The sequence below is a fragment of the Providencia sp. AGC89 genome (assembly GCF_053543535.1).
Genome location: NZ_JBIXLP010000001.1, coordinates 115,343 through 156,385, shown reverse-complemented (window position 1 = coordinate 156,385; position 41,043 = coordinate 115,343). Strand labels below are relative to the sequence as shown.

43 protein-coding genes and 1 pseudogene (1 of these 44 running past the window's edge) are annotated in these 41,043 nt (G+C 41.5%); 17 read left to right on the top strand and 27 right to left on the bottom strand.

Annotation, left to right across the window (positions count from 1 at the left end; genetic code table 11):
• From ACIPUA_RS00755 to ACIPUA_RS00720, 8 genes and pseudogenes are all read right to left on the bottom strand, one after another.
• A pseudogene (locus ACIPUA_RS00755) lies at positions 1-387 on the bottom strand (IS1 family transposase); the annotation flags it as partial.
• A 494-nt stretch (positions 388-881) separates the two neighbouring features.
• Positions 882-1,178 carry a DNA-binding transcriptional regulator Fis gene (fis, locus tag ACIPUA_RS00750; protein WP_004258438.1) on the bottom strand — a complete coding sequence of 99 codons (297 nt, stop codon included), beginning with the start codon at positions 1,176-1,178 and terminating at the stop codon, positions 882-884.
• A 7-nt stretch (positions 1,179-1,185) separates the two neighbouring features.
• Positions 1,186-2,169 (bottom strand): tRNA dihydrouridine synthase DusB, encoded by a 984-nt coding sequence (dusB, locus tag ACIPUA_RS00745; RefSeq protein WP_004908195.1) that lies wholly within the window; start codon positions 2,167-2,169, stop codon positions 1,186-1,188.
• Positions 2,170-2,486: 317 nt separating this feature from the next.
• Positions 2,487-3,371: a 50S ribosomal protein L11 methyltransferase gene (gene prmA, locus ACIPUA_RS00740; protein WP_042846272.1), complete on the bottom strand. Its 885-nt coding sequence runs from the start codon at positions 3,369-3,371 to the stop codon at positions 2,487-2,489.
• Positions 3,372-3,392: 21 nt separating this feature from the next.
• Positions 3,393-4,847, bottom strand: a complete 1,455-nt coding sequence (gene panF / locus ACIPUA_RS00735) for a sodium/pantothenate symporter (RefSeq protein WP_042846270.1) — start codon at positions 4,845-4,847, stop codon at positions 3,393-3,395.
• Positions 4,837-5,079 carry a YhdT family protein gene (locus ACIPUA_RS00730; RefSeq protein ID WP_042846269.1) on the bottom strand — a complete coding sequence of 81 codons (243 nt, stop codon included), beginning with the start codon at positions 5,077-5,079 and terminating at the stop codon, positions 4,837-4,839. The genes panF and ACIPUA_RS00730 overlap by 11 nt, the downstream gene beginning before the upstream one ends.
• A gap of 144 nt (positions 5,080-5,223) precedes the next feature.
• On the bottom strand, positions 5,224-5,523 hold the full coding sequence (locus ACIPUA_RS00725) for a DUF202 domain-containing protein (RefSeq protein WP_042846268.1): 300 nt from the start codon (positions 5,521-5,523) through the stop codon (positions 5,224-5,226).
• Positions 5,524-5,531: 8 nt separating this feature from the next.
• Entirely contained in the window at positions 5,532-5,888 is a 357-nt protein-coding gene (locus tag ACIPUA_RS00720; RefSeq protein ID WP_042846266.1) for a YidH family protein, read from the bottom strand.
• A gap of 149 nt (positions 5,889-6,037) precedes the next feature.
• Here ACIPUA_RS00720 and ACIPUA_RS00715 point away from each other — a divergent pair, with 149 nt between their 5' ends.
• Genes ACIPUA_RS00715 through ACIPUA_RS00700 form a run of 4 tightly spaced genes read left to right on the top strand, consistent with a single transcriptional unit; the run spans position 6,038 to position 11,289 of the window.
• Positions 6,038-7,459, top strand: a complete 1,422-nt coding sequence (locus ACIPUA_RS00715) for a PTS transporter subunit EIIC (RefSeq protein ID WP_449059187.1) — start codon at positions 6,038-6,040, stop codon at positions 7,457-7,459.
• Between the two features lie 13 nt (positions 7,460-7,472).
• Entirely contained in the window at positions 7,473-9,242 is a 1,770-nt protein-coding gene (locus ACIPUA_RS00710) for a sulfatase (protein WP_181468760.1), read from the top strand.
• Positions 9,243-9,290: 48 nt separating this feature from the next.
• Positions 9,291-10,007, top strand: coding sequence for a GntR family transcriptional regulator (locus tag ACIPUA_RS00705; RefSeq protein ID WP_181468759.1), 717 nt, complete (start codon positions 9,291-9,293; stop codon positions 10,005-10,007).
• Positions 10,008-10,038: 31 nt separating this feature from the next.
• Positions 10,039-11,289, top strand: coding sequence for an anaerobic sulfatase maturase (locus ACIPUA_RS00700; protein WP_129466436.1), 1,251 nt, complete (start codon positions 10,039-10,041; stop codon positions 11,287-11,289).
• Positions 11,290-11,364: 75 nt separating this feature from the next.
• Here ACIPUA_RS00700 and accC read toward each other — a convergent pair whose 3' ends face one another.
• The 4 genes from accC to acuI form a co-directional block, all read right to left on the bottom strand.
• Entirely contained in the window at positions 11,365-12,711 is a 1,347-nt protein-coding gene (accC, locus tag ACIPUA_RS00695; RefSeq protein ID WP_042846261.1) for an acetyl-CoA carboxylase biotin carboxylase subunit, read from the bottom strand.
• Positions 12,712-12,723: 12 nt separating this feature from the next.
• On the bottom strand, positions 12,724-13,194 hold the full coding sequence (accB, locus tag ACIPUA_RS00690; protein WP_042846260.1) for an acetyl-CoA carboxylase biotin carboxyl carrier protein: 471 nt from the start codon (positions 13,192-13,194) through the stop codon (positions 12,724-12,726).
• Between the two features lie 18 nt (positions 13,195-13,212).
• Entirely contained in the window at positions 13,213-13,677 is a 465-nt protein-coding gene (gene aroQ, locus ACIPUA_RS00685; RefSeq protein ID WP_042846258.1) for a type II 3-dehydroquinate dehydratase, read from the bottom strand.
• A 233-nt stretch (positions 13,678-13,910) separates the two neighbouring features.
• Positions 13,911-14,891 carry an acrylyl-CoA reductase (NADPH) gene (gene acuI / locus ACIPUA_RS00680; RefSeq protein ID WP_042846256.1) on the bottom strand — a complete coding sequence of 327 codons (981 nt, stop codon included), beginning with the start codon at positions 14,889-14,891 and terminating at the stop codon, positions 13,911-13,913.
• 604 nt (positions 14,892-15,495) lie between these two features.
• On the opposite strand from acuI, the gene ACIPUA_RS00675 reads away from it, so the two are divergent.
• From ACIPUA_RS00675 to ACIPUA_RS00625, 11 genes are all read left to right on the top strand, one after another.
• On the top strand, positions 15,496-16,539 hold the full coding sequence (locus tag ACIPUA_RS00675) for a rod shape-determining protein (RefSeq protein WP_004908213.1): 1,044 nt from the start codon (positions 15,496-15,498) through the stop codon (positions 16,537-16,539).
• 81 nt (positions 16,540-16,620) lie between these two features.
• Positions 16,621-17,589, top strand: coding sequence for a rod shape-determining protein MreC (gene mreC / locus ACIPUA_RS00670; protein WP_042846254.1), 969 nt, complete (start codon positions 16,621-16,623; stop codon positions 17,587-17,589).
• Between the two features lie 37 nt (positions 17,590-17,626).
• Positions 17,627-18,115 carry a rod shape-determining protein MreD gene (gene mreD / locus ACIPUA_RS00665; RefSeq protein WP_042846252.1) on the top strand — a complete coding sequence of 163 codons (489 nt, stop codon included), beginning with the start codon at positions 17,627-17,629 and terminating at the stop codon, positions 18,113-18,115.
• 36 nt (positions 18,116-18,151) lie between these two features.
• Positions 18,152-18,739, top strand: coding sequence for a Maf family protein (locus ACIPUA_RS00660; protein ID WP_129466433.1), 588 nt, complete (start codon positions 18,152-18,154; stop codon positions 18,737-18,739).
• Positions 18,736-20,205, top strand: coding sequence for a ribonuclease G (gene rng / locus ACIPUA_RS00655; RefSeq protein WP_042846247.1), 1,470 nt, complete (start codon positions 18,736-18,738; stop codon positions 20,203-20,205). Before ACIPUA_RS00660 ends, rng begins: the two co-directional genes overlap by 4 nt.
• A gap of 24 nt (positions 20,206-20,229) precedes the next feature.
• Complete coding sequence (gene yhdP, locus ACIPUA_RS00650) at positions 20,230-24,021, top strand: AsmA2 domain-containing protein YhdP (RefSeq protein ID WP_198860918.1); 3,792 nt, start codon at positions 20,230-20,232, stop codon at positions 24,019-24,021.
• The gene (gene nit1, locus ACIPUA_RS00645; protein WP_048606184.1) at positions 24,021-24,872 is read left to right on the top strand and encodes a deaminated glutathione amidase; all 852 of its coding nucleotides are present in this window, start codon (positions 24,021-24,023) and stop codon (positions 24,870-24,872) included. The genes yhdP and nit1 overlap by 1 nt, the downstream gene beginning before the upstream one ends.
• A gap of 5 nt (positions 24,873-24,877) precedes the next feature.
• Positions 24,878-26,323 carry a metalloprotease TldD gene (tldD, locus tag ACIPUA_RS00640; protein ID WP_071548617.1) on the top strand — a complete coding sequence of 482 codons (1,446 nt, stop codon included), beginning with the start codon at positions 24,878-24,880 and terminating at the stop codon, positions 26,321-26,323.
• A 101-nt stretch (positions 26,324-26,424) separates the two neighbouring features.
• Complete coding sequence (locus ACIPUA_RS00635; protein WP_042846243.1) at positions 26,425-26,913, top strand: ribonuclease domain-containing protein; 489 nt, start codon at positions 26,425-26,427, stop codon at positions 26,911-26,913.
• 15 nt (positions 26,914-26,928) lie between these two features.
• Positions 26,929-27,216: a barstar family protein gene (locus tag ACIPUA_RS00630; RefSeq protein ID WP_042846241.1), complete on the top strand. Its 288-nt coding sequence runs from the start codon at positions 26,929-26,931 to the stop codon at positions 27,214-27,216.
• Between the two features lie 59 nt (positions 27,217-27,275).
• The gene (locus ACIPUA_RS00625) at positions 27,276-27,863 is read left to right on the top strand and encodes an RBBP9/YdeN family alpha/beta hydrolase (RefSeq protein WP_173424814.1); all 588 of its coding nucleotides are present in this window, start codon (positions 27,276-27,278) and stop codon (positions 27,861-27,863) included.
• A 45-nt stretch (positions 27,864-27,908) separates the two neighbouring features.
• On the opposite strand, the gene ACIPUA_RS00620 is transcribed toward ACIPUA_RS00625, so the two are convergent.
• The 4 genes from ACIPUA_RS00620 to yjgA form a co-directional block, all read right to left on the bottom strand.
• Entirely contained in the window at positions 27,909-29,498 is a 1,590-nt protein-coding gene (locus tag ACIPUA_RS00620; RefSeq protein ID WP_449059186.1) for a hypothetical protein, read from the bottom strand.
• Between the two features lie 88 nt (positions 29,499-29,586).
• The gene (locus tag ACIPUA_RS00615) at positions 29,587-29,907 is read right to left on the bottom strand and encodes a low molecular weight protein tyrosine phosphatase family protein (protein ID WP_042846239.1); all 321 of its coding nucleotides are present in this window, start codon (positions 29,905-29,907) and stop codon (positions 29,587-29,589) included.
• Positions 29,904-30,137: a hypothetical protein gene (locus tag ACIPUA_RS00610; RefSeq protein WP_042846238.1), complete on the bottom strand. Its 234-nt coding sequence runs from the start codon at positions 30,135-30,137 to the stop codon at positions 29,904-29,906. Before ACIPUA_RS00610 ends, ACIPUA_RS00615 begins: the two co-directional genes overlap by 4 nt.
• 167 nt (positions 30,138-30,304) lie before the next feature.
• Positions 30,305-30,850, bottom strand: coding sequence for a ribosome biogenesis factor YjgA (gene yjgA / locus ACIPUA_RS00605; RefSeq protein WP_042846237.1), 546 nt, complete (start codon positions 30,848-30,850; stop codon positions 30,305-30,307).
• 181 nt (positions 30,851-31,031) lie between these two features.
• On the opposite strand from yjgA, the gene pmbA reads away from it, so the two are divergent.
• Positions 31,032-32,372, top strand: coding sequence for a metalloprotease PmbA (gene pmbA, locus ACIPUA_RS00600; RefSeq protein ID WP_042846236.1), 1,341 nt, complete (start codon positions 31,032-31,034; stop codon positions 32,370-32,372).
• A gap of 339 nt (positions 32,373-32,711) precedes the next feature.
• On the opposite strand, the gene rnk is transcribed toward pmbA, so the two are convergent.
• From rnk to kdsD, 11 genes are all read right to left on the bottom strand, one after another.
• Positions 32,712-33,122, bottom strand: coding sequence for a nucleoside diphosphate kinase regulator (gene rnk / locus ACIPUA_RS00595; RefSeq protein ID WP_042846235.1), 411 nt, complete (start codon positions 33,120-33,122; stop codon positions 32,712-32,714).
• Between the two features lie 199 nt (positions 33,123-33,321).
• Positions 33,322-33,594, bottom strand: coding sequence for a PTS phosphocarrier protein NPr (npr, locus tag ACIPUA_RS00590; protein WP_042846234.1), 273 nt, complete (start codon positions 33,592-33,594; stop codon positions 33,322-33,324).
• Positions 33,595-34,446 (bottom strand): RNase adapter RapZ, encoded by an 852-nt coding sequence (rapZ, locus tag ACIPUA_RS00585; RefSeq protein WP_042846233.1) that lies wholly within the window; start codon positions 34,444-34,446, stop codon positions 33,595-33,597. It lies immediately after the preceding gene.
• 117 nt (positions 34,447-34,563) lie between these two features.
• A complete protein-coding gene (gene ptsN, locus ACIPUA_RS00580) occupies positions 34,564-35,031 on the bottom strand; it encodes a PTS IIA-like nitrogen regulatory protein PtsN (RefSeq protein WP_042846232.1) in 468 nt (155 codons plus the stop codon).
• Positions 35,032-35,124: 93 nt separating this feature from the next.
• The gene (gene hpf / locus ACIPUA_RS00575) at positions 35,125-35,412 is read right to left on the bottom strand and encodes a ribosome hibernation promoting factor (RefSeq protein ID WP_042846231.1); all 288 of its coding nucleotides are present in this window, start codon (positions 35,410-35,412) and stop codon (positions 35,125-35,127) included.
• A gap of 22 nt (positions 35,413-35,434) precedes the next feature.
• Positions 35,435-36,880 carry an RNA polymerase factor sigma-54 gene (rpoN, locus tag ACIPUA_RS00570; RefSeq protein ID WP_129466429.1) on the bottom strand — a complete coding sequence of 482 codons (1,446 nt, stop codon included), beginning with the start codon at positions 36,878-36,880 and terminating at the stop codon, positions 35,435-35,437.
• A 43-nt stretch (positions 36,881-36,923) separates the two neighbouring features.
• Positions 36,924-37,649, bottom strand: a complete 726-nt coding sequence (gene lptB, locus ACIPUA_RS00565) for an LPS export ABC transporter ATP-binding protein (RefSeq protein ID WP_042846227.1) — start codon at positions 37,647-37,649, stop codon at positions 36,924-36,926.
• 5 nt (positions 37,650-37,654) lie between these two features.
• Positions 37,655-38,218: a lipopolysaccharide ABC transporter substrate-binding protein LptA gene (gene lptA, locus ACIPUA_RS00560; RefSeq protein WP_042846225.1), complete on the bottom strand. Its 564-nt coding sequence runs from the start codon at positions 38,216-38,218 to the stop codon at positions 37,655-37,657.
• Between the two features lies 1 nt (position 38,219).
• Positions 38,220-38,795 carry an LPS export ABC transporter periplasmic protein LptC gene (lptC, locus tag ACIPUA_RS00555; protein ID WP_042846223.1) on the bottom strand — a complete coding sequence of 192 codons (576 nt, stop codon included), beginning with the start codon at positions 38,793-38,795 and terminating at the stop codon, positions 38,220-38,222.
• A 16-nt stretch (positions 38,796-38,811) separates the two neighbouring features.
• Positions 38,812-39,372: a 3-deoxy-manno-octulosonate-8-phosphatase KdsC gene (kdsC, locus tag ACIPUA_RS00550; RefSeq protein WP_042846222.1), complete on the bottom strand. Its 561-nt coding sequence runs from the start codon at positions 39,370-39,372 to the stop codon at positions 38,812-38,814.
• A gap of 14 nt (positions 39,373-39,386) precedes the next feature.
• The gene (gene kdsD / locus ACIPUA_RS00545; protein WP_042846220.1) at positions 39,387-40,355 is read right to left on the bottom strand and encodes an arabinose-5-phosphate isomerase KdsD; all 969 of its coding nucleotides are present in this window, start codon (positions 40,353-40,355) and stop codon (positions 39,387-39,389) included.
• A gap of 477 nt (positions 40,356-40,832) precedes the next feature.
• Here kdsD and mlaF point away from each other — a divergent pair, with 477 nt between their 5' ends.
• Positions 40,833-41,043, top strand: partial view of a phospholipid ABC transporter ATP-binding protein MlaF gene (mlaF, locus tag ACIPUA_RS00540; protein ID WP_042846218.1) — the 5' end (the start) only. 593 nt of this gene lie beyond the right edge of the window; the window shows 211 of its 804 coding nt (coding positions 1-211); it begins with the start codon at positions 40,833-40,835; the stop codon falls past the right edge of the window.

The window sequence follows — 41,043 nt, the reverse complement described above, 5'->3', positions numbered from 1 at the left end:
GTTCCCAGGCATACCAAAGCCAGCGTTGTTGTTTCTTATTAGCCACAAAAGACCACTGTTCATCGACTTCACAAAGGAGTTCAATGTGCAAATTATCAAGCGGTAAAGACGTTACCTGCTTCGGCGAGAGTTTTTTAAAGTACGAACAACCGCATTAATGCTGATATGAAGGGCCCTAGCAGTATCACGAATACCGGCATTATTCATCGTGAGGTCGATAATTTTATCTTTAGTTCCGGGTTGGCAAGCACGATATTTATAATCGAGTTGGAAGCTTCGGCAGCAATCTTGGCAACGATAACGTTGATGACCAGTGCTACCTAATCCATGTTTTTTCACTGGGAGCGTTTGTTGACAAAATGGGCACCTTACATCGACTTTAGCCATGAATATTCTCCGATAAATTACCCTATATTACAGGTTAATCACCGGATTGAATACATGACCGCTGTGATGGTAAGCGCACTGTGAATTTTATTTACTGAATATAGTATTTATTATTATATTTTAGATGATGTGATTTATTGAGGCTATTTAAATTTATTATATTTAAGTTAAATCAACCTAGGGTTAACAGGGAATAAAATAGGTTATCTAATAAAATAGGTGAGTGAAGTATAAGTTTATAGGGGCTTTTAGGGATTGAAAGGGCATTGGGGGGAATGGTAATTTAACTGGTAGGGAGTAAAGCTAGGTTAGTCTAGAGCAGTACATTTTGTGTATTTAATGAGAAATGCTAAATACCTGCAATAGAAGAGTAAAATATACTAGCCGCATGCGTCGCAGTACTGTGGCGTTTCTGGTGCCCAGTCATTTAAACAAAAAGGCACCTTCTAAAATATAGAAGGTGCCTGTAAAAACACTGCATTAACCGACTAGGATTAGTTCATGCCGTATTTTTTCAGTTTCTTACGCAGAGTACCGCGGTTGATACCCATCATCAGGGCTGCACGGGTCTGGTTTCCACGGGTATATTGCATAACCATGTCCAACAAAGGCTGTTCTACCTCAGCCAATACCAGCTCATATAAATCGTTAACATCTTGATTATTTAATTGAGCAAAATAGTTCTTCAGTGCTTGCTTGACTGAATCACGTAACGGTTTTTGAGTTACTTGATCTTGTGAATTTACAGTAGCAACGGTTAGTACGTCAGAATTTACGCGTTGTTCGAACATAGTTCTGTCAGCTCTTATCTTTATTTACGCAAAAATTTTCAAAAAATGCTTCCAACACCTCCAGCTGTTCGCTGGCATCCTCAATGGTGTTGAATGAGCGCCGAAACTGGTCATCAGGTGCATGTTCCTTTAAGTACCAAGAAACATGTTTGCGCGCTATACGGGCTCCTTTGCCTTGACCATAAAAGTCGTGCAATTCCTGTACATGCGCTAGCATAATGCGTTGTACCTCTGCCATTGGCATCGGTGGCAATATTTCACCTGTGTCCAGATAATGCTGGATTTCCCGGAAGATCCATGGTCTTCCCTGAGCCGCTCGTCCTACCATCAAGGCATCAGCCCCTGTGTAGTCCAAAACAGCCCTGGCTTTTAGCGGGTCAGTAATGTCGCCATTGGCAATAACCGGAATGGTAACAGTCTGCTTAACTGCCCGAATATTGTCATATTCAGCTTCCCCATTAAACAGACAGGCTCTAGTTCTGCCGTGAATGGTGAGTGCTTGAATGCCGCAATCTTCGGCCAATTTGGCAATTTCTATGCAGTTTCGCTCTTCAGGTGACCAACCTGTGCGGATCTTAAGAGTAACAGGTACATCCACTGCTTTTACGACACCTTCTAGAATCGACTTAACGATTTCTGGATAACGTAGCAGTGCAGAACCTGCAAGCTTACGATTCACTTTTTTAGCTGGACAGCCCATATTGATATCGATAATTTGAGCGCCACTCTCAACATTAATTTGAGCAGCAGCAGCCATCTCATCGGGATCATTGCCAGCTATTTGAACGGAACGTACCCCAAGTTCATCACGATGAACCATTCTGAGCCTAGATTTGTCTGTCTTCCAAACCTGAGGGTTAGAAGAAAGCATTTCTGATACCGTCATACCTGCGCCCATGTCATAACAGAGTGACCTAAAAGGTTTATCTGTAATGCCAGCCATTGGGGCAGCAATAAGACAGTTTCTCAACTGATATTGTCCGATTCGCATAACTAAATGGGGGCCATACTGTGACTGCAAGGGCGCGTATATTACGCATTTTTTACGAGATATGAAAGGACAAACTTTGAGCAAACGGTTATTTATCACTAATTTTTTTATCTTGCATTCTAGCAACTAAAAAATTAGTTATATTTAACAAACAGTTAAGCGTACTCGATAACGATTTATTAAAATAACTGTTGCGTTGTTCAAATCTCGTGCAGAACAGATTATCACCAGCTATTGAGCAATATTTGAGCTATAAGATAATCTATTCTGGCGTTATTTTCAAAGGAATTATTCCCTAATTTTGATAAAAAAAGCCATCAAAAGTGCTTGACACCGGTAATACGGCACCACTCATCTTTTTCAGCCACAGGGTCAATTTCAAACATGGGTCGATAAGCATCAGCAACCCCTTCTGCTTGAGTGGCTAATACCCCAGAAAGACCCAGTAAACCACCTGCACGAGGCAATACGCTTATCATTGGGGCTAATTCACGTAGAGGGCCAGCAAGGATGTTAGCAACTACGACATCAGCTTGTAGCGCTTCCGGTTGGTCTTTCGATAAGTAGAGAGATAAACGCTCGGAGACGCCGTTACGTTGCGCATTATCGCGACTTGCAGTAATAGCTTGAGGGTCGATATCGATACCAATGGCATGAGCGGCACCTAGTTTCAATGCTGCGATCGCCAAAATGCCCGAACCGCATCCGAAGTCGATTACCGTTTTCCCTTCGAGATCAAGGCTATCTAACCATTGAAGACACAGTGATGTTGTTGGGTGGGTCCCTGTTCCGAAGGCTAAGCCTGGGTCTAACATGACATTAACGGCAGTTGGGTCCGGAACATCGCGCCAACTTGGGCAGATCCATAAACGCTCACCAAAGCGCATTGGGTGGAAGTTATCCATCCATTCTCTTTCCCAGTCTTTATCTTCTAATTGTTCGATTTTATGAATGAACCCAGTTCCAAGAAGAGGGCTATTTTCCAATTGAGAAACCACCCATTTCATGTCGGTTTCTGCATCATATAAACCAATGACGTCAGTATCACCCCAAAGACGAGTTTCTCCAGGTAGGGGCTCAAAAACAGGGGTATCATGGCTATCTTGAAAAGTGACGGATACCGCCCCAGTTTCGATGAGTTCATCGCCAAGAGCTTCTGCTTGTGGACCTGTTGAGTTGATGCGGATCTGTATCCAAGGCATATTTATCTCTTATGTTAAAATCTAATTTGTTGATGTCTTAATTGTGGGCAATTGTACTGGATTTTTGCCAAAAAAGTTACCTATCAAGAAGGCTATGAGGCTGAAAATTAGCGATGGAACGATAGCGTGAAAGCCCATAAGTTCTATCTTAAAGGAAGCAAAAATGGCATAACATACGCCACCGACAACCATACCGCAAATTGCCCCTGTACCATTGGCTTTTTCCCAATATAGCCCAAGAACTAATGGCCACAAGAAAACCGCTTCAAGACCACCAAACGCTAATAAATTCAGCCAAATAATCATTTGAGGTGGGTTCCACGCAGCGATCAAAAGCAAAGCCCCTAAGATCAAACTAGAACAGCTAGAGATCCGAGCCAGTTTTTTCTCATTTTTAATTTGCGTGGGCACTGCATTGAGGTAAATATCTTTTACGATAGTGGCTGAGGACTGCAAGAGCTGAGCATTAATAGTCGACATAATTGCCGCCATCGGTGCTGCTAAGAAAATCCCAGCGGCAAATGGAGGAAGGACTTGTACCATCAATGTTGGTATCACTTGGTCAGGGATGGTCAGATCAGGCAAAATTGCGCGCCCTAATGCACCCGCAAAGTGCATACCAAACATCAATATTGCCATCACGATAGTGCCTAAAATAATTCCTCGGTGAACAGCTTTGCTGTCCTTGTATGAAATACAACGCACCGCGGTGTGGGGTAAACCAATCACGCCAAAACAGACTAGAACCCAAAAAGAAGCTAAGAAAGGCCCACTCAGAATATCGTCAGCCCCTTCGGGCGACACTAATTTAGGGTCAATGGCATGCATCTTTTCGATGGCTGTAGGGAGCCCACCAGCATGGTAAATGATGGCAACAAGTAGGATCACTGTCCCGATAAGCATAACTAGCCCTTGCAATGCATCATTCAATACGCTGGCTCTGAAGCCACCAATAGCTGTATAGAGGGCGATAGATACCCCAAAAATTATCAAACCATAGGTATATGGGATACCAGCTGCTGTTTCTAATAGCCTTGCGCCGCCAATAAATTGCACTGTCATGGCGCCAAAAAAAGCAATGAGTAGGCTAACACTTGCAAACCAAACTAAGAAGCGGCTTTGATAGCGAGCGTAGAGCATATCGTTAAGGGTCACTGCATTATAGCGGCGCGCTAAAATAGCAAATTTCTTACCCAGTACGCCAAGGGAAAGCCAGATTGCCGGTAGCTGGATCATCGCTAAAAGTACCCAACCTAGACCATATTTATAGGCGGCTCCAGGGCCTCCAATAAATGAACTCGCACTGATATAGGTTGCGGTAATTGTCATTGCAAGGACGAAACCGCCCATGGAACGATTACCTAAGAAATACTCATTCAGAAATTCGCCTGTTTTCCGCTTTTTATAGGCATAAATTGATAACAGAAAGACGAGGGCAAGGTAACCGATTAATGGTAGGAGAACTTCAATCTGCATCATTCTCCTCCAGAGAGATATCTTTGAATATGAGCTTAACCATCATAATACACAGTAGAATAAAGATGACGGGCAAAATTAGGCATGACCATTCAAACCATAATGGTAACCCAGTAACTCCCATCGTATTGCTAGGAAGGTATGCACAAATAACCCAGCCTATCATATAGGCTATCGTTAAATAGAGTGACCAACGGGCCTCTTTATTTGATTGAAGAAAACGTTTGTCCATCCGTTATTCCTCCTCATTCTCACAAAAATAATCGGGGATTGTACGATAATCTGGGAGTGGAGTGTGAAAAATTCAGAGAAAAGCGATTAAAGGCAGTGATTTATTTAAGATGAACTTAGCTAAATATTGAGAGATAAAGTCAAATTAAGTAGATAAAATCTTAATAACCAGCATAAAAGACATAAAAATAAGGGTGTATGACGCAAAAAATAAGAATATAGAATTGTTTATTTTTAATCCTATTTTAGGGGAGGTAGATGCATTATGTCTTTTGAATGTAATGATCAAAAATAATAATGCGCCAGCCGCAGCTGCGGTTAGCATTAGGTATGAATGATTGAGTAACCCAGAACGCAGAAATAGCAATATATTTAGTGCTAAAACGAGTAGCGTTCGGCTCCAAGCTTGCTGTGTTCTTTCTGGTTGTAGTCCGGGGTCTCGCATTGCACTGCCTATAGTAAAATATATAAGAGTGCGAAAGAGGCTGCGGTCATGATAAACAATGTAATTAACAATAAAAAAGAAGTGTATTGAAGGGGTTTATCTTGCCGCATTGCTAATTCGTTTTGTTTCCAGCGATACAATGCCATCGCCGCGGTCAGCCCACCCGCCACAGCGAGCACTAATGCCAGTGCCATTTTTATCCATGGAAATTCGATAGATTGAAATAGTTGTTCGATGGCAATTGCACCAGCTAAAAAAGCCAACGCTGTTCTAATCCAGGCTAAAAATGTTCTTTCGTTAGCTAATGTGAATCGGTAATCCGGCGCTTTCCCAAGTATTTTCCAGTTTTCTTTTTTTATCGTCATTGGAATTCCTATCTTTTTTAGAAAAAGTGAGAAGAAAATCACAAAACATTAATGTAAGTGTGGGCTTTCTTTTTCTGATGATATATTAATCTAAATGTTATAACAATATAACAAAGCATTTTGCCTTACTATACCGTAAGAGAGGATCTATGGATCTCGATAAAATATCAAAAAAAATTATAGAATTATCAGGCGGTTCTGAAAATTTCATTCACGTCACAAATTGTATGACTCGAGTGAGAATGACATTAAAAAATGAAGAAAAGGCGGATATTGCAGGTTTGAAAGCACTACCTGGCGTGCTAGGAGTGGTGAGTGATGAAACATTGCAAGTGATTGTCGGACCGGGAAAATGTAACAATATTGCTGACGCAATTAATCAACTACTATCTAACGGGGACTCTGAAAGCACTGTATTGCAGGATGATAAACCTGAAAGCGATGTATTAGCTAAAGCTGAAATCGCTAGAAATAAACCAAACAAAAACACGCCAGTTAAAGCCGTGCTAAGAAGTATAGCGAATATTTTTGTTCCATTATTACCCGGCTTAATTGCTGCTGGTACTTTAATGGGGATCAATAACATTATTGTTAACTCGGCACATGCCGAGGCGCTAGCTCAGGGAATTCAAGCAACCGCTAATATGTCAGCAGCCCAAGTGGTTTTGCAACAACAAGGGTTGTTAGAAATAAGTACTATTATGGGGATTATTGCGAGTGGCTTGTTTAGCTTACTAGCTGTATTCACCGGTATTTTTGCTGCTAAAGAGTTTAAGGGAACTGAAATCTTAGGGGGGATTTTAGGGGCAATTACGATTGCGCCTCAAGTTGCTATTTTGGGACTAACTCCGGGACAAGGTGGGTTAATTGGGGTTATTTTTGCGGTTTGGATTAGCTGTTGGTTAGAAAAGCGATTACGCCGCTATATCCCGAGTATGATAGATGTTATTGCAACCCCAACGTTGACAATCATCATTATGACTGCGCTTTTGCTATTTGGTATTATGCCAGTAGCTGGCGTTGTATCTAATGGTATTTTAGGCTCATTGTCCGGAATTTTACAGCATGGTGGCTTAGCGGCTGGTTTTATCTTATCTTCTTTATTCCCATTTTTAATTTCTCTTGGTTTACACCAAGGGTTAATTCCTATCCATTTAGAATTAATTCAAGCAACAGGAAGTTCGCAGTTATTTGCGATTCAAATCATGAGTAATTCCGGTATGGTCGGCGCTGCAATTGCCGTCTTGATAATGACAAAAGATCCGGTAATGAAACGTGTCGCTAAAGGGGCTATCCCGACCAGTATTTTAGCCGTAGGTGAACCGACTATCTTTGGGGTAAACATCCCAGCAGGCTTTGCATTTATCACAGGATCGATAGGTGCTGGTTTTGGGGGAATGATGATCGTCTTATTGGATGTAACAGCCAATGGGGTCGGAGCCGCAGGGCTATCCGCACTACCACTGATAGCGGATGGTAAATATCTCCAATACATTTTTAGTTGGTTAGTCGGTGCGAGTATTGCTTTCGTATTGACTTATGTTGTTGGACGTATCAGAAAGTACCAGTAAAAAGGAAATAACAATGAAAGCTGTAATGTTAATGTTTGATTCATTGAATAAACATATGTTGTCGGCTTATGGCTGCCAAACAACCATTACTCCTAATTTTGAGCGATTACGTAAACGCGCACTGAAGTTTGATAATTTTTATGTTGGCAGTATGCCTTGTATGCCTGCAAGGAGAGAATTGCATACCGGGAGATATAATTTCCTTCATCGTAGCTGGGGCCCGATTGAGCCATTTGATGAGTCGATGCCTGAAATACTGAAAAAACAAGGTATTCATACTCATTTAGTTACGGATCACAAACATTACTGGCGAGATGGCGGTGCAACCTACCACTCGCGTTTCTCAACATATGAATTTATTCGGGGGCAAGAGGGGGATAACTGGAAAGGTGTTGTGAATAAGCCAGTTGTTCATTATGAATCAGGTGAACCTGATGAAAATAAACAGCGTAAAATAGCCAGTCGTACCCAGCACCTGATTAATCAGCAATATATGCAGGATGAAAAAGATCATCCACTGGTACAAACAATTAGTCACGGTATTGAATTTATTGAAACTAATCACTCGGATGATAATTGGTTTTTACAGCTCGAGTGTTTTGATCCTCATGAACCGTTTTATGTACCTGAAAAATACCTACAACTTTATGGTTTATCCAATGCTCATTTTGATGGCTGGCCGCCGTATTATTTTGTCACTGAGGATGAGTCTAGGCAAAAAGTGATCCGTGGTTTTTATCAAGCACTAGTAACGATGGTCGATGCATATGTTGGTCAGGTTCTTGATATATTTGATAAATACAATTTATGGGAAGATACGCTATTAATTGTAAATACGGATCACGGTTTCTTATTAGGTGAACATGATTGGTGGGGGAAAAATATCATGCCACTTTATAACGAAATCGCGAATACACCATTTTTTATTTGCCACCCTGATTTGGATACCAATGGGGTATCAAGGCAGATGTTGGCTCAAACTATTGATATACCGGCTACGTTACTTGATTATTTTAATGCACCAATCCCTAAAAATATGCAAGGAAAAAGCATATTAGCTGGGCTTGCTAAAGATGAACCTATTCGCGAATATGCGCTGTTTGGCTACCATGGCTGTCAGATTAATATCACAGATGGTGAGTATGTTTATATGCGCTCTCCTGTTGTTCAAGGAACCGAGGGGCTTCATGATTATACTTTGATGCCAACACGTATAAACCGGCGGTTTACGCCTAAAGAGTTACAAGGAACAGAGTTATATGAGGGGTTTGATTTCACACAAGGTTGCTCAGTATTAAAAATCCCTGCAACGAGTGTGATGACAACAGACTCAGACCGTTTTGGACATCGTTTATACCATGTTAAGCAAGACCCGGCACAAACGTCACCAATCCTCAATGTGGTAATAGAACAGCGTTTACTCGAAAATATTCGTTTAATGATGTTACAAAATGATGCTCCTGAAGAGTTGTATGCTCGTTATGGTTTATCGAAAGAGCAACCAGTTTCCCTTGAGCAAATTGAACAAGAGCATAAGCAGGCTGGAGCAGCGAAAACTGCATTTGACCAATATCCGCTCACACAGGAAGTTAAATATGGTGCGATGTCATTATTACAATATATCGAAACCCGTCATTTAAAGACGATAAAGGACAGGTTTATCAAACAATTAGAAGGTGGGTTAACACAAAAACAGCTAGTTGATTTCATTATTGATAATTTTCCAGTAGAAAACCATAATGAGCTTTTATACCGGGTAGCTCTGGAAATGCGATTAAAATAAATAAGAGCATTACCCGGTGGGCTAACATCGGGTAATTGTGATTAATATATGAAAAAACAACTAGATTATAGTACGCATTCAAAACCGTTATACGCGCAAGTGTATGATATTTTAGTAGATAAGCTAAATAAAGGTGAATATAGGAAAAACGACACTTTTCCGACAGAAGCTGAATTTCAAGAAATGTTTGGGATCAGCAGGATCACGGCAAGAAGGGCACTTTCGGAATTAGAAAAAGAAGGGTATGTAAAACGATCTCGAGGGGTTGGCACTCTCGTTATTCGAAATTCTAAAAAAGCCTATGCAACAATCCATACCCAAGTATTGGGGGCTGCAACACAAAGAGTAAAACGTAATATTATTTCGATAAACAAAGTTACGGCAAATAAAGATATCAGTGAAATTATGAAATTGCCGGAAGGCTCAGTTCTGACCAAAGTGGAAAGGGTTATTACAAAAGGAAATAAACCGATTCAATACAATTGTTTTTATTTTCCACCTTGTATTGAAAGCATTACAGCAGAGGATTTAGAAGAGTCTATTTATCTTTTTTTAGAATCCAAAGGGCTAAATTCAAACCATTATACTGAAAAATTATCAGCACTTGTTCCAACAAAACAAGAAATGGAATTATTAGATATCGATGAGAAAACCCCCATATTTTCTCGTTGCCGTATTGACTACAACAAAGATAATGAAGCCATTTTATATATGGAAGGTAGTTATTTAAGCAACTATTACGAGTATAAAGTGAATGGCAGCTAAGATGTCCGTTGCCAAAACTTAAGAGGTTACTATGAAAAAAGCGTTTCACATAATGGCTAAGCCAACAAGTTATCAGTGCAATTTAAAGTGTGATTACTGCTTTTATCTAGAAAAAGAACACCAAACTGATTTTAATAGTAAAAAATTAAAATGTATGGACGACAATACATTACGTGAATATATTCGTCAGTACATTGAATTATCACCAAGCCATGAAATTGATTTTACTTGGCAAGGGGGTGAACCGTTAATGGCGGGGATGGATTTTTTCCAACGAGTGATCCAATACCAAAAGCGGTATGGAAAAGGAAAGCAAATCTACAATAGCATACAAACAAATGGGGTATTGTTAACCGCTGAATGGGCTAAGTTTTTAAAAGAACATCATTTCTTAGTCGGAATTTCCCTTGATGGCCCACAATGGCTACATGATATTTATCGAAAATCCAATTCAGGTAATTCGGTTTTTGATAAAGTTATCAATGCAATTCGCCTACTCAAAGAGTATCAAATTGATTTTAATATTTTGACGGTGATTAATAATGAGACGGCAAAATATCCAGAAGAAATCTACCGTTTTATTACCGAAGAACTTCAAGCTAATTACTTGCAGTTTATTCCTGTTGTCGAATATGAAATGAACAATAGTAAATTTCAACATTTGAGCTACCCACAAGAAGCGGGAGAGAAAACGCTAACCTCATGGTCAATAACAGGGAAGCAATACGGCGATTTTATTAATAAAGTCTTTGATATTTGGGTAAGAAAAGATGTTGGGAAGGTCTTTGTCCAGTTGTTTGATAACTCGCTTGCGGCTTGGTCTGGTGATATGCCTAGTTTTTGTGTTATGCAGCCGGCGTGTGGATACGGTTTAGTGGCTGAGCAAAATGGGGATATTTATAGTTGCGACCATTTTGTCTATCCCGAATTTAAACTGGGTAATTTATTAAGTAAGCCTCTCAATAAGCTAGTTTATAGTAAGCAGCAGCAACGTTTTGGCCAACAAAAACTCAACCTTTCTTCATTGTGCCAGAAATGTGAATTTAAGTTTGCTTGTCATGGGGGATGCCCAAAGCATAGGACAGAAAAAGTTGAGAATAAATGGCATAATCATTTATGTGAGGGTTATAAGGCAATTTTTAGCCACATTGACCCCTATATGCAATATATGGCGAATGAGCTACGTTTTCGTCGCCCCCCAGCCTCGGTGATGGATAATTTACACTTATTCCAGCGTGCTGCACCTATCGAAAATACAATCCCAATTCGCCATATTAATTAAATTCAATAAAAAATACCGCGCAGCTGAGCTTCGCGGTATTTTTTGACGATAAATAAAACGGGCTATTTCAAAAAATTATTCAGAAATACCCAGTTTTTTCTCCAGATAGTGGATATTAGTCCCACCTTTTTGGAAGTTTTCATCATTCATAATCATCTGGTGCAATTCAATATTGGTTTTAATACCATCGACGATCAGCTCGTTTAATGCATTTTTCATACGAGAAATGGCAATTTCACGAGTTTCACCGTAAGTAATTAATTTACCAATCATTGAGTCGTAATAAGGAGGTACAGTATAACCTGCGTAAATATGCGACTCCCAACGCACACCAAAACCACCAGGAGAGTGGAAACGGGTGATTTTACCTGGACTTGGAATGAATGTATTCGGGTCTTCAGCGTTAATACGGCACTCAACAGCATGACCGTGAACAATAATGTCTTCTTGTTTTACAGATAGCGGTAAACCAGATGCGACACGTAACTGTTCTTTAATTAAGTCGACACCAGTAATCATTTCAGTAACTGGATGTTCAACTTGAATACGGGTATTCATCTCGATGAAATAGAATTCACCGTTTTCGAATAAGAATTCGAAGGTACCCGCACCGCGATAACCAATTTCAATACATGCATTTGCACAGCGCTCACCGATATTACGGCGAATTTCAGGCGTGATACCTGGTGCTGGAGCTTCTTCTACCACTTTTTGGTGACGGCGTTGCATTGAACAATCACGCTCTGCTAAGTAAACAGCGTGACCCTGACCATCCGCCATCACTTGAATTTCAATATGACGTGGGTTTTCAAGGAATTTTTCCATGTAAACCATGTCATTATTGAATGCAGATTTGGCTTCTGCGCGTGTGAGGTTAATCGATGATTCTAAATCTTTTTCGTTACGAACCACACGCATACCACGACCACCACCACCACCTGATGCTTTGATGATTACAGGGTAGCCAATACGTTTTGCGATGGATTTATTCTTTTCTGCATCATTGCCTAGCGGGCCATCTGAACCCGGAACGCAAGGAACACCTGCTTTTTTCATCGCGTTAATAGCAGAAACTTTGTCGCCCATTAGGCGGATGGTTTCAGCTTTTGGACCGATAAAAATAAAGCCTGAGTTTTCAACTTGTTCTGCGAAATCAGCGTTTTCAGCCAAGAAACCATATCCCGGATGGATCGCTTGCGCGCCTGAAATTTCCGCTGCTGAAATAATCGCAGGGATATTTAAGTAACTTTTCGCGGATGCTGCAGGACCGATACAAATGGTTTCATCAGCCAGCAACACGTGTTTTAGATCGCTATCAGCCGTTGAGTGAACCGCTACAGTTTTGATGCCAAGTTCTTTACAGGCACGCAAAATACGTAGTGCGATTTCCCCACGGTTAGCGATAACAATTTTTTCCAGCATGGAGACGCCTCGTTATTCGATAACAACTAGTGGCTCGTCAAATTCTACTGCATCACCGTTTTGCAGCAGAATAGCTTTAACTACGCCTGCTTTATCTGCTTCTATTTGGTTCATCATTTTCATCGCTTCAACGATGCAAAGAGGATCACCAACGCTGACAGTTTGGCCAACTTCAACAAACGGTTGTGCTTCTGGGCTTGGTGCACGGTAGAAAGTCCCTACCATTGGTGAACGGACTTGGTGACCTGCAACTGCAGCTGGAGCCGCTGGTGCAGCCATTGCTTCTGATGGAGCAACAGCATTTGCTAATGCAGGCTGTTGTGCGACAGGTGCTGAGTAATATTGTTGCGGTGCTGCCATAGCCTGAGAAGCGGCAGAAATGCGGCTGATACGTACTGACTCTTCACCTTCAGAAATTTCCAGTTCAGAAATGCCAGACTCTTCGACCAGCTCGATCAGCTTTTTAATTTTACGAATATCCATGGATATGATTCCGTACTCTTATATTTGGATTGAATTAATTAGACGCACACGGTTAACTGCAGCCTGCAAAGCAAAACTGTAGCCATCCGCGCCTAGACCACAAATTACACCGACAGCTTGGTCGGATAAATAAGAATGTTGGCGAAATGGTTCTCTGGCATGCACATTCGAGATATGGATCTCGATAAATGGAAGACAAACTGCCAGTAACGCATCACGCAGAGCTACACTGGTATGTGTGAATGCAGCCGGGTTGATTAGAATAAAATCAACATCATTGCGGGAAGCATGAATTTTATCGATTAACTCATGTTCTGCATTTGACTGAAAATGGCTCAATTTTACCCCTAACTCATTGGCTTCCTGCGTCAGTTTGGAAACAATGTCTGATAGGGTTTTGCTGCCATAGGTACCTGGCTCACGCGTTCCTAGCAGGTTCAGGTTTGGCCCATTCAGGAGCAAAATGTGAATATCTTCTGTCATTATGCTGCTAACTCCGACGATATATCAATAGCCCGACAACATAACCCGATGTTGAGGGTTTGTCATCATTTATCATAAAAATAAATGTTTTTTTGGCTGACAAGGGGAGCCATTATAATTATTTCGTGGCATTTAGCAGCAAAATACTGGTCTTATCAGAGAAATTACCCGAATTTATTTTGTGAATTGTGCGGTAATCCTTATTTTTGGAGAATACCGCAGCAAATTTGTGATTAGGTGCGTAGATTGACAAGGGTACGCCCTGTTACTTCATTTTTTAAGAGTTTTTGTGCAAATTCAGCAGAATCTTCCAGTTTAATCTCTGAACTGACGTGCTCATAGAATGAGGCTGGCAGTATTTGAGAAAGCCGTTCCCACACTTTAGGGCGGTTTGCCGCTGGGTAGTAAACAGAATCAACGCCTTGTAAACGCACATTACGTAAGATAAAAGGCATCACACTGGTTGGTAAGTTAAACCCACCGGCTAAACCACAAGCTGCTACTGCCCCGTTGTAATTGGTTTGAGCAAGAAGATTGGCTAGCAATTCCCCGCCTACAGTATCAATGGCGCCAGCCCACAGTTGTTTATCTAACGGTTTGGCCGCGTGGGTGAAATCGCTGCGAGGTAATACCCTTTTAGCCCCTAAGCTTTGCAAGTAAGCGTTATTCTCTTCGCGCCCTGAAATTGCGACAACGTCATAGCCTAAAAGGGAGAGTAATTGCACGGCAGTGCTCCCTACGCCACCACTTGCCCCACTAACAATCACTTCGCCTTTATCTGGAGTGATGCCTGCTTCTTCTAACGCATTAACACATAGCATGGCAGTGAAGCCTGCCGTACCAATGACCATGGCTTGCTTCAAGGATAAATTTTCAGGTAATGGGGTTAAATACTTCGCAGGAACTCTCGCTTGGGAGGCTAACCCGCCCCAATGAGTTTCACCGACTCCCCACCCTGTTAATAACACATGCTGACCAACTTGAAACCTTGGGTCTTCACTGTGGTGGACTACCCCTGAAAAATCAATACCAGGGACCATCGGATACTGGCGTACTACGCCTGCTTTCCCACAAATGGCCAAAGCATCTTTATAATTTAACGTTGACCAGTGAATATCGACTATAATGTCTCCGGCTGGCAGCATTTCTGTTGTCAGAGATTGAATATTTGCGACAATTTTTTCATCTGCTTGATTTAGGACGAGAGCTTTCATCGTTCACTCCTAGTAAAATGATTAAATATGTCATGTAAAAATGCCGAAAATTTAACGGTATTTCATTGACGTAATAACGGTTCTTAAGCTATTAATAATGTAATTATTTTGTAAAAATTTATTTTTTTCTGGCATACATAGGCTTTTATCATGCAAAATAACGCATCGCGACTAATTCATTTTGCGTACTGATACAAATTTGCCTTATTTTTGGTAGATAATAGAGCTAACACTCGTGAAATTCATCTAATTTGTAGTGAAAATAACCAGTGAGTAGCAATAATAAAAAGATATCAATATTATTTGAACTTGTAGTCATAATTACTTGTCACACTGGGAATACAAACAATGGAGTATATAACAGCCAAAGAATAGGTTTTTTTACGTAATTTCATCTAATGATGGAAAAAGTAAAATAAATATCTATTTTTGGGGCTTTTATCTGCTTCGTTTTGATGAGAAGCATGTACAGTACAGTACGTGATAATAGATGAATTAACCATATTTTTAGAAGTCGCCCATTAACGCCTTGAGGCAGCTTCAAGTGGTTGGTAGAGTAGACGGGTTTATATTCGTCCCCAGCTTGCAGGATAACTCTTTCATTATGTTTAAAAAATTTCGTGGCATGTTTTCTAATGACTTGTCTATTGACTTGGGTACGGCCAATACCCTTATTTATGTTAAAGGACAAGGCGTCAAATTAAATGAACCCTCTGTAGTTGCTATTCGTCAAGACCGCTCCGGTTCGCCAAAAAGTGTTGCGGCGGTCGGTGGTGAAGCCAAGCAGATGCTGGGACGTACACCTGGTAATATTTCTGCAATCAGACCAATGAAAGATGGCGTAATCGCCGACTTCTTCCTGACAGAAAAAATGTTACAACACTTCATCAAACAAGTTCATAGCAACAGTTTTTTACGTCCAAGTCCACGAGTATTAGTTTGTGTACCAGTTGGGGCAACGCAAGTTGAACGTAAAGCTATCCGTGAATCCGCACTGAGTGCAGGGGCACGTGAAGTATTCTTAATTGAAGAACCAATGGCAGCAGCAATTGGCGCAGGTTTACCTGTATCTGAAGCAACGGGTTCTATGGTTGTTGATATCGGTGGTGGTACCACTGAAGTGGCGGTTATTTCTTTAAATGGTGTTGTTTATTCATCTTCAGTACGTATTGGTGGTGACCGTTTTGATGAGTCCATCATTAACTATGTGCGCCGTAATTACGGTTCACTGATTGGTGAGGCAACCGCAGAACGTATTAAACACGGGATTGGCTCTGCATTCCCAACGGATGAAGTTTATGAAATTGAAGTCCGTGGTCGTAACCTTGCAGAGGGCGTACCTCGTGGTTTCAAAATGAATTCAAATGAAATTTTAGAAGCATTACAAGAGCCACTGACTGGGATTGTCAGCGCGGTAATGCTAGCGCTTGAACAGTGCCCACCTGAACTAGCATCTGATATCTCAGAGCGCGGTATGGTATTAACTGGTGGTGGCGCGCTGCTTCGTAATTTAGATCGCTTATTGATGGAAGAGACTGGTATCCCAGTTATTGTTGCAGAAGATCCGCTAACTTGCGTCGCTCGTGGTGGCGGGAAAGCATTAGAAATGATCGATATGCACGGTGGTGACCTGTTTAGCGAAGACTAAATGGCCAGCTATAAGCAGCTAGTAAACCCTAGCTGCTTTGACTATTTTTGATCCTCTGACATTAGCGAAACTTAGCCACACATGAAGCCAATTTTTAGGCGAGGTCCATCCCTACAGTTACGCATTATTTTTGCGGTAATCATTGCACTTGTGCTGGTGGTGATTGACCATCGATTTGAGCCTTTCAATAAAATCCGTACTTACTTAGACACGGCGGTTAGCCCATTCTATTTTTTAGCAAATGGGCCACGTCAATTTTTGGATAACATCTCTGAAAGTTTCACCTCTCGCGAACAATTACAGTTTGAAAACAGGGCATTACGTCAAGAATTGTTGCTGAAAAAAGCGGATAATCTTTTACTAGAGCAACTTAAACAAGAAAATGCACGTTTAAGAGAGTTGCTAGGTTCGCCACTTCGTCAAGATGAACACATGATGGTAACGCAAGTTATCTCAGGGGCGAATACACCATATCGCGACCAAGTTGTGATAGATAAAGGCAGTAACGAAGGGGTTTACGAAGGGCAGCCTGTTATTAGTGATAAAGGTGTTGTAGGCCAAGTTGTCGGCGTCAGTAACTTCAATAGTCGAGTTTTACTCATTTGTGATACAACTCATGCATTGCCCGTACAAGTACTACGAAATGATGTGCGTGTTATTGCTGCTGGGTCTGGTTGTACGGATGACATACAATTAGAGCCATTACCTGAAAATACCGATATTCGCATAGGGGATGTATTAGTGACTTCTGGGTTAGGGGGGCGTTTCCCTGAAGGTTACCCAGTTGCCGTTGTTTCTGCGGTTAAACACGATACACAACGCGCTTATACGATTATTAGTGCCAAGCCGAGTGCAGAACTACAACGTTTACGTTATCTGCTCCTTTTATGGGGAAATGATAACGACCCTAAAACTCCGTTAAAGCCGTCAGAGGTATATCGTGCGGCTAATGAACGCTTAATGAAAGTACTGCCTCAAGTATTACCTAATCCAAGTGAAATTCAGGGGCCTCCACTGCCGCCGTCAATGTCTCCAGTATCAGAACCATAGAGAGGGGAATTGAGTATGGTGAGGAGGGGAAAATAGAATGGATGAGTATCGTGGTAACGGGCGAGCCATCATTTGGTTATCTTTTTTTATTGCCTTAATTTTGCAAGTCATGCCTTGGCCTGAACAACTAAGTTTTTACCGCCCTACATGGTTATTATTGATCCTCACTTATTGGGTCATGGCATTGCCGCATCGTGTTAGCGTAGGCACAAGTTTTATTTTGGGAATTATCGTTGATTCCATTCAAGGTTCTGCTCTGGGGGTTCATGCCCTTTCTTTTAGTATAATTTGCTATCTTGTTGCTTATAAGCACCAGTTATTGCGTAATATGGCTCTGTGGCAGCAAGCTTTAGTGATTATGTTACTGACAGTCATTCAGGATTTAGCTGTTTTTTGGGCTGAGTTTCTGTCTTCACAAGTATTATTTCACCCACAAGTATTCTGGAATAGCCTAGTGAATGGTATTCTGTGGCCATGGCTATTTTTGCTTCTACGAAAAATTCGCCGACAATTTTCAGTGTGTTAAGGCTTTAGGTATCCGTTCTGACAGGGAATACAGTTTATGAATTTAATTTATCTTGCATCTGGCTCACCCCGTAGGCGTGAACTAGTTCAGCAACTTAACTATACCTTTGAGGTTTTACGCCCAGAGGTAGAAGAACAGTGGCAGCAGGGTGAGTCCCCTCAAGATTATGTCCAACGCCTTGCGCGCGATAAATCATTGGCTGGTGTTGCAATTGCCCCTGAAGATTGTCCGGTATTAGGTGCAGATACGATTGTGGTGCTTGATGGGGAAATATTGGAAAAACCTCAAGATAACAAACATGCGGAAGCCATGCTAAGCGCGCTATCGGGGAAAACACACCAAGTAATGACGGGTATCGCATTATCTAACCGCCAACAGACTATACAGTCACTGATTGTGACAGATGTGACCTTTCGCGAGTTATCTTTACTTGAAATACGGGATTATATACAGTCAGGCGAGCCTATGGATAAGGCGGGAGCATATGCAATACAAGGAATTGGTGGGCGTTTTATACGGAAAATTAACGGTAGTTACCATGGAGTTGTTGGTTTACCACTGGTTGAAACAGATGAACTCATTCAGCGATTTTTAGCGTTAGGTGATGGTAAGGGGAAGTCATGACTGCGGAACTATTAGTAAATATTACACCATCTGAAACGCGTGTTGCTTATATTGATGGTGGGATCTTACAAGAAATACATGTTGAACGGGAAGCCAAAAGAGGGCTAGTAGGGAATATTTACAAAGGCCGTGTGAGCCGCGTGTTACCCGGTATGCAGGCGGCCTTTGTTGATATTGGTCTAGATAAAGCTGCCTTTTTGCATGCCTCTGATATTATGCCGCACACTGAATGTATTGCTGGCGATGAGCAAAAAAACTTTCATGTCAGAGACATTGCTGAATTAGTAAAACAAGGGCAGGACTTGATTGTCCAAGTTGTTAAGGACCCTCTAGGAACCAAGGGGGCTCGTTTGACGACAGATATTACATTGCCATCGCGCTATTTGGTTTTTATGCCTGGGGCATCCCATGTTGGTGTTTCACAACGCATTGAAAGTGAAGAAGAAAGAGAACGGCTAAAACAGTGCGTTTCTCAATATTGTGATGAAAATGGCGGTTTTATTATCCGTACCGCAGCGGAAGGGGTGGGCGAGGAAGAAGTTAAACAAGATGCCGCCTTCCTAAAACGGCTTTGGGCTAAAGTGATTGAGCGTAAAAAACGTAATGTTACTCGGACTAAAATCTACGGTGAACTGGCTCTCGCTTTTCGTATTATTCGTGATTTTGCAGGTGCTCATCTTGATCGTATTCGCGTTGATTCCCGTTTGACTTATACTCAATTACAAGAGTTTATTGCAGAATACGTACCTGAAATGACGGCAAAATTGGAACTCTATCAGGGGAATCAACCCATTTTTGATTTGTTTGATGTCGAAAATGAAATCCAACGCGCGATGGATAGAAAGGTCGAGTTAAAATCAGGTGGTTATTTAATTATCGATCAAACTGAAGCGATGACGACCATTGATATTAATACTGGGGCGTTTGTTGGGCATCGTAACCTAGAAGAAACCATTTTCAATACTAATATTGAAGCTACTCAAGCAATAGCAAGGCAACTTCGTTTACGAAACCTTGGTGGTATAATTATTATCGATTTTATCGATATGGTTGATCCAGAACATCGCCGCCGTGTGTTAGCATCATTAGAACAAGCACTGGTTAAAGATAAAGTTAAAACGACCATTAATGGCTTTTCTCAGCTTGGTTTAGTCGAAATGACGCGTAAACGGACAAGAGAGAGCCTTGAACATGTTTTGTGTGATGATTGCCCAACTTGCCAAGGTCGAGGTACAGTTAAGTCAGTAGAAACTGTGTGCTATGAAATTTTACGGGAAATAGTTCGAGTTCATCGCACTATCGATGCAGATAGGTTCCTTGTTTATGCATCTCAAGCGGTTGTGGATGTACTTAAAGGGGACGAATCTCACGCACTTGCCGAAGTTGAAATTTTTGTTGGTAAGCAGGTTAAAGTCCAGATTGAACCACTATACAGTCAGGAACGTTTTGATGTTGTCATGATGTAGCATTATTGTTTGAAGGAGAAATGAGTGAAACGACTACCACGTGTAGTACTAGTAACCACTGCGGTTATCTTATTGCTGTGCGCACTAGTGCTGACAGGCTTGCGTTTCCTCTTGCCGAATATTGATAGCTACCGCCAAGATATCATTGCTTACATTGAAAAAAATAATGATGTCACAGTGCAAATTGGCAAAATTGAAGGGGCTTGGCAGTATTTTGGCCCAACCTTCATGTTATCTAATGTGGAATTACAAAATGAAACCACAGATATAACCGCGAGCGTGATTGACGTCGAATTAGATATTTGGAGTTCAATATTATCGTTGCGTTGGCGCTTTCGTGATTTAACCTTCTATCAGCTCAATGTCGATTATAAGGTCCCTTTTAATTTCGAAGGTTCCTCTGAGGGGGAGTCATTAGACAGCATTGAAGAATTGTTTTTACGTCAATTCGACCACTTTATCTTAAAAGAAAGTCAGTTAACTTTTCTCACGCCCTCAGGGCAAAAAACCACCTTAATTTTACCTGAACTCTCTTGGCTAAATGAAAATGAACGTCATAGGGCTCAAGGTTTTGTCAGCCTCGAAACAATCAATAAACAACATGGTTATTTGCAAGTTAAATTAGACGTATCGGATAAAAACGGTGTCTTAAGTGACGGTATTTTTTACCTGCAAGCCGATAATATTGATATGCAACCTTGGCTTAGTCGCTGGCTACGAGAAAACACGTCATTACGAGATGCTAACTTTAGCCTCTCTTCATGGATTAGCTTGAAAAACCAGCAAATTGAAAGTGGGCTAGTTCAATTGCGTCAAGGGGAAGCTAACTGGGGAACCGGCAGTTTATCGCAAAACCTGCAAGTGAATGATTTATTGCTACGCATGAAAAGGCAGGGGAATGGCTGGCTATTTAATATCCCTGAACTTGATACGTTGAAAACCAATGAATATATTTGGCCGCAAGGTAATGTTTCTGTTTTGTATTTACCCGCTTCAAAAAAATATCAGGATAACGACCACTGGCGTATACGAGCAAAAAATATTGAATTAGAACGCTTAAGTGAAGTATTACCCACTTTTTCATTTCTAACGCCCGAGATGGTACAGGATTGGCAGCATCGCCAACCAACGGGTGTCGTCAGTGAGTTTGCCCTTGATCTCACACAGAATATGCCAGAACACATGCAAATTAGTATGGATTGGCAGGATGTTAGCTGGAAAAAATGGAAAGCGCTTCCTTCGATTAATCATTTTTCGGGTGTCTTAGCGGGTAGCATGCAAAGTGGGGGAGCCTCAGTTAGCTTACAAGATAGTCAGGTGGATTATCGTGACGAATTTAAAGCTCCTTTTGAGATAAAAACGGCTAATGGGCAGCTTTATTGGTTGGATAATGACAGTGAGTTTAAGCTCTGGAGCCCATCTTTAGATGTACAAGCCAAATCACTTTGGGCAAACGGGGAGTTTCGTTATGCCAAAGCGAAGAAAGGGAATTATGCAGATTTAGCTATTTTAGCTGGCTTACGTTTGGATGATGCGGGAGACGCATGGCGTTATTTTCCACAAAAACTGATGGGGCAAGATGTTGCTGATTACCTAACAAAGGCGGTTATTGCAGGAAAGGTGGATAATGCAACCTTAGTATATAAAGGTGACCCAGCAAATTTCCCTTATGATAATAATGATGGTCAATTCCAAGTTTATGTCCCGTTACGTGATGCAACGTTTGAGTACGATCATGAATGGCCAGCCTTATTGGATTTAGATATCGATTTGGACTTTAAGCGTGCTGGGTTATTCATGCATGTGCCAAGCGTCAAACTCGGCGATGCGACTGCAACTAACCTTGATGCCAATATCCCTGATTACACGAAAGAAATGCTGTATATCAATGCTGATGTCAGTGGAACTGGAAAACAAATCCAACAATATTTTACCCATACGCCGATGAAGCACTCAATTGGTGACACTCTAGAAGAGTTACAAATAGGGGGTACGGTGAATGGCCAGTTGGGGCTATCTATCCCACTGGTGGCCGGGAAAGATGTCGTAGCAACAGGAAGCGTTAACCTTAATAAAAATGATTTATTCATTCAGCCGATTGATAGCACAATTTCTTCTCTCACAGGAAGTTTCGTCTTTAATAATGGTGACTTACGAGGTGAGAAACTCCAGGGGCAGTGGTTTGGTCAACCTATTTCCGTAGATTTTAACACATCAGACGGGGCTAAAGATTATCAGGTAAACGTTGATATTGCGGGGAATTGGGCACTGAATAAGTTATCAATGCTACCTGAGGAAATAAAACAACGGGTTTCTGGTAATAGTGATTGGAAAAGCCATGTTGCTATCACAATACCCGAGTCGGCGAAACAACAGGTCGGTTTACAAATTGATGTCACCGCGGGCTTAAAACAACTCAAAAGCCAGTTACCTGCATTGAATAACCAATTACTGGCTGAGCTTGGGGAAATAAATGTACAAGCTAAAGGAACAACAGAGCAATTGACGGTAGGTGGTGATATTGGCAAGCGTCTTGGTTTTAACACGCTGTGGAGTTTGGGTGATGAGCCATTAAAGTTATTAAAAGCGCATGTTGCACCATGGCAAAATAAGCTCCCAGAGTTACCAAAACAGTCAGTTTTTGCGGTGGATTTACCGCCTATGACCGATGAGAATTGGCAGAGCCTTGCAGGGCTATTAATGTCATCTAATCGCGGCCAAGGGGATATGAGTATCCGTTTACCTGAATCACTTGATATCCATATTCCAACAATTAACCTTGGCGGGCAAGATTGGAAAAATGTCAATTTTACCTATGATTTGCAGCGTGCAGAGCAGCAAGTCAACATTGATAGCGAAAATTTAAAAGGGTCACTACAAATTTTTGCTAATCAACCATGGCAGGTCGCTATTGATTATTTGTATTACAACCCAAGTTCACTTGCAGGTAATCAAGATAGCTTAGCGGGGCCTGCTCAGTTTGATTTCAGCCAATGGCCACAATTGCACTTTAATTGTAAAGAGTGCTGGGTTGCAGGGCAGAAATTGGGGGAAATCAGCGCCAATATTCAGCCTATGGGGCACTCACTACGCTTAACGGGTGGTACATTAAATAATAGTGCGACACAGTTAAAATTAGATGCAATTTGGCACAGTCAGAACGGTAATAAAACAGAAATCGCGGGTTCTCTGACGGGGGGCGCATTTGATGAAACAGCAGCCTATTTCGGGATATTAGTGCCCATTATTGAATCACCTTATACCATACAATTCGATTTAGACTGGGCGAACCTTCCATGGTCACCGGATATTGCTACCTTAAATGGTAAGTTGTCAGCGAAATTAGGTAAAGGTGCAATAGCACAAATGGGCGGAGGTCGAGCTGGGCAAATTCTACGTCTAGTGAGTTTTGATGCGTTATTGCGTAAGTTACAACTCGATTTTCGCGATACGTTCAGTGATGACTTTAATTTTGACTCTATTAAAGGTGATGCCACTATTCATAATGGTGTGATGGCATCCAAAAATACTTATGTTGATGGGTTGGTCGCAGATATTGCGCTGAGTGGGGAAATCAACCTCGTTAAACGGCAAATTAACTTAGAAGCGGTCATCACTCCTGAAATTTCTGCTACAGTAGGTGTAGCAACCGCATTTGTGTTAAACCCTTTTGCAGGCGCTGCTGTTTTCGCAGCGACAAAAGTGCTCGGTCCATTATGGAGTAAAGTTTCTGTTATTCGTTATCGCGTGACAGGTAGCTTGGACGAGCCAAAAATTGATGAAGTATTACGCCAACTGAAGGAGACTCAAGAGTAATGAAAAATGGTAATGTTGCACTTTTGCAGTTATGTAGCGGAAATAATACTAAACACAATTTGGCACAAATAGAGCAACAAATCAAACAGTTACCTGACACTGTTAAGTTAGTACTGACACCTGAGAATGCATTATTATTTGCAGATGCAGCGGCTTACCGTAAACAAGCTGAAGTTCAGGGGAAAGGCCCGCTTCAAGATGCCGTCATTGCAATGGCTAAGCGTTATAATGTTTGGATTTTAGTTGGGTCTATGCCATTGATTAGCCGTGAAGACCCTGAGCGTATTACCAGCAGTAGTTTATTATTTGATTCCGAAGGAAATATTAAAGCACGCTACGATAAAATTCATATGTTTGATGTGAACATTGAAGATGAACAAGGTAATTATAACGAATCCGTAATTTATCAACGTGGCGAACATATTACGGTTGTTGATACCCCGGTGGGTCGCCTTGGCATGACGATTTGTTATGATTTGCGTTTCCCTGGTTTGTTCCAAGCGTTACGTGAGCAAGGCGCTGAAATTATTTCAGTTCCAGCGGCATTTACTCGTTATACCGGTCAGGCACATTGGGAACCTCTGTTACGTGCTCGTGCGATTGAAAACCAGTGCTACATTCTAGCGCCAGCCCAAGTTGGGGTTCATGGTACACGTCGCACATGGGGGCATAGCCTTGCAGTCGATGGTTGGGGTAAAGTTATCAAAAAGAATGTGGATGCGGTCGCATCTACCGTCTTGAATATAAAAACGGACAGCTTAGGTGTCATGCGTGAGCAAATCAGAGTGGTAAAACATAACCGCTTTAGGCCGCAACTGACATCATTAATTAAAAAAGAAACCAAAGAGTAACGAATATGAGTTTAGTTTCTGTCAGCGAACATTTGCTGGCCGCCAATCGCCTTGAACAAGAAAATCTGTATGACATCTTAGGGATGTTATCTGAACGCCATCTGGATTACGCAGATCTCTTCTTCCAGTCAAGTTTCCATGAGTCGTGGGTTCTTGAAGATAGGATCATTAAAGATGGCTCTTACAATATTGACCAAGGTGTTGGAGTCAGAGCAGTGAGTGGTGAAAAAACAGGTTTTGCTTACGCTGACCAAATTTCACTACAAGCGCTGGCACAAAGTGCGAAAGCGGCACGCAGCATTGTCAATGAACAGGGCTCTGGCAAATCACAAATTTTAACGGGTGTTGAGTATAAAAAACTGTATTCAGTGACCGACCCGCTACAGAGCCTATCTCGAGAGCAAAAAATTGATTTGTTGCACCGTGTAGATCAGGTCGCTCGTGCAGAAGATCCTCGTGTAATTGAAGTCAATGCAAGTTTAACGGGGGTTTATGAGCAAGTGCTGGTGGCTGCAACAGACGGTACACTGGCAGCAGATATTCGCCCGCTAGTTCGTCTATCGGTCAGTGTACTTGTTGAGCATGATGGTAAACGTGAGCGTGGCGCAAGTGGTGGTGGTGGCCGTTATGGCTATGAGTACTTCTTGGAGATCCATCAAGGGCAAGTTGTTGCTGAGCAATATGCACGTGAAGCTGTGCGTATGGCCTTGGTGAATTTATCTGCGGTTGCTGCACCAGCGGGTATGATGCCTGTTGTTCTTGGCGCTGGCTGGCCGGGTGTCTTACTGCACGAAGCGGTAGGGCATGGCTTAGAAGGTGACTTTAATCGCCGTGGTACCTCTGTTTTTTCTGGCCAAATTGGTGAGCAGGTGGCGTCGTCACTGTGTACTGTTGTAGATGATGGCACTCTTGTTGGTCGTCGTGGCTCTCTTGCAATCGATGACGAAGGTGTACCGGGTCAGTATAACGTTCTAATAGAAAATGGTATTTTGCGTAATTATATTCAAGATAAACTAAATGCACGCCTGATGGGAGTCTCTCCAACGGGCAATGCACGTCGTGAGTCTTATGCGCACTTACCAATGCCTCGAATGACTAACACCTATATGTTAGCGGGGTCTTCAACACCTGAAGAAATTATTGCGAGTGTTGACAAAGGTATCTATGCACCGAACTTTGGTGGTGGTCAGGTGGATATTACCTCGGGTAAATTTGTATTTTCTACATCAGAAGCTTATCTGATTGAAAATGGGAAAATTACTTCTCCAGTGAAAGGGGCGACATTAATTGGCTCTGGTGTTGAGGCTATGCAACAAATCTCAATGGTCGGTAATGACTTAGCCCTTGATAAAGGTGTCGGGGTTTGCGGTAAAGAAGGGCAAAGTGTCCCTGTTGGTGTCGGTCAACCCACATTAAAACTGGATAAACTTACCGTTGGTGGTACCGCGTAATTTTTCAGGACTATAATATAAAATAGGCTTTGTTCGCCCTAGTGACGCTATTGTGACTGGGGCGATTGTGTCTTTGCAAAGCACAAAATAACAGAGGTGTTATGAATAAACGTCTTTTATCCGTAGTGTTAATGGCTATTTTGATTGTGATTAGCCTCTATTTTAATGGCGGGGACAAAACGGCACCGGAACCACCGGCGACTCAAAATAACCCGCCTTCTCGTGAAGCGATAACGCCAAAGGAAGCTCCGCAAACCATCGATAAACTCACTGCGCAAGATAATGTAGTCAGTTTTATGGAAAAATACCAAAAGCTTCCAGCCTTTTATATGACGAAGAAACAGGCACGTGAAGCAGGGTGGAATGCGAAAAAAGGTAATCTCTGCGAGGTTCTACCCGGCAGGGCAATCGGGGGAGATCGTTTTTCTAATCGTGAGAAAAGGTTACCTATTGCACAAGAACGCCAGTGGTTTGAAGCCGATATTAATTACCGTTGTGGGCATCGAGGGGCTGACCGTTTGTTATACTCGTCAGATGGGATGATTTTTATCACCCAAGATCATTATAAAAGCTTTAAACAAGTAAAATAAGACAAGGGGCGAATGATGAGTAAAAATGTCAGTTTTGACTTTAGGCACATTAATACATTTGACGATTTTTATCATCAGTTTGCCCAGCAATTTTCGTTACCAGATTGGTTTGGATATAACCTTGATGCCTTATGGGACATGGTTTCCGCAGGTATTGAATTACCTGTAACGATTACATTTTCACATATGACATCTGAACAGCGTATTCAATTTTCAGACATTATTGACGTTATGAATGATGCGCAAGATATGTGGGAAGAAGAGTTTATTTTTGCTTTAGATATAACAAAAAGCTCTAACTGATCTACCCATTACTCATGGTAAAGTTTAAGTAAGATAACTGAGTTGATAGGGATTTTAGAATGAGTGATTTCACATCAACACCATTACCACTGCAAAACAAAAAATTTGTTATTGTGCATGGTTATACTGCTTCACCTAAAAAGAATTGGTTTCCGTGGCTAAAATCTGAACTTGAAAATTTGGGCGCTTTTGTTCATGTTCCTGCTATGCCTGAGCCATTATCACCTGATCCGCTAAAATGGCAGCAAAAATTGCAAAGCTTACCTTTTGATATTGATGAGAATACTATCTTTATTGGTCATAGCCTTGGTTGTGTGACGGCATTACAATTTATTGATAGCCAAAACCAAGCTGTTGCCGGCTATATTTTAGTGTCGGGTTTTGATGAAGAGCAGCAGACGCTTCCTGAACTGCGCAGTCATACTACCAGCCCGCTCAATTACGCTTCATTGATTGGTGTGGCTGATAAACGTGTTTCAATCATATCAACCAATGATGAAATAGTGTCACCTCAGTCATCAAAAGCGCTGGCGGAACTGTTAAAAACGCAGGTGATTTTTGAGCAAAATGCAGGCCATTTCCTTGATAGGGAAGGTTATACAAAGTTTCCAACGCTATTAGAGACAATCAAACGCCATTTCAGCTAAAGGGAAAGCAAAGCAGACGGTGTTGTGCTTGCTTTGCTAACCTAATTAGGTGTCATCAAATGGCAAGCCTTTTAGCAATGAATCAAATCGTTGTTTAGTTTCCTGATTTGGTTCAACCTCGTAGCAATTAGCTAAAAATGCCTCTAAACCTTCCGGCCATGTTTCTCTTTTCCAACTGAATAAAGCCTTTAACGCCATATTACGGTTACGTACAACGGGGCTTTGCAAAGCGCACTGAATGAGTGGGAAGCCAATATCTGGAAAGCGATGCAGTTCTCGTAGAATAAAATCCAGTTGACCGTGTGGCAGGTAGTTGGACCCAATTCCTAAGTCATCACGAGGGCCTGTAGCAATTTCATCTAAAGCAAACTGCTCTTCAGCGAGTGCAGCTACTTGCTTAACTTTTTCAATATCATCAGTTTGCATTAACTCATACCATAGATTGCTTTCTGGTTGAGTATATTGTTTTTCATAGAGGTATGGAAAAACGTCTTGTTTGCGTGACTTTGCAACATAAGTGGCTTGGCGAAATAGTGAACTGTCATGACTGTTTAGACCATGATTGATTAAGGTATCCCAATATGGATTATCTAAAATTAATTGTGCTAATGAAATAATGTCAGAACTGTTGTCATATTGGTTATTATGTTTTTGGAAGAACTCAAGAATTCCTTGAATAGTAAAATAGTATTCTAATGAATAATCATGCTTTTTGACTTGCTGTAAATAATTTAAGCAGCAGCGTGGTGCATCTTCATAATCATGGATATCACGGGCTGGACCACCATCGAGTAGAGCTTGGATGATATGAGTCGCCGCGGTTAGCAATGTTATATTGCTCAATGTCTCAAGTTCATCTGCAAGGTGACAGTAAGTCGCACATTGCCAAGCTGTGTATTCAATCATTACCTGATTCATATAACCGTCAGTGAGTATCCACTGCCGCGTTTCTTCACTTAACTGTTCGGGCAGGCGTTCAATAAGCTGCACTCGTCCCCAACCTTCAACTCGCTTAGCCATTTTTATCCACATTACTTCATATTCTTCAGGTGACTCAATGATGGTGTGAATGGGAAAGATAGCATAAAGGGTAAATTCATCGTGTGCTGCAAGGGTATACAGCGTGTTTAGCCGCTCGTGGCTAGGAAAAAATACACAAAAGGCAATCGCCAGCTTCACTGTATTTTTATCGGGGCTATTGTGTAACAGCCAGTCGGTAAATTCGGCTAATTTAGCGGCAGGCAAGTCTTGTTTCTTGACGATAAGCTCAATTAAATCATCAATATAAGAAATTGGCGTGTTTTGAGCCACATATTGATAAAATTGATTAACAGAAGGTTTATCCCCTTTTTCAACGGCTGCCTTTAATAGCGAATAGAGTTCATGTATATCGGTTTCACTGTTACCGAAGCCGCCATGATGCCCTAATACCCCATCTTCTGCCCCATTTGCCCAGCGAACTTGGTTATCATCCACACTTGGTGTATTAGGAAGCTCAGAGAGGGATTCAGGTAAGGGAGAAAGTTGCTCTTGCCACGGGAGTAATTGTTGGTAAATCGACGGCTTATTTGTATCCCATACACATGGGTAACCAGATTGTTTTTGGCCAAAAATTGAGGACAACCATTTTTTCATAATATCAACCATTTCATTGATTATATTCATAATATATTGTTGAAATAGTGCAAAACTTGCAAAAAAATAATTGGCTAAGTTTACGCTACTAAGAAAGATAGCTCGGAACAGTGTCTTGTAATATTTGAACCAATTCAGGGTCCATATATTGATAATTGTCAGGGATATCAAGAATATGAAGTGGCTTGTATTCAAGTAAGCGTGAAAAATCAGCTTGTAAGCGGTTTTTATGTTTTTGTTCCATGACAAAAATCACATCTGCCCAGCGGATCAAATCCGCATTTACAGGGCACCTTGCATTACGGCTTGTTCCCGCTGAACGGGTGACCCAACTCTCATGGTTGCGCCAGATCTGTTCAGCGGTTGGACTACGCCATTGATTTTTACTGCAAATGAATAGAATATTCACTGGTTATTTTGTATCTCTTCAAGGCTGTTACGTACAAGTTGGCTACGACTAACTTGCGGGTAAGCCATGCCTAGTTGAGCTGCACGGACCATTTTTTCACTTCGACCGTACATTTGTTTCCAGTTTTTTTCTGGGGTATAACAGTCAACTAAGCGTGCGTTAAGTTGATCACGTGATTTATTGATGCGAGCTTTGGCTCTGCGCCATGCTCTATCTCGGGTATTATCCATATCTTCCTCATTATTTATCGTGGTTCAGCAGCCGCGATAATACGGGTCAGAGTATGACTAACAGGGGGATAATACGTGGCATTCGGCACGCTATCAATAGCAAGGAAGGGACTTTCAGACTATTGCTTAATTTCCCCTAGCTATAAGGTAGCCTAGGGGAAAAGGGGTTAAGAAATTTCAGATTGCTCTTTCAAATATTGAAATATTTGGCGAAACGCTTTTGGTGGTTTATTGGTTTCGCGTTCTTTTTTAGCATTACGGACTAATGCACGCAGTTGTTGCCTATCAGTACTCGGGAAAAGCGCAACAACATCTTCAATCACTTCATCACCGCCTTCTAACAAGCGGGTGCGTAGATCTTCTATTTTATGTAAGATCACGATCTGCTGGTTATGACGATTTTTAAGTTTATCTAGCGCCTCGGTAATCGGCTCAACTTCTCGTGAACGCAGTAATTTGCCAATAAGTTGTAATTGACGGCGGCGTCCCTCACGCTTAATTTTTTGAGCAAGCTCAATTGCTTCAAGGAGTTGAGTATCTAATGGGATGCGCTCTAATTCGCTTTTACTTAAATCGACTAGCTCAGCACCCAGTTTTTTGAGGATCTCAGCATCGCGTTTGATTTCGCTTTTACTGACCCAAATGATCTCCTCTTCTTCTTCGTCTTGCGGCGCTGGGATATCATCCAGCCAGTCATCAGGCTGTTTGGCCATATCAATTTTCCTTTTTACCAAACACAGTAATGTAATTACGAGTAATTAGCATGATTTACTGCGTTGTGAGTGTTAACATTTGACTATTATCTATTGTAACTGGGAAAACCCCTTTATGACTACCTAGCATTTGCTTGTTAGGGTAGAAAATCACTTTTCCCCACATTATTGGATTAATTGCATGAGTATAACTGAACAAGTCACTGAACAACGTAAAAAACTCGAAGAAGCGGTCGCACGCGCATTAGAATTTGCACAAACACGTTGCGATGCTGCTGAAGTGGCAGTGAATAAAAGTACAGGGATCAGTGTAAGCACTCGTCAAGGTGAAGTTGAAAATGTTGAATTTAACAGTGATGGCGCATTAGGGATCACCGTTTATCATCAACAACGCAAAGGGAGCGCGTCTTCAACCGATTTAAGCCCTGAAGCGATTGAGCGTACCGTACAGGCAGCAATTGATATCGCAAGTTTTACCTCGGAAGATTTATGTGCGGGGCCTGCTGAAAAGTCATTATTGGCCTTTGATGCACCTGATCTCAAGCTATTTCAAGCTACTGAATTTTCACCTGAAGAAGCTATTCGCTTAGCCTCTGTGGCAGAAATGTCAGCGCTAAATGCAGACTCGCGCATTGTAAATACCGAAGGTGGAAGTTTTAATGGTCACTACGGTGTCCGTGTATTTGGTAATTCCCATGGTATGCTGCAAAGCTATTGTTCGAGCCGTTATTCGATGTCTAGCTGTGTAATTGCGGAACAAAATGGTCAGATGGAACGGGATTACGCTTATACGATTGGCCGTAGCATAGATGCACTGCAATCCCCTGAATGGGTAGGTCAAGAATGCGCCCGTCGCACATTGTCACGTTTATCACCAAGAAAATTACCAACAATGAAGGCTCCCGTGATTTTTGCTGCAGAAGTCGCCACAGGGTTATTTGGTCACCTCGTTGGGGCGATTAGTGGCAGTAGCATTTATCGTAAGTCGTCATTTTTGTTAGACAGCCTAGGAAAGCAGATTCTGCCTAGTTGGTTAACCATTAATGAGCAGCCGCATTTAATTGGTGGGTTAGCCTCTTCGCCATTTGATAGTGAAGGGGTACGCACCGTTGAGCGCAATATTGTGGAAGATGGCGTTCTGCAAACTTGGTTGCTGACTAGCTATTCAGCAAGAAAACTGGGCTTACAAAGTACCGGGCATGCGGGGGGAATTCATAACTGGCGCATAGCAGGGCAAGGTCTTTCTTTTGATGGGCTACTCAAGCAAATGGGGACAGGCTTAATCGTGACCGAGTTAATGGGGCAAGGTGTGAGCGGCATTACCGGTGATTATTCGCGTGGTGCTTCAGGTTTTTGGGTAGAAAATGGGGAAATCCAATATCCTGTAAGCGAGATCACTATCGCCGGTAATCTAAAAGATATGTGGGCAAATATGGTGACTATTGCGGATGATATCGAAACTCGTAGCAATATTCAGTGTGGTTCAGTCTTGATCCCCGAAATGAGCATTGCTGGGGAGTAACACGCCTCTTATTACTAACGGTTTGACAATAAAACGCCTAATATATTTTATTAGGCGTTTTATTTTAGTATAAAAAATTCTGTTAATTAGTTGATTTTAAATTTATTATTTGAATAGCATCAGCGTGTCATATTGCAGTGGCTATTCTCAGCGCCTATTTTTATCACTGTTTAGCTATATAGGTTTAGTGGTTAAAGTAGGAAAGGGGGGTTACAAGTGTAACTTGCTCTGCAAAGTAGTCAGTACAAAAAAAGCACTCAGATGAGTGCTTGAATAGGTCAGAGGCTTTAGCCAACAGTGTGTTCCGCTAAACTCCCCTTAATTCTATTGCCATAAACATTAACGATGAAATTCACCGGCTGCTTCTGGCTGATAAACGATTTCTAGTACTCGAACTCGAGTTTGCACGCCGTTAGGTAATTCCCAGCTGATTTCATCATTAACATGTAAACCTAACAGTGCAGCACCGATAGGCGCCATTACTGATAATTGTTCAGCGCTATCTTTTAAGGAAGCCGGGTAAACGAGTGTACGCGTATGCTCTTCATTACTGATTAAATCTAAAAAGCGAACGGTACTGTTCATTGTGACGACATCTGCTGGGATTTCTTGTGGGCTAAGAATATCCGCACGGTCAAGTTCATCATTGAGTGCTTCTGCAACAGGTGTGCCCGCATAAGCCGGCTGTTCCATCAGTGCATCCAAGCGTTCAGCATCTAAATCATTGATAATAATTGTTGGCTTTGTCATACCACACTCCAATAGAGACGTACAAAGCAAACACCCCCCACCCAAAAGGTAGGGGGTGTCGCTGTAAATAAATTTGTTTAAAATATTAGGCGCTATACGCTTTAAAGGGAAGAGATCGCGATCACGATCTCTAAGCCTGCCTTTGTAAAAATACGCAGATTGAAATTTTATTGTTACAGCTTAGCTTGACTATTGTTTCTCAAATTTCATCAAACCCGCTTTCGAACAGGTTAATAATTGCGGATAAAGCCTGATTTTCATCGGGGCCGCTAACCTCAATATCAATCTTACTACCTTGTTCCGAGTCTAACATCAACATCGCAATAACGCTATCGGCCTCAGCCTCAATTTGGCTATTATTACGCAAAATAACCTTTGAGTTAAATTGTTTAACTAAATCATAGAGTAACATAGCCGGCCTTGCATGCATACCGAGCCGATTTTTTAGTGTAATAGTGGCTTTTACTGCCATTTATTTACGTTTTTCCAGTGTTCTGTGGCGAGATTGTACATTTTTGCCACGGGAACGGAAATAATCGGCAAGTTGCTCTGCAACATAAACAGAACGGTGTTTACCGCCCGTACAGCCAATCGCCACGGTCAAATAACTGCGGTTATTGGTTTCGAGCATAGGTAACCATAACTCCAAGTAGCTACGAGTCTGATAAATAAAGTTATGCACTTCAGTATGCCTATCTAAAAATGCGGCAACAGGGCGGTCAAGACCTGTCATTGGGCGCAATTTGGGGTCCCAGTGTGGGTTTGGTAAAAAGCGCACGTCAAACACATAGTCAGCATCGATAGGAATACCGTGCTTGAAGCCAAAAGACTCAAACACCATGGTTAGCTCACGCTCACGTTTGCCCATTAAACGTGTTCTTAGCATCTCAGCTAACTCATGAACTGACATCTCAGAGGTATCAATAACTAAGTCTGCACGAGAGCGCAGTGGCTCTAGCAATTCATTTTCTTCATCTATCGCGCTTTCAAGAGAAAGGTTTTTACTCGAAAGAGGATGCAACCTGCGAGTATCACTGTAACGGCGAATAAGAGTGTTGCGATCGGCATCCAGAAACAATAGCTGAGGAGAGAAGCTTGATGGTAGTTTATCAATAGCCTCTTCGAAGATTTCTGGATTGTCGGGCATATTACGCACGTCAATGCTCACTGCTGCTGAAATATTACGATCAGCCAATGAATTAGCTAGCTCCGGTAGTAATACAACCGGTAGGTTATCCACACAATAGAAACCCATATCTTCCAGCGCACGTAAGGCAACGGATTTTCCCGAACCGGAACGGCCGCTGACAATCATCAGCACCATGAGCTTACTCCCTTTTGTTTCCTAATGATGTGTTTCTTGATAAGCGGTATCTTGCCATTTCTACATTAGAAATCATAATAATATCATTTAGCTATGACAAGAAACATAATTTATCATTTACTCTATAATTATACTGTATAGCTCATCATCGCTTTGTGCGCTGCGTAAGCGCTTGCACAATGTTTTATCTGCTAGTTTTTTAGCGATAAGTGACAATGTATGTAGGTGCGTTTTACATTGGTCAGATGGCACCAGTAACGCGAAAAGCAGGTCTACAGGCTGATTATCAATTGCATCAAAAGCAATTGGTTCCTCTAAGTGTAAAAATACACCGACAGCGCGTGCGCTATCACCTTCGCTTAGCTTTCCATGAGGAATGGCAATTCCACCGCCAATACCTGTCGTTCCTACTTTTTCTCTGGTTAATAATGCTTCAAATACCGTATTTTCAGGTAATTCCAATTCAACGGCAGCCAGCTCACTAATAATTTCTAAGGCTCTTTTTTTACTCGTGCACACAACATTATTACGTGTACAGGCTGATGATAAAACAACGCTTAACTGGATTTCTATATCACTATTCATTTTATTGTTCACTTAGGACTACAAAACCAGATGGTGTATGCCACCATCTGGTTCGAAACATTCATCGGCTCAGTTGCTAGCCGGATAAATGTATTAGTGTTGTCTCAGTTTTTCTTTGTGCTTAGTTAATTGGCGCGACAGTTTATCGACAAGTAAGTCGATAGCTGCGTACATGTCGTTTTCTTCCGCTGATGCATGGAGATCCGCTCCATTGACTTGCACGGTTGCTTCAGCAATTTGCTGAACCTTTTCAACTTTCAAGACAACTTGGATACTATTAATACGATCAAACAATTGCTCTAATTTTTTGAGTTTTTTCTCAACAGTTTCGCGCAATGCTGGAGTAACTTCAATATTGTGTCCAGTAATCTGAAATTCCATACAACCTTCCTTATTTTATCAATTAAACCAGTTGTTTACGCTGGTTTGAGGGCGGAATAGATAACGATTCACGATACTTAGCGACAGTTCTACGAGCCACTTGAATGCCTTGTTCGGCCAGCATACTCGTCAATTTACTGTCACTCAATGGTTTTGCAGGGTTTTCTGCAGCAACCAATTTTTTCACCAACGCTCGAATTGCGGTTGAGGAGGCTTCGCCACCTGTATCCGTACTGACATGGCTGGAGAAAAAATATTTCAACTCAAAAATGCCTCGCGGGCTATGGAGAAACTTTTGAGTTGTCACTCGAGAGATGGTTGATTCGTGCATATCGACCTGATAGGCAATATCAGCCAATATCATTGGTTTCATATACTCTTCACCCAGCTCAAAGAATTCTTGTTGCTGTTCCACAATACAAGTCGCCACTTTTAATAGTGTTTCATGACGGCTTTCTAGGCTTTTTATTAACCATTTTGCTTCTTGAAGATGGCTACGAATATACTGTGTGTCATCCTCATTCGCTGAATTATTAGCCATAGAAGCATAATGATTATTAATACTCAGTTTAGGGATGCTATCTGTATTTAGCTCAACTTGCCAGTGTCCTGCTATTTTTTTCACTAAAACATCAGGAATTACGTATTCTGATTCCCCAGTATTAATGGATTGGCCTGGTTTAGGGTTAAGCGTTAAGATCAAATCGATGGCGGTTTTTAACGCATCTTCTTTTAGACGCGTTAATTTACTGAGTTGCCTAAAGTCACGATTTGCAAGCAAATCAATGTGGTTGCTAATAATTAGTTTGGCTTCTTGTAGCCCGTTGGTTTCTTTGGGGTATAACGAAAGCTGAATCAGTAAACATTCTTTTAAATCTTGAGCGGCGACGCCTAATGGGTCGAAATGTTGAATTCGTTTTAAAACAGCGACAACTTCTTCTAAGCTAATTTCAGGGTTAGCAATTCCTTCATGTATATCAGAAATTGTAGTGGTGAGATAACCTGAATCATCAATTGAATCAATAATTGAGGTGGCTATCGCACGGTCTGTATCAGTAAAGGGCGTCAGCTCAGACTGCCATATTAGGTAATCTTGTAAAGTCTGTGTGGTTTCACCTTGATAAACGGGTAATTCATCATAACTGTAATCATTAGTGGTGCCTGAAGGCGTACCCGCTGTGTAGATTTCATCCCAATCAGCATCCAAAGGAAGCTCATTAGGCATGTCTTGGTTTTCAAGTGCGTCTTTGGTATCAAGTTCACTGCTGTCAGTATTATCACTCAGAGATTCAATAGATTCGGTTTCAGAATTTAATTCTTCTTGTTCAAGAAGCGGGTTAGTTTCTAACGCTAGTTGGATTTCTTGTTGCAGCTCAAGTGTAGACAGTTGCAACAGGCGAATAGCCTGCTGCAATTGGGGTGTCATTGCAAGTTGTTGACTAACTCTAAGCTGCAAACTTTGCTTCATGAAAGTGTTTTATTCTCCTTGAAAAAGAAAGCTGACACGTAATTTATAACCGGAAACCTTCACCTAAGTATACCCGTTTCACTTGTTCATTTTCTAAGATCATGGTTGGCGTACCATGAGCAATCAGGTGCCCTTGGCTCACAATGTAAGCTCTTTCGCAGACATCTAATGTTTCGCGTACGTTATGGTCTGTAATTAGAACGCCAAGGCCATAATCCCTTAAGTGCTGAATAATCTTTTTGATATCGAGCACTGAAATTGGGTCAACCCCAGCGAAGGGCTCATCTAATAAAATAAATTTGGGGTTCGCTGCCAGTGCACGCGCTATTTCTACACGACGGCGCTCACCTCCTGATAGAGACTGCCCTAGGCTGTCACGAAGATGGGTGATACTGAATTCTTCCATCAGTTCTTCAGCACGCTGTTTGCGTTGCTGTGAATTCAAATCTTCGCGGATCTCTAATACAGCCATCAGGTTATCATAAACGCTTAGGCGACGGAAAATAGAGGCTTCCTGAGGAAGGTAGCCAATACCGCGACGCGCACGTTCATGTAGCGGTAGGAGGCTGATGTCTTCGCCATCAATCAAAATTTTGCCTGCATCCCGCTGAACAATGCCGACCACCATATAAAAGGTTGTTGTTTTACCAGCACCATTTGGCCCTAGTAAGCCAACAATTTCGCCTGATTTAACTTCAAGGCTTACATCTTCAACAACCTTGCGTTTTTTATAGGCTTTTGCCAGATTTTCCGCGGTTAGTGTCGCCATAACGATTATTTACTCTTACTCGTAGTTGCTGATGAATTTTTCGCCGCTGGGCCTTTTTCTTGCAATTGTGCTGGGAGTAACACGGTTGTTACGCGTTTGCCCTTATCACTAAATGCTTCCATTTGTTGCGTCGGCACCAAATAGGTGATTTTATCACCTTGGATATTGCTATCTAATTGCTCGAGGTATGCATTACCCGTTAGTGTAACGAGCTGCTTATCAACCTCATAGCGTGCCTTACTTGCATGCCCTTTAATTGGTTTACCATCATCTTGTAATTGATAAAACGTGACTGGGCTACCAAACGCTTCAACAATTATTTTATCAGAGTCACTGCTTGGACGAGTCACAACCACTTTATTGGCTCGAATATCAATTGAGCCTTGTTTAATGATCACGTCATCTGTAAAGGTGGTGACGTTTTTTTCTAAATCAAGAGATTGTTTGACCGAATTAATCGTCATTGGCTGCTGTGTATCGCTTTTCAGTGCTACCGCAGGTAGGCTAAGAGCTAACATTGCACTGGCAACAGCCCCTTGAATAAAACGCTTCTTAGTTACTTGATTCATTTTAATGCTCTTCTGGTTGTAACACATAATGAGTTTTTACATCTTCGATTAATTCAGCCGTTCTTGTACGGAGGTTCCCCTTCATTTTCAAGCCCGTTGAATTTAGACCGTGTCCAATAATGGTCACTTTATCGTCAGATGAAACGTCTTGTGTTGTCAAATTGACAACTGCACTTTCAGTTGTAATTCGTTGGATCTGTGACTCTTTAGTTAAGCTATCGACCTGAACATCACTATATAGATAGAGAATTCTATCGTTTGTTAATCTGGCTTTGAAGGCTTTGACCGTCCATGTAGGCTGACCTGCCTCGTTATAAGTGGTTAAAACAGGTTTTGAAAACCAAGTGATTTTCCCTTCAGTGTAGTTATCTATTTTATCTGATACGAGCTTATAAGCTAAATTTCCCGCTGGATTATAGACAAAAGTCACCGAATCATCAGTTTGATAATTAGGTTGCCCATCATTAATTACTTTATCCTCTGGGTTAATAGCATCATTACCGGCTAAGTTCCAGCCAATAAGCCCTAATGCAATCAAGGATAAAATAATGATTAACCACTTCTTCGCATTGCTCATGAATTTAATCTATTCGTTATATTGATAAACCTTTCGCTTCTTCCAATTTACCTTGAGAAAGAAGAATAAGGTCACAAAGTTCGCGGACTGCACCTTTGCCACCACCAAGTCGGGTGATGTAATCAGCTTTTGGCAGTAACAACGGATGTGCATCCGCTACGGCGACAGATAAGCCTACTTTTGCCATAACTGGCCAGTCGATCAGATCGTCCCCAATATAAGCTATTTGTTCATCTGATAGTTGTAGTGTATCTAACAGTTGCTGATACGCCAAAAGCTTATCGCTTTGCCCTTGGTAAAGATATGTAATGCCTAGTGTTTGTGCTCTATCTTCAAGGAGTTTGGCTTTTCTACCTGTGATAATGGCAACTTCAATATTTGATGTTAATAGGCAGCGGATACCATAGCCATCACGAACATTAAAAGCTTTAAGCTCTTCGCCATTATTTCCCATATAAATCAAACCATCAGACATTACACCATCCACATCGCAGATCAGTAATTTCACTTTTGCTGCTTTTGTGAGTATGGCGTTGGCAACAGGGCCATAGCAGGTTTCTATATTTCCCGAACTCATTGTATTTCCTTATGTTATACAACACCCGCTTGAAGCAAATCATGCATATGTAGCACACCCACTAATTGATTACCATCGGCAACTAATAAAGATGTAACATGTTTAGATTGCATTAAATTAAGGGCTTCAACAGCCAACAGATTTGGAGAAACGCGGATACCTCCAGGGGTCATCAAGTCGGCAATTTTAGCATTATTTAAGTCAATACCCATATCAAATATACGGCGTAAATCCCCATCAGTGAAAATGCCTTCAATATTCATGTTGTCATCACAAATAACGGTCATTCCAAGTTTTTTGCGTGTAATTTCGACTAAAGCCTCACGCAAAGACGCGCTTTTAGGAATATGGGGGATATCATCACCCGTATTCATTAAATCACGAACTAAGAGTAAAAGTTTGCGCCCTAGTGCGCCGCCTGGGTGAGAAAGTGCAAAGTCATTAGCTGTAAAACCTCGAGCGGTTAACAAGGCTATCGCGAGTGCATCACCCATGACCAGTGTTGCAGTCGTACTCGTGGTTGGTGCAAGTCCTAGAGGGCACGCTTCTTGTGGCACTTTTATACACAAATGGACATCAGCATATTTCCCCATATTACTATCAGGGTTGTTGGTCATACAGATTAAGGGAACCTTAATTCTTTTTAAAACAGGAAGTAAAGCTAAAATCTCCCCTGATTCACCGGAGTTGGAAATAGCTAACACGACATCTTTATGGGTAATCATCCCGAGGTCACCATGGCTGGCCTCTCCGGGGTGAACAAAAAACGAAGGTGTCCCTGTACTTGCGAGTGTAGCGGCAATTTTACGGCCAATATGCCCCGATTTTCCCATCCCCATAACGACGACTTTCCCTTCACAGCCAAAAATAAGCTGGCAAGCGCGGTCAAAGTCTGTATTGATGTATTGCTCAAGGTTTTTTATACCTTCGTGTTCGATATGGAGAACTTCTTTACCTACTTTCTGAAAATCGAAGTTTGACATTTCTAGTTCCATGCGTAGCTTTTAAGTTAATCGGATAAGCGGAATTAAATTGTATAACGAATACTTAGTATCAGTAAGTATTTTGTCTGTTAAGCTATCTTTAAGGATAGTTTTGCGTCTAATTGTTATTTCATTGCGAGACGATGTTTAATTGGTATGTAAAGTGAGATCCCATAGCATCTTGGACCAAAAAAACATGGGTAAATTCGCGTATTCTTAAGTACAATAAATTACGGAATTCTAAGAGCTGTCTGCTGTTTTTACTGATAATTTTTACTGATTATAAGTAAATACTATTGTTTATAGCCTGTTTCATTTATATAAATATACAGTTGTAACACTAAAAGTCACATTTTCGACGCTATAATACTATAAATTCTATTTGGTTGTGATATTTGACGATTTTCAGTTTATCTTTCGGTAACATCTGAACGGATAAAAAATATTCAAGCACGATGTATAACGAGTTATTTAACAATGCAAGCACAGACAGACAACTTAATTGAAGTTCGGAACATGTCCTTTACTCGAGGAAGTCGGAAAATATTTGAAAATATTAACCTAACAGTTCCTCGTGGGAAAATTACGGCGATTATGGGGCCATCAGGGATCGGTAAAACCACACTGCTGCGCTTGATTGGTGGTCAATTAAGACCAAATGAAGGTGAAATTTGGTTTGATGGTGACA

Coding starts and splice junctions, on each gene's coding strand:
- fis (WP_004258438.1), bottom strand. CDS start 1,178: ATGTTCGAACAACGCGTAAATTCTGACGTACTAACCGTTGCTACTGTA.
- dusB (WP_004908195.1), bottom strand. CDS start 2,169: ATGCGAATCGGACAATATCAGTTGAGAAACTGTCTTATTGCTGCCCCA.
- prmA (WP_042846272.1), bottom strand. CDS start 3,371: ATGCCTTGGATACAGATCCGCATCAACTCAACAGGTCCACAAGCAGAA.
- panF (WP_042846270.1), bottom strand. CDS start 4,847: ATGCAGATTGAAGTTCTCCTACCATTAATCGGTTACCTTGCCCTCGTC.
- ACIPUA_RS00730 (WP_042846269.1), bottom strand. CDS start 5,079: ATGGACAAACGTTTTCTTCAATCAAATAAAGAGGCCCGTTGGTCACTC.
- ACIPUA_RS00725 (WP_042846268.1), bottom strand. CDS start 5,523: ATGCGAGACCCCGGACTACAACCAGAAAGAACACAGCAAGCTTGGAGC.
- ACIPUA_RS00720 (WP_042846266.1), bottom strand. CDS start 5,888: ATGACGATAAAAAAAGAAAACTGGAAAATACTTGGGAAAGCGCCGGAT.
- ACIPUA_RS00715 (WP_449059187.1), top strand. CDS start 6,038: ATGGATCTCGATAAAATATCAAAAAAAATTATAGAATTATCAGGCGGT.
- ACIPUA_RS00710 (WP_181468760.1), top strand. CDS start 7,473: ATGAAAGCTGTAATGTTAATGTTTGATTCATTGAATAAACATATGTTG.
- ACIPUA_RS00705 (WP_181468759.1), top strand. CDS start 9,291: ATGAAAAAACAACTAGATTATAGTACGCATTCAAAACCGTTATACGCG.
- ACIPUA_RS00700 (WP_129466436.1), top strand. CDS start 10,039: ATGAAAAAAGCGTTTCACATAATGGCTAAGCCAACAAGTTATCAGTGC.
- accC (WP_042846261.1), bottom strand. CDS start 12,711: ATGCTGGAAAAAATTGTTATCGCTAACCGTGGGGAAATCGCACTACGT.
- accB (WP_042846260.1), bottom strand. CDS start 13,194: ATGGATATTCGTAAAATTAAAAAGCTGATCGAGCTGGTCGAAGAGTCT.
- aroQ (WP_042846258.1), bottom strand. CDS start 13,677: ATGACAGAAGATATTCACATTTTGCTCCTGAATGGGCCAAACCTGAAC.
- acuI (WP_042846256.1), bottom strand. CDS start 14,891: ATGAAAGCTCTCGTCCTAAATCAAGCAGATGAAAAAATTGTCGCAAAT.
- ACIPUA_RS00675 (WP_004908213.1), top strand. CDS start 15,496: ATGTTTAAAAAATTTCGTGGCATGTTTTCTAATGACTTGTCTATTGAC.
- mreC (WP_042846254.1), top strand. CDS start 16,621: ATGAAGCCAATTTTTAGGCGAGGTCCATCCCTACAGTTACGCATTATT.
- mreD (WP_042846252.1), top strand. CDS start 17,627: ATGGATGAGTATCGTGGTAACGGGCGAGCCATCATTTGGTTATCTTTT.
- ACIPUA_RS00660 (WP_129466433.1), top strand. CDS start 18,152: ATGAATTTAATTTATCTTGCATCTGGCTCACCCCGTAGGCGTGAACTA.
- rng (WP_042846247.1), top strand. CDS start 18,736: ATGACTGCGGAACTATTAGTAAATATTACACCATCTGAAACGCGTGTT.
- nit1 (WP_048606184.1), top strand. CDS start 24,021: ATGAAAAATGGTAATGTTGCACTTTTGCAGTTATGTAGCGGAAATAAT.
- tldD (WP_071548617.1), top strand. CDS start 24,878: ATGAGTTTAGTTTCTGTCAGCGAACATTTGCTGGCCGCCAATCGCCTT.
- ACIPUA_RS00635 (WP_042846243.1), top strand. CDS start 26,425: ATGAATAAACGTCTTTTATCCGTAGTGTTAATGGCTATTTTGATTGTG.
- ACIPUA_RS00630 (WP_042846241.1), top strand. CDS start 26,929: ATGAGTAAAAATGTCAGTTTTGACTTTAGGCACATTAATACATTTGAC.
- ACIPUA_RS00625 (WP_173424814.1), top strand. CDS start 27,276: ATGAGTGATTTCACATCAACACCATTACCACTGCAAAACAAAAAATTT.
- ACIPUA_RS00620 (WP_449059186.1), bottom strand. CDS start 29,498: ATGAAAAAATGGTTGTCCTCAATTTTTGGCCAAAAACAATCTGGTTAC.
- ACIPUA_RS00610 (WP_042846238.1), bottom strand. CDS start 30,137: ATGGATAATACCCGAGATAGAGCATGGCGCAGAGCCAAAGCTCGCATC.
- yjgA (WP_042846237.1), bottom strand. CDS start 30,850: ATGGCCAAACAGCCTGATGACTGGCTGGATGATATCCCAGCGCCGCAA.
- pmbA (WP_042846236.1), top strand. CDS start 31,032: ATGAGTATAACTGAACAAGTCACTGAACAACGTAAAAAACTCGAAGAA.
- rnk (WP_042846235.1), bottom strand. CDS start 33,122: ATGACAAAGCCAACAATTATTATCAATGATTTAGATGCTGAACGCTTG.
- npr (WP_042846234.1), bottom strand. CDS start 33,594: ATGGCAGTAAAAGCCACTATTACACTAAAAAATCGGCTCGGTATGCAT.
- rapZ (WP_042846233.1), bottom strand. CDS start 34,446: ATGGTGCTGATGATTGTCAGCGGCCGTTCCGGTTCGGGAAAATCCGTT.
- ptsN (WP_042846232.1), bottom strand. CDS start 35,031: ATGAATAGTGATATAGAAATCCAGTTAAGCGTTGTTTTATCATCAGCC.
- hpf (WP_042846231.1), bottom strand. CDS start 35,412: ATGGAATTTCAGATTACTGGACACAATATTGAAGTTACTCCAGCATTG.
- rpoN (WP_129466429.1), bottom strand. CDS start 36,880: ATGAAGCAAAGTTTGCAGCTTAGAGTTAGTCAACAACTTGCAATGACA.
- lptB (WP_042846227.1), bottom strand. CDS start 37,649: ATGGCGACACTAACCGCGGAAAATCTGGCAAAAGCCTATAAAAAACGC.
- lptA (WP_042846225.1), bottom strand. CDS start 38,218: ATGAATCAAGTAACTAAGAAGCGTTTTATTCAAGGGGCTGTTGCCAGT.
- lptC (WP_042846223.1), bottom strand. CDS start 38,795: ATGAGCAATGCGAAGAAGTGGTTAATCATTATTTTATCCTTGATTGCA.
- kdsC (WP_042846222.1), bottom strand. CDS start 39,372: ATGAGTTCGGGAAATATAGAAACCTGCTATGGCCCTGTTGCCAACGCC.
- kdsD (WP_042846220.1), bottom strand. CDS start 40,355: ATGTCAAACTTCGATTTTCAGAAAGTAGGTAAAGAAGTTCTCCATATC.